This window comes from Pedococcus sp. P2_A3, from assembly GCF_056405035.1.
This window is the reverse complement of record NZ_JBFUCW010000014.1, coordinates 1-57,671: the sequence shown is the minus strand read 5'-3', so window position 1 is coordinate 57,671 and position 57,671 is coordinate 1. Positions and strand designations below refer to the sequence as shown.

General features: G+C 69.9%; 53 protein-coding genes, 1 tRNA gene and 2 pseudogenes (1 of these 56 running past the window's edge). 42 read left to right on the top strand and 14 right to left on the bottom strand.

Translation table 11 applies throughout. The annotated features are described in order from the left end of the window. Both hisG and AC1DX8_RS12430 read left to right on the top strand, forming a co-directional pair. Positions 1-644: the 3' portion of an ATP phosphoribosyltransferase gene (gene hisG / locus AC1DX8_RS12435; protein WP_477630240.1), read on the top strand. Its footprint begins 202 nt before the window's first position; only the last 644 of its 846 coding nucleotides appear in the window; the start codon falls outside the window, past its left edge; its stop codon occupies positions 642-644. Continuing rightward, a complete protein-coding gene (locus tag AC1DX8_RS12430) occupies positions 641-1,165 on the top strand; it encodes a PH domain-containing protein (protein ID WP_477630239.1) in 525 nt (174 codons plus the stop codon). Before hisG ends, AC1DX8_RS12430 begins: the two co-directional genes overlap by 4 nt. A gap of 116 nt (positions 1,166-1,281) precedes the next feature. Here the strand turns inward: AC1DX8_RS12430 and AC1DX8_RS12425 are convergent, their stop codons facing one another. From AC1DX8_RS12425 to AC1DX8_RS12410, 4 genes are all read right to left on the bottom strand, one after another. Then, complete coding sequence (locus tag AC1DX8_RS12425; protein ID WP_477630238.1) at positions 1,282-2,478, bottom strand: MFS transporter; 1,197 nt, start codon at positions 2,476-2,478, stop codon at positions 1,282-1,284. A 23-nt stretch (positions 2,479-2,501) separates the two neighbouring features. Beyond that, complete coding sequence (locus AC1DX8_RS12420) at positions 2,502-3,620, bottom strand: FUSC family protein (RefSeq protein ID WP_477630237.1); 1,119 nt, start codon at positions 3,618-3,620, stop codon at positions 2,502-2,504. 1 nt (position 3,621) lies between these two features. Then, positions 3,622-4,197 carry a DUF5655 domain-containing protein gene (locus AC1DX8_RS12415; RefSeq protein ID WP_477630236.1) on the bottom strand — a complete coding sequence of 192 codons (576 nt, stop codon included), beginning with the start codon at positions 4,195-4,197 and terminating at the stop codon, positions 3,622-3,624. An 86-nt stretch (positions 4,198-4,283) separates the two neighbouring features. After that, on the bottom strand, positions 4,284-4,871 hold the full coding sequence (locus tag AC1DX8_RS12410) for a nucleoside/nucleotide kinase family protein (protein ID WP_477630235.1): 588 nt from the start codon (positions 4,869-4,871) through the stop codon (positions 4,284-4,286). Positions 4,872-4,902: 31 nt separating this feature from the next. On the opposite strand from AC1DX8_RS12410, the gene hisF reads away from it, so the two are divergent. Next, positions 4,903-5,676 (top strand): imidazole glycerol phosphate synthase subunit HisF, encoded by a 774-nt coding sequence (gene hisF, locus AC1DX8_RS12405; protein WP_477630234.1) that lies wholly within the window; start codon positions 4,903-4,905, stop codon positions 5,674-5,676. 33 nt (positions 5,677-5,709) lie between these two features. Here hisF and AC1DX8_RS12400 read toward each other — a convergent pair whose 3' ends face one another. Both AC1DX8_RS12400 and AC1DX8_RS12395 read right to left on the bottom strand, forming a co-directional pair. Continuing rightward, positions 5,710-6,003, bottom strand: a complete 294-nt coding sequence (locus AC1DX8_RS12400) for a DUF1905 domain-containing protein (protein WP_477630233.1) — start codon at positions 6,001-6,003, stop codon at positions 5,710-5,712. A 41-nt stretch (positions 6,004-6,044) separates the two neighbouring features. Beyond that, entirely contained in the window at positions 6,045-6,689 is a 645-nt protein-coding gene (locus AC1DX8_RS12395) for a TIGR03085 family metal-binding protein (protein ID WP_477630232.1), read from the bottom strand. Positions 6,690-6,751: 62 nt separating this feature from the next. Between AC1DX8_RS12395 and AC1DX8_RS12390 the strand changes: the two genes are divergently transcribed. The 6 genes from AC1DX8_RS12390 to AC1DX8_RS12365 all read left to right on the top strand — a co-directional run bounded on the left by AC1DX8_RS12390 (position 6,752) and on the right by AC1DX8_RS12365 (position 12,976). Further along, positions 6,752-8,590 (top strand): ABC transporter ATP-binding protein, encoded by a 1,839-nt coding sequence (locus AC1DX8_RS12390; RefSeq protein ID WP_477630231.1) that lies wholly within the window; start codon positions 6,752-6,754, stop codon positions 8,588-8,590. Next, positions 8,587-10,368, top strand: a complete 1,782-nt coding sequence (locus AC1DX8_RS12385; RefSeq protein ID WP_477630230.1) for an ABC transporter ATP-binding protein — start codon at positions 8,587-8,589, stop codon at positions 10,366-10,368. The genes AC1DX8_RS12390 and AC1DX8_RS12385 overlap by 4 nt, the downstream gene beginning before the upstream one ends. A 118-nt stretch (positions 10,369-10,486) precedes the next feature. Continuing rightward, positions 10,487-11,011 (top strand): hypothetical protein, encoded by a 525-nt coding sequence (locus AC1DX8_RS12380; protein WP_477630229.1) that lies wholly within the window; start codon positions 10,487-10,489, stop codon positions 11,009-11,011. A 4-nt stretch (positions 11,012-11,015) separates the two neighbouring features. Continuing rightward, positions 11,016-11,612, top strand: a complete 597-nt coding sequence (locus AC1DX8_RS12375; RefSeq protein ID WP_477630228.1) for a DUF6529 family protein — start codon at positions 11,016-11,018, stop codon at positions 11,610-11,612. A gap of 102 nt (positions 11,613-11,714) precedes the next feature. Next, entirely contained in the window at positions 11,715-12,167 is a 453-nt protein-coding gene (locus AC1DX8_RS12370) for a phage baseplate assembly protein V (protein ID WP_477630227.1), read from the top strand. After that, positions 12,164-12,976 (top strand): LLM class flavin-dependent oxidoreductase, encoded by an 813-nt coding sequence (locus tag AC1DX8_RS12365; RefSeq protein WP_477630226.1) that lies wholly within the window; start codon positions 12,164-12,166, stop codon positions 12,974-12,976. The genes AC1DX8_RS12370 and AC1DX8_RS12365 overlap by 4 nt, the downstream gene beginning before the upstream one ends. 124 nt (positions 12,977-13,100) lie before the next feature. On the opposite strand, the gene AC1DX8_RS12360 is transcribed toward AC1DX8_RS12365, so the two are convergent. Beyond that, entirely contained in the window at positions 13,101-13,739 is a 639-nt protein-coding gene (locus tag AC1DX8_RS12360; RefSeq protein ID WP_477630225.1) for a response regulator, read from the bottom strand. Next, positions 13,736-14,881: a sensor histidine kinase gene (locus AC1DX8_RS12355; RefSeq protein ID WP_477630224.1), complete on the bottom strand. Its 1,146-nt coding sequence runs from the start codon at positions 14,879-14,881 to the stop codon at positions 13,736-13,738. Before AC1DX8_RS12355 ends, AC1DX8_RS12360 begins: the two co-directional genes overlap by 4 nt. A gap of 167 nt (positions 14,882-15,048) precedes the next feature. Here AC1DX8_RS12355 and AC1DX8_RS12350 point away from each other — a divergent pair, with 167 nt between their 5' ends. The 25 genes from AC1DX8_RS12350 (at position 15,049) to AC1DX8_RS12230 (ending at position 40,734) form a co-directional block, all read left to right on the top strand. Further along, on the top strand, positions 15,049-16,134 hold the full coding sequence (locus tag AC1DX8_RS12350; RefSeq protein WP_477630223.1) for a hypothetical protein: 1,086 nt from the start codon (positions 15,049-15,051) through the stop codon (positions 16,132-16,134). Beyond that, on the top strand, positions 16,121-16,762 hold the full coding sequence (locus tag AC1DX8_RS12345) for a CDP-alcohol phosphatidyltransferase family protein (RefSeq protein WP_477630222.1): 642 nt from the start codon (positions 16,121-16,123) through the stop codon (positions 16,760-16,762). The genes AC1DX8_RS12350 and AC1DX8_RS12345 overlap by 14 nt, the downstream gene beginning before the upstream one ends. Then, on the top strand, positions 16,746-17,306 hold the full coding sequence (locus AC1DX8_RS12340; RefSeq protein WP_477630221.1) for a hypothetical protein: 561 nt from the start codon (positions 16,746-16,748) through the stop codon (positions 17,304-17,306). The genes AC1DX8_RS12345 and AC1DX8_RS12340 overlap by 17 nt, the downstream gene beginning before the upstream one ends. 93 nt (positions 17,307-17,399) lie before the next feature. Continuing rightward, positions 17,400-17,798, top strand: coding sequence for a nuclear transport factor 2 family protein (locus tag AC1DX8_RS12335; protein WP_477630220.1), 399 nt, complete (start codon positions 17,400-17,402; stop codon positions 17,796-17,798). A gap of 4 nt (positions 17,799-17,802) precedes the next feature. Then, a complete protein-coding gene (locus AC1DX8_RS12330; protein WP_477630219.1) occupies positions 17,803-17,991 on the top strand; it encodes a hypothetical protein in 189 nt (62 codons plus the stop codon). Then, positions 17,988-18,353 (top strand): phosphoribosyl-AMP cyclohydrolase, encoded by a 366-nt coding sequence (gene hisI / locus AC1DX8_RS12325; protein WP_477630218.1) that lies wholly within the window; start codon positions 17,988-17,990, stop codon positions 18,351-18,353. Before AC1DX8_RS12330 ends, hisI begins: the two co-directional genes overlap by 4 nt. Beyond that, a complete protein-coding gene (locus AC1DX8_RS12320; RefSeq protein ID WP_477630217.1) occupies positions 18,350-19,903 on the top strand; it encodes an anthranilate synthase component I in 1,554 nt (517 codons plus the stop codon). The genes hisI and AC1DX8_RS12320 overlap by 4 nt, the downstream gene beginning before the upstream one ends. After that, positions 19,900-20,499, top strand: a complete 600-nt coding sequence (locus AC1DX8_RS12315) for a Trp biosynthesis-associated membrane protein (protein ID WP_477630216.1) — start codon at positions 19,900-19,902, stop codon at positions 20,497-20,499. The genes AC1DX8_RS12320 and AC1DX8_RS12315 overlap by 4 nt, the downstream gene beginning before the upstream one ends. A gap of 82 nt (positions 20,500-20,581) precedes the next feature. Then, complete coding sequence (locus AC1DX8_RS12310; RefSeq protein WP_477630215.1) at positions 20,582-20,839, top strand: HGxxPAAW family protein; 258 nt, start codon at positions 20,582-20,584, stop codon at positions 20,837-20,839. Between the two features lie 85 nt (positions 20,840-20,924). Next, entirely contained in the window at positions 20,925-21,716 is a 792-nt protein-coding gene (trpC, locus tag AC1DX8_RS12305) for an indole-3-glycerol phosphate synthase TrpC (RefSeq protein WP_477630214.1), read from the top strand. After that, on the top strand, positions 21,713-22,984 hold the full coding sequence (gene trpB / locus AC1DX8_RS12300) for a tryptophan synthase subunit beta (protein WP_477630213.1): 1,272 nt from the start codon (positions 21,713-21,715) through the stop codon (positions 22,982-22,984). The genes trpC and trpB overlap by 4 nt, the downstream gene beginning before the upstream one ends. Beyond that, positions 22,981-23,799 carry a tryptophan synthase subunit alpha gene (gene trpA, locus AC1DX8_RS12295; RefSeq protein WP_477630212.1) on the top strand — a complete coding sequence of 273 codons (819 nt, stop codon included), beginning with the start codon at positions 22,981-22,983 and terminating at the stop codon, positions 23,797-23,799. Before trpB ends, trpA begins: the two co-directional genes overlap by 4 nt. Before the next feature lies 1 nt (position 23,800). Next, on the top strand, positions 23,801-24,400 hold the full coding sequence (locus tag AC1DX8_RS12290) for a DoxX family protein (RefSeq protein ID WP_477630211.1): 600 nt from the start codon (positions 23,801-23,803) through the stop codon (positions 24,398-24,400). Continuing rightward, the gene (locus AC1DX8_RS12285; protein ID WP_477630210.1) at positions 24,397-25,188 is read left to right on the top strand and encodes a DsbA family protein; all 792 of its coding nucleotides are present in this window, start codon (positions 24,397-24,399) and stop codon (positions 25,186-25,188) included. The genes AC1DX8_RS12290 and AC1DX8_RS12285 overlap by 4 nt, the downstream gene beginning before the upstream one ends. Beyond that, positions 25,185-26,072 (top strand): prolipoprotein diacylglyceryl transferase, encoded by an 888-nt coding sequence (gene lgt, locus AC1DX8_RS12280; protein WP_477630209.1) that lies wholly within the window; start codon positions 25,185-25,187, stop codon positions 26,070-26,072. Before AC1DX8_RS12285 ends, lgt begins: the two co-directional genes overlap by 4 nt. 141 nt (positions 26,073-26,213) lie before the next feature. Further along, positions 26,214-30,758, top strand: a complete 4,545-nt coding sequence (gene gltB / locus AC1DX8_RS12275) for a glutamate synthase large subunit (RefSeq protein ID WP_477630208.1) — start codon at positions 26,214-26,216, stop codon at positions 30,756-30,758. Then, complete coding sequence (locus AC1DX8_RS12270; RefSeq protein ID WP_477630207.1) at positions 30,751-32,205, top strand: glutamate synthase subunit beta; 1,455 nt, start codon at positions 30,751-30,753, stop codon at positions 32,203-32,205. Before gltB ends, AC1DX8_RS12270 begins: the two co-directional genes overlap by 8 nt. Before the next feature lie 93 nt (positions 32,206-32,298). Then, on the top strand, positions 32,299-33,750 hold the full coding sequence (gene pyk / locus AC1DX8_RS12265) for a pyruvate kinase (RefSeq protein WP_477630206.1): 1,452 nt from the start codon (positions 32,299-32,301) through the stop codon (positions 33,748-33,750). Positions 33,751-33,980: 230 nt separating this feature from the next. Continuing rightward, positions 33,981-34,427, top strand: coding sequence for a hypothetical protein (locus tag AC1DX8_RS12260; RefSeq protein ID WP_477630205.1), 447 nt, complete (start codon positions 33,981-33,983; stop codon positions 34,425-34,427). Beyond that, positions 34,424-35,164, top strand: coding sequence for an ATP-binding cassette domain-containing protein (locus tag AC1DX8_RS12255; protein WP_477630204.1), 741 nt, complete (start codon positions 34,424-34,426; stop codon positions 35,162-35,164). Before AC1DX8_RS12260 ends, AC1DX8_RS12255 begins: the two co-directional genes overlap by 4 nt. Continuing rightward, the gene (locus tag AC1DX8_RS12250; RefSeq protein WP_477630203.1) at positions 35,161-36,387 is read left to right on the top strand and encodes a hypothetical protein; all 1,227 of its coding nucleotides are present in this window, start codon (positions 35,161-35,163) and stop codon (positions 36,385-36,387) included. Before AC1DX8_RS12255 ends, AC1DX8_RS12250 begins: the two co-directional genes overlap by 4 nt. Positions 36,388-36,394: 7 nt before the next feature. Continuing rightward, complete coding sequence (locus AC1DX8_RS12245) at positions 36,395-36,961, top strand: hypothetical protein (protein WP_477630202.1); 567 nt, start codon at positions 36,395-36,397, stop codon at positions 36,959-36,961. 185 nt (positions 36,962-37,146) lie between these two features. Next, positions 37,147-37,232, top strand: a tRNA-Leu gene (locus AC1DX8_RS12240). A gap of 137 nt (positions 37,233-37,369) precedes the next feature. Beyond that, entirely contained in the window at positions 37,370-38,506 is a 1,137-nt protein-coding gene (locus AC1DX8_RS12235; protein WP_477630201.1) for a tyrosine-type recombinase/integrase, read from the top strand. A 164-nt stretch (positions 38,507-38,670) separates the two neighbouring features. Further along, a complete protein-coding gene (locus AC1DX8_RS12230; RefSeq protein WP_477630200.1) occupies positions 38,671-40,734 on the top strand; it encodes a hypothetical protein in 2,064 nt (687 codons plus the stop codon). 474 nt (positions 40,735-41,208) lie between these two features. Here AC1DX8_RS12230 and AC1DX8_RS12225 read toward each other — a convergent pair whose 3' ends face one another. The 4 genes from AC1DX8_RS12225 to AC1DX8_RS12210 all read right to left on the bottom strand — a co-directional run bounded on the left by AC1DX8_RS12225 (position 41,209) and on the right by AC1DX8_RS12210 (position 45,607). Next, complete coding sequence (locus AC1DX8_RS12225) at positions 41,209-41,847, bottom strand: hypothetical protein (protein WP_477630199.1); 639 nt, start codon at positions 41,845-41,847, stop codon at positions 41,209-41,211. A 131-nt stretch (positions 41,848-41,978) separates the two neighbouring features. Next, a complete protein-coding gene (locus tag AC1DX8_RS12220) occupies positions 41,979-42,443 on the bottom strand; it encodes an SRPBCC family protein (RefSeq protein WP_477630198.1) in 465 nt (154 codons plus the stop codon). A 638-nt stretch (positions 42,444-43,081) separates the two neighbouring features. After that, complete coding sequence (locus AC1DX8_RS12215; RefSeq protein ID WP_477630197.1) at positions 43,082-44,056, bottom strand: acyl-ACP desaturase; 975 nt, start codon at positions 44,054-44,056, stop codon at positions 43,082-43,084. Between the two features lie 306 nt (positions 44,057-44,362). After that, positions 44,363-45,607, bottom strand: a complete 1,245-nt coding sequence (locus AC1DX8_RS12210) for a threonine/serine exporter family protein (protein ID WP_477630196.1) — start codon at positions 45,605-45,607, stop codon at positions 44,363-44,365. A 684-nt stretch (positions 45,608-46,291) separates the two neighbouring features. Here AC1DX8_RS12210 and AC1DX8_RS12205 point away from each other — a divergent pair. From AC1DX8_RS12205 to AC1DX8_RS12190, 4 genes and pseudogenes are all read left to right on the top strand, one after another. Continuing rightward, positions 46,292-46,744, top strand: coding sequence for a hypothetical protein (locus tag AC1DX8_RS12205; protein ID WP_477630195.1), 453 nt, complete (start codon positions 46,292-46,294; stop codon positions 46,742-46,744). Between the two features lie 119 nt (positions 46,745-46,863). Further along, positions 46,864-48,789: an APC family permease gene (locus tag AC1DX8_RS12200; protein ID WP_477630194.1), complete on the top strand. Its 1,926-nt coding sequence runs from the start codon at positions 46,864-46,866 to the stop codon at positions 48,787-48,789. 618 nt (positions 48,790-49,407) lie between these two features. After that, positions 49,408-50,211: pseudogene (locus AC1DX8_RS12195) on the top strand (IS110 family transposase); the annotation flags it as partial. Between the two features lie 196 nt (positions 50,212-50,407). Beyond that, positions 50,408-53,377: a helix-turn-helix transcriptional regulator gene (locus AC1DX8_RS12190; protein ID WP_477630193.1), complete on the top strand. Its 2,970-nt coding sequence runs from the start codon at positions 50,408-50,410 to the stop codon at positions 53,375-53,377. A 351-nt stretch (positions 53,378-53,728) separates the two neighbouring features. Here the strand turns inward: AC1DX8_RS12190 and AC1DX8_RS12185 are convergent, their stop codons facing one another. Continuing rightward, positions 53,729-54,154, bottom strand: a complete 426-nt coding sequence (locus AC1DX8_RS12185) for a hypothetical protein (RefSeq protein ID WP_477630192.1) — start codon at positions 54,152-54,154, stop codon at positions 53,729-53,731. A 543-nt stretch (positions 54,155-54,697) separates the two neighbouring features. Further along, a complete protein-coding gene (locus tag AC1DX8_RS12180; RefSeq protein ID WP_477630191.1) occupies positions 54,698-55,405 on the bottom strand; it encodes an alpha/beta fold hydrolase in 708 nt (235 codons plus the stop codon). A gap of 77 nt (positions 55,406-55,482) precedes the next feature. Between AC1DX8_RS12180 and AC1DX8_RS12175 the strand changes: the two genes are divergently transcribed. From AC1DX8_RS12175 to AC1DX8_RS12160, 4 genes and pseudogenes are all read left to right on the top strand, one after another. Next, positions 55,483-55,833, top strand: coding sequence for a VOC family protein (locus tag AC1DX8_RS12175; RefSeq protein WP_477630190.1), 351 nt, complete (start codon positions 55,483-55,485; stop codon positions 55,831-55,833). Between the two features lie 130 nt (positions 55,834-55,963). Beyond that, positions 55,964-56,302, top strand: a complete 339-nt coding sequence (locus AC1DX8_RS12170; protein ID WP_477630189.1) for a DNA polymerase ligase N-terminal domain-containing protein — start codon at positions 55,964-55,966, stop codon at positions 56,300-56,302. Positions 56,303-56,761: 459 nt separating this feature from the next. Next, positions 56,762-57,388, top strand: coding sequence for an ANTAR domain-containing response regulator (locus AC1DX8_RS12165; protein ID WP_477630188.1), 627 nt, complete (start codon positions 56,762-56,764; stop codon positions 57,386-57,388). Between the two features lie 11 nt (positions 57,389-57,399). Further along, a pseudogene (locus AC1DX8_RS12160) lies at positions 57,400-57,671 on the top strand (GNAT family N-acetyltransferase); the annotation flags it as partial.

Genomic DNA, 57,671 nt, shown 5'->3' with positions numbered 1-57,671 from the left:
GTCGCGACCTGCTGCTCGACGCCGGCAGCGCCGCCATCGAGGTGATGACGCTCGGCTTCGGGGGTTCCACCTTCCGGTATGCCGCCAAGCCCGGCACCTGCTCGAGCGTCGCCGAGATCTCGGGTCATCGTGTCGCGACCAGCTACCCGGGCCTGGTCGGCAAGCACCTCGCCGACCAGGGGGTCAGCGCCGAGGTGGTGCGGCTGGACGGTGCCGTCGAGACGGCGATCACGCTCGGGGTGGCCGACGTCATCGCCGACGTGGTCGAGACCGGGACGACGTTGCGGCAGCAGGGCCTGGAGATCTTCGGCGACGAGATCCTGCGCAGCGAGGCGGTGCTCATCCGGCGCGAGGGGTCGCACGAGACCGCTGCGGTCGAGGTGCTGCGTCGCCGGCTCACGGGCGTGGTCACCGCTCGGCACTACGTGATGCTGGACTACGACGTGCCGGTCGACCTCGTCGAGGCTGCCTGTGCCATCACACCCGGGCTCGAGTCGCCCACGGTCTCCGCGTTGCAGAACAAGGACTGGGCCGCGGTGCGCGCCATGGTGCCACGGGCTCGGACCAACGTGATCATGGACGAGCTGTACGAGCTCGGCGCGCGGGCGATCCTGGTGACCGACATCGCCGCCTGCCGGCTGTGAGTGCCGTGACCCCCTCGGGTCGGGCCCCGGGCCAACCATCGGGTGGAGCGGACGAGCAGGCGGCCTTTGCCGTGTTCCGGCCGCGGCGTGGCCGTCAGGTCGCGTACGGCTTCGCGGCCCTGACGGTGGTGTTGTTCGCCGTGATCGCCGTGTTGCTGCCCGGCCCGGCGGAAGGTGGCACGTGGCGCACCGGCGACAAGGTCTTCTTCGTCGGCGTTGGCGTCGCGATCGCGTTGATGTTGTGGAGGTTTGCCGCCATCAGGGCGGTGCCGACTCGTGACGGCCTCACCGTGCGCAACCTGTTCACCACTCGCACGCTCTCCTGGCGGGAGGTGCTCGACGTGCGCTTCTCCGGTGGCGACCCGTGGGTGAGCCTCGCCCTGTCTGACACCGACACCCTTGCCGTGATGGCGATCCAGAAGGCCGACGCCGACTACGGACGCGCCGAGGCCGGCCGTCTCGCCGCGCTCGTCCAGGCGCTCGGACCCTCAGCCAAGAGCCCCGACGTCACCCTCGACTGACCCGCGAACGGTGGCCAGCCGTCGCTATTCCATGCAAAAGGCGAGTTAGTGACATGGACTCCCCGGCGCTAACTCGCCTTTTGCATGGAATAGCGACGCGCGCGTGCGGGGCGCGGTCACTCGACCTTGCGGAGGCTCGGTCGAAGCAGGGCTGACAAGGCCACCTGGGCCAGCATGAGCACGGTGAGCGTGCCCCAGACAGCGGCGAACCCGCCGGTCAGGTCGCGCAGGGCTCCCATGCTCGCGGGTCCGAACGACGCGATCGTGTAGCTGAACAGGAACGCCATCCCGGCCAGTCGCGCGCTGGCCGCAGGGGAGGCGGCGTAGTCGACCATCAGCACGAGCCCGAGGGCGAAGGAGGCACCCTGGCCGAACCCGAGGACCGTCGTCCACACCCACGGCGCACCGTTGGGCAGCAGCCAGAGACCGGCCTGCCCGAGCAGCCCGAGCACCGAGGCCGAGAGCAGTAGCACCCGCCGGTCGTGGATGCGGTCGGTCAACGCGGGAGCCAACAGCCCCGAGACCAGCTGGGCGGCGGTGAAGACCGACAGCAGGTAGCCGGCATGGGTCGGGTCCCAGCCGCGGGCGGTGTAGGACGGTGCGAGCCAGGCCAGGGTGGAGTAGAACTCGACGGACTGCACCGCGAGGTAGCCGGCCACCAGCCAGGCCGTCACGTGACGCCACGGCAGCCGTGCCGGGGAGACGACGGACGGGTTGGCGGCCCGGTGTCGGACATGGCCCGTGAGCACGGGCACCCAGGCGACTACGCCGACCAGCGCGAGGAGTGACCACGAGGCGAGCGAGGCCTGCCACGACCCGAGCCAACCCTGCAGGGGCACCGACAGCGCCGACGACGCACCGGCTCCGCCCATCATCGCGAGCATGTAGAGACCGGTGACCAGCCCGGCGCGTTCGGGCGGGAAGAGCTCCTTGACCAGGCCGGGCAGGAGCGTGCCGCCGATGGCGATGCCGACCCCGGCGAGGAACGTGCCGGCATACAGGGGCCACGTGGCGCCCCCCGCGAGCCGCAGGCCGAGACCGAGGGCCACGCACACGATCGACAGCTCGACGGAGGCCGCGGCTCCGAGCCGGGCCGCGATCCGCTGCGCGCTGGGGGCGAAGAGCCCCATGCAGAGCACCGGCAGCGTGGTCAGCGCGCCGAGCGCGGTGTTGGACAGCCCGAGGTCGTCGGCGATGGTCTCGGTGAGCGGCGGGACGCTGGCCATCGCGGTGCGCAGGTTCGCGGCGACGGCGACGAGCGCCAGCGACATCAGCCAGACGGGCGGCAGGTGGGGGTGGCGGCGTGAGGACATCGCCGACAGTCTGGCAGCCGCGCTCAGTCGTCCTGCGGGCCGGTCGTCATCGACTCGGGGACCATGTCGCGGGCCTCGGCGTACGGCATCCCCGTCAACATCAACAGGTCGACCACCATCGACCGGATCTGTGCGCGCATCACCTCGCCCGACAGCCCCGCGGACGGGTCGATGACCGCGCTGGCCTCACCGATCCGCTGCAGGCCGACGCGGGCGTTGGTCGGCAGCCGCCGTTCACCGAGCTCGCGCGAGATGTCCTCGCACGTCTCGGCGAGCGAGTCCAGCAGCCGCAGGTATGCCGTGGGGACCGCCTCCTCGCGCCAGGTCGCGATCGCGGCGCGCCGGACCAGCACGCGCAGGTTGCGGATGGCGCGGTCGAGGGGTTCGAGCAGGTCGGCGATCGCCTGCACCCCGGGCAGGTGCCGACGTCGGAAGGGCGACAGCCGCACGACCGCAATGCCCTCGGCGGACAGCGCCCTCGCCTCGTCGAGCATGGACTCGGACTGGCGGGCCCGGCTGAGCGTGGCCGAGGCGAGGTCGGAGTCCTGCTCCCGGAGCGAGCGTGCGGTGTCGGCGAGGATCGCGCCGATCTCGTGCACGACGAGCGATGCCTGCTGGCGGGGTCGGCGCAGTGGTCCGGCCGGAGCCACCGTCGTGAACGCCAGCGCCACACAGCCGCCTACGACGGCGTCGAGCCACCGCGTGAACGCCTGCCCCGAGCCGGCGACGAGGGTCGTGACGATCACCGACTGCACGCCGGCCTGGGTGATGAGCAGCATTCCGGCGCCGAGGAGGGCAGCGACGCTCATCGAGAGCACGACCACGACGATGATCTGCCAGAACCCCGACCCGAAGAAGTGCACGAAGACGTCACCGACGAACACCCCGACGGCCACGCCGATCATCACCTCGGTGACCCGGCGCAGCCGCTGCCCGAACGACATGCCGAGCGAGATCATCGCCGTCACGGGGGCGAAGAAGGGCCGGGTGTGGTGCAGCACGTCGCTGGCCACCCACCACGCCGTGGCCGCGCCGAGACCGCACTGGACGATGAAGAAGAGCCGGCTGACCAGCCGGTCGGTGCGCACCCGGGCCTCGCGGCGCGAACGGCGCGCCGCACGGGCCAGGTCGACGGTCGACACCTCAGCCGTTCTGGGCGTAGGCGGCCTCGAGCAGTGGCTCGAGCGACCGCAGGTCGTCCTCGTCCGCGTCGGCGGACAGGTGGAGCCAGTGGGTCGCCTGCGCGAATCCCTTGGCGGGGGAGAGTCGCTCGTCGTCGGGCACCTCGCCGCGGAACCGGAAGCCGATCCGCACGGTGTCGCGAGGCCCCGGGGCGACTGCCACGAACTGGGTGCGACGGATCACCGGGATGTAGGTGCCGCGACCCTCGCGGTGGGCGTCGTCGCCGAGCCCCTCGGCCAGCGTGATGATCGCGTCGTGGATCGGCCGCAGGTGCGCCCTGGCCCCGCCGTAGAGGGCGTCGGTGTAGCCGTCGGGGTCGGGCGGCGTCCACCCGGCCGCCGTGGCTGCGGCGTCGGCGATGGCCCACTGGGAGTTCTGTGGCACCCCGTGCACGTCACGCAGCCAGGCCCGCACGGCCCGCTGGTCGAGCGCGTCGATGCCGGAACCGTCCACCAGCGCCACCCACTCGTCGAGGGTGCGACCGGTGCGTTCCCGCATCGACCCGGTGACCGCGGCGATCATGTCTGCGGGTTCCATGGCCCCGATTATGTATGCCGCGTGCCCACCCCGCGCTGCTCGCCACCTGACCCACCTCATGAGGCTGGGACGAGCGGCCGGGGCGGTCAGCGGCGGTCGCGGGTCGTGTCGAGGAACAGGTCGGCGCGCTCCCAGGTGCGGTCTGCCTCGTAGAGCCGCCTCTCCTGCGCCGACCAACGGTCCCAGAACGGCGCGTAGCCCGGGTCGCGGGCCAGGCCGCGGGCCCGCCGCACCGACTCCTCGGCCTCCACCCAGACCAGCACCGAGGCGGCCTTGCCCGCGGGCAGCGCGCCCGAGCCGCAGCCTTCGAGGACGACGACCTCCGACGACGGCAGCTGCACCCACTCGGCATACTCGCCGGCCGCCCAGTCCCACCGGCGGTACCGGGCGGGCAGACCCTCGGCGAGCGGTCCCACGACCCATTCCTGGGCCCGGTGCGTGCCGGCCCGCAGGCCGTCCCAGCCGGGGTAGAGGTCGTCCATGTGCACGGTGGGAGCGGCGAGATCGGCGGCCACGTCGTGGGCCAGGGTCGTCTTGCCGGCGCCGCTCGGGCCGTCGATGCAGACGAGGTGCGTCGTGCCACAGAGAGGCAGGCTCGCGTCGACGAGGGCGACGATCGTCGCCACCGCGGCTCTCTGGTCGACAGGCATGATCGCTCTCTGGTCGACGGGCATGCGCCTCAGACTAGATCGCTAGGCTCGGCGCGTGCCTGTTGCGACCCGCGTGATCCCCTGTCTCGACGTCGATGCCGGACGCGTCGTCAAGGGAGTCAACTTCGTCAACCTCCGCGACGCGGGTGACCCGGTCGAGCTCGCCAAGGCCTACGGCGAGCAGGGCGCCGACGAGCTCACCTTCCTCGACGTGACCGCGAGCAGCGGCAACCGCGAGACGACCTACGACATCGTGAGCCGCACCGCGGAGCAGGTCTTCATCCCGCTGACCGTCGGCGGGGGAGTGCGCACGGTGGACGACGTCGACCGGCTGCTGCGGGCCGGCGCGGACAAGGTGGGCGTCAACACCGCCGCCATCGCGCGCCCCGAGCTGATCGCCGAGGTCGCCGACCGGTTCGGCTCCCAGGTGCTGGTGCTGTCGGCCGACGTGCGCCGCCGCCGCGACCCCCACGGCAAGGCCAGCGGCGGGTTCGAGGTCACCACCCACGGAGGTCGACAGGGCGCGGGCCTCGACGCCGTCGAGTGGTGCGCTCGAGCGGCCGAGCTGGGGGCGGGGGAGATCCTGCTGAACTCGATGGACGCCGACGGCACCAAGGACGGCTTCGACGTCGAGCTGATCGAGCTGGTGCGCCGCGAGGTGCGGATCCCGCTGATCGCCAGCGGGGGAGCCGGTCGGGTCGAGCACTTCGCCCCAGCTGTCCGGGCCGGTGCCGACGCCGTGCTCGCGGCGAGCGTCTTCCACTTCGGCGAGCTCACCATCAGTCAGGTCAAGGACGCACTGCGGCAGGACGGCATACCGGTCCGCTGACGACCCGTCGCGGCCCCTGGTGAGCTGGTCGGGCTAGTCGAGCACCTCGAGGAGCACCGTCACGAGGTCCTCCTCCTCGATCGACTCGGTCACGCGCACGGCCTTCTTGACGGGGAGGACGTAGCGGCCCTCGTCGCCGGGGAAGACCGACGTCGTCCACGTGGTCGCGCCCACGGTGACCCGCACCCGCACCGACCCGAACCCCCGACCTGGACGCGGTCGCTCGCTGACCACCTCGCTTGCCGCTTCGTCGAGCGTCACGAAGTACCACGAGTCGCGGGCGCCCCACTCCCACAATGGGGCGGTGAACTCGACCTGCTCTGCCAAGGCTTCTCCTCCGGTCGGTCAGGATGGCACCGGCTCGTCGCTCAGGACAGCCCGAGTGGCGCGTCCCAGAGGGCTTGGACGGCCTCGTCGCTGCCGGTCACCTGGAGGTCCGCCACGCGGCGGCGGCCGTAGGCGGCGAGCATGAGCTCCGTCGCGTCACCGCGCAGCGTCACCGTGCCGAGCTCGGTCTCGCCGCGGACGGTGAGCGACTTGCCGTCAGGGCGCTCCAGCACGACGCCGACCGGGCTCCGGCGGAAGAAGATCTTGCCGATCCGCTTGAGCGTCTTCCACAAGGCCTTCTGTGCACGGACCGGCACCTCGCGCCGAGGGCCGACCTGTTCGTCGCCGCGCAGGACGTCCTCGTGGTGGATGAAGAACTCCACGAAGTTGACCGCGTCATCCACCGAGGAGAGCTGGGTCGGCGCCCACGAGGGCGGTCCGGAGCGGACCAGGTCCACGAGCTCGGGCCACGGCTTCGCGGCGTAGTCGGCCTGGCCGTCCTCCAGCCGGCCGGCCAGCGCGGGCAACCAGATCCCCGGAGCGAGGTCTGGCCGACGCTCGCGCACGACGAGGTGCGCTGCGAGGTCTGCGGTCGTCCACGGGGAGCACAGGGTGGGGGCATCGGGGCCGACCTCGACGAAGGTGTCGCAGAGGGATTCGCGCTCGAGCCGGGCGAGGTGGGTCATGACGTCATCATGCCTGCCCCGTGAGAGGGTTGGGTTTCCCCACCCAGCTCCGGAGGTCAGCAGTGTCGCTCGACGCGTCAGCCGATGCTGCGCCGTCGCTGAAGCGCAGCCTGCAGATCGTGTGGGTGGGGGTGCGGCGCGAGCCGCGCTGGTTCGCGTTCGCCGTCGCGGGCAGCGCCCTCTACGGCGTGATGACGGTGCTCACGGCCTGGGCCATCGGCAAGGTCACCCGCGAGCAGGTCCAGCCCGCCGTCGCGGCCGGTCACGCGAGCGCCGCCCAGCTCTGGACCATCTTCGGCTGGATCGCGGGCGTCGTCGTCATCAACGTCGTGGGGGTCGTGATCCGGCGCATCGCCGCGGGCTTCACGATGTACAACGTCGCCGCCGGGTTCCGCCGCGAGGTGACGAGGCAGTACCTGCGACTTCCCCTCGCCTGGCACCACCGCCACCCCTCGGGCCAGCTGCTGTCCAACGCGAATGCCGACGTCGAGGCGACCTGGAACGTGTTCGCGCCGCTGCCCATGGCGATCGGCGTGATCATCATGCTCGTCGCCGGCATCGTGCAGATGGTGTTGGTCGACCCGGTGATGGCGATCATCGGCCTCACGGTCTTCCCGGCGCTGTTCCTCGCGAACCTGGTCTTCCAACGGGCGATGTCGCCGAGGGTGTCGCGTGCGCAGCAGCTACGGGCGGAGGTCAGCGAGGTGGCCCACGAGAGCTTCGAGGCCGCGCTCATCGTGAAGTCGATGGGTCGCGAGCAGCAGGAGTCCGACCGCTTCGAGGAGGTCACCCGACGGCTGCAGGCGGCCAACGTCGAGGTCGGACGCACGCGTGGCACCTTCGACCCCGCGATCGAGGCGATCCCGACGCTCGGCACCCTGGCGGTCCTGGCGGTCGGCGCGCACCAGGTGGCCAACGGCACCCTCACCCCGGCCGCCGTCGTGCAGGTCGCCTACCTCATCTCCGTGCTGGGCTTCCCGGTGAGGGCGCTCGGGTGGGTGCTCGGCGAGCTCCCGCGCACCGTCGTCGGCTGGGACCGCGTCGACGCCGTGCTCAAGGCGCGCGGAGAGCTGGCCTTCGGGGCGGCTGAGCTCGCGCGCCGCGGGGCGTCGCACGCGCAGCTCGACCGGGTCGACTACTCCTACGACATCGTCGACGAGCACGGTCAGGAGTCGACCTTCGAGGCCATCCACGGGGTGTCGCTGGAGGTCGCAGCCGGGTCAACGGTGGCGCTGGTCGGGCCGACGGGCTCCGGCAAGACCACCCTGACCAACCTGACGTTGCGCCTCGTCGACCCCCACCACGGGACGGTGACGCTCGACGGCCTCGACCTGCGCGAGGTCGCGCGCGGCGGGGTGTCCGCGGTGGCGGCGCTGGTGCCGCAGCAGACCTTCATGTTCGACGACACGGTCAGCGGCAACGTCACGCTCGGCGGTGACTACACCGACGACCAGGTGTGGGCGGCGCTCGACGTGGCCCAGGCCACCGGCTTCGTGAAGGAGCTGCCGCTCGGCATCGAGACCCGCGTGGGGGAGCGGGGCACGTCCTTGTCAGGCGGCCAGCGACAGCGAATCGCGTTGGCGCGCGCTGTCATCCGCGGCCCCCAGCTGTTGGTGCTCGATGACGCGACGAGCGCCGTCGACCCTGCCGTGGAGCAGGCGATCCTCGCCGGCCTGCGCGAGACCAGTGCGGGCACCTCGGTGCTGGTCGTCGCCTACCGCATGTCGACGATCACCCTCGCCGACCAGATCGTCTACGTCGAAGGGGGCAGGGTCGTCGACCACGGCACCCACACCGAGCTCGAGCAGCGGTGCGTGGGCTACCAGAGGCTCGTCACGGCCTACGCCCGCGAAGCCGCCGAGCGGGCAGCCGTGGCAGCCGACGAGGAGGTGGACGCGTGAGCACCTCGATCGACGCGACGTCGTCGCTCGGCACCGTCGCCACCCTGAAGCGGGGCCTCGACCTGTCACCCGAGCTGCGCCGCGGCCTGGGGGTCACCCTCGGGCTCGCCGCCGTCACCACGGTCGGTCGGATCGTCGTGCCCTTCGTCGTCCAGCAGACGACCGACAACGGCCTCGTCGGCAAGAACGGCCCGGACCCGGGCCTCGTGACCCGCTACGTGCTCTTCGCGCTGATCGCCGTGGTGATCACCGCGGCGAGTGCGTATGCCGTGAACGTGCGCCTCTTCCGCTCCTCCGAGGCGGGTCTGGCGTCGTTGCGCCTCAAGGCATTCCGGCACATCCACGACCTCTCGATGCTCACCCAGAACACCGAGCGCCGCGGCTCGATGGTCAGCCGCGTCACCTCTGACGTCGACACGATCAGCCAGTTCGTCCAGTTCGGCGGCATCATCCTGGTGCTGAGCCTCGGCCAGATCGCCGTGGCCACGGGTCTGATGCTCTTCTACAGCCCGTTGCTGACCGGGGTGGTGTGGCTCTGCTTCGTGCCACTGCTCTTCGTGATCCGCCGCTTCCAGGCCATCGTCGGCCGCGCGTACACGATCGTCCGCGAGCGCGTGGGTGACCTGCTGGCTGCCGTGTCGGAGTCCGTCGTGGGGGCCGCGACGATCCGCGCGTACGGCGTCGAGGAGCGCACGGCCACCCGCATCGACGCGGCCATCGAGGCGCACCGGGCTGCCTCGATCCGGGCGCAGGTGCGGTCGGTCGTGGCGTTCTCCTCGGGTCAGCTCGTCGCGGGTCTCACCCTCGCCGTCGTCCTGGTCGTGGGGACCGTCCAGGCGTCCGCCGGGCACCTCAGCCTGGGCAAGCTGTTGGCCTTCCTCTTCCTCGTCAACCTCTTCACCCAGCCCGTGCAGCAGGCCACCGAGATCCTCAACGAGCTGCAGAACGCTGTGGCAGGGTGGCGTCGGGTGATCGGTGTCATCGACACCCCGGCCGACGTGGCAGACCCGGGCGACGCCGGGCAGACGTTGCCCCGTGGGCCGATCACCGTCGACTTCGACGCGGTGTCGTTCGCCTACCCCGGGGGTGACACCGTCCTGCACGACGTCAACCTCTCGATCGCGCCGCGGTCGAGGGTGGCGATCGTGGGGGAGACCGGGTCGGGCAAGTCCACCCTGGCCAAGCTGCTCACCCGACTGATGGACCCCACCGAGGGCACTGTGCGCATCGACGGCGTCGACCTGCGCGACGTGCGGTTCTCGTCCTTGCGCGAGCGCGTCGTGCTCGTGCCCCAGGAGGGCTTCCTCTTCGACGCGACCCTGCGCGAGAACGTGCGGTTCGGCCGGCCCGAGGCCACCGATGAGGACGTGCGCCTCGCCATCACCGAGCTCGGCCTCGACGCGTGGCTGGCGGGGCTGCCCCAAGGCCTCGCCACCGAGGTCGGCCAGCGCGGTGAGTCCCTGTCCGCGGGAGAGCGGCAGCTGGTGGCCCTGGCCCGCGCCTACCTCGCCGACCCCGACCTGCTCGTGCTCGACGAGGCGACGTCGGCGGTGGACCCCTCCACCGAGGTGCGCCTGCAGAGGGCGCTCGAGGGCCTCACCCGCGGCCGCACCTCCATCGCCATCGCCCACCGGCTCTCCACGGCCGAGGCAGCCGACGAGGTCGTCGTCATCGACCGTGGGCGCGTGGTCGAGCGGGGACCCCACCGCGACCTCGTGCGCCAGGACGGCGTGTATGCGGCCCTGCACGCCTCGTGGGCGGCGCAGCAACGCGGCTGAGGACGCGGTCGTGTCGTGGTGGGCCGGTCGTCGTGGTGGCGCTGGTCGTCGTGGTGGCGCTGGGCCTCGTGGTGCGGCGGTGGGTGTCGTGGTGACCGCGCTCGATGGATACTGCACCATGGCCGACCCACCTCGCCGCGTGAACTTCTTCGACGGGATGCTGCTCACGGCGGCGGACCTCGCTGTCGAACAGCAGTACCACCGGGAGATGCGCTACCTCCACAACCGAATCCACGGCTTCGGCACGGTCTGGGGTCTGGAGGTCAGCGCGGGTCCGGTCAGCGTGAGCGTCACCCCGGGGCTCGCCCTCGACCCGTGTGGGCGCGAGATCATCGTGACGCAGCCACTCACCGTGAGCCTGGAGCCGCCTCGGCAGGGCAGACGCTGGGTCAGGGACCTCGTCATCACGTGGCACGAGACACCGGACGGCCCGGTGCCCGGACCGGAGGGCGCGGTCGACCACACGCGGTGGGTCGAGCAACCCGAGTTGGCGCTGGTCGGGGCTGGCAGGGGATCGCCCGAGTCGCTGGGGCTGGCGCGCCTGTCACGGACGCCCGAGGGGGTCGTCCACGTCGACCTGTCACGGCGTCGATCCCTGGCGCCCGCGGACACTGGCGGGGTGGGCAGCGCAGGAGCATCCTGACCTCATGGGCGAGACCGCGCCGACAGGGAACGCGCCCCCGAGGGGCCTGGCTGTCCCGCTGACGGGCTTCGCCGTCGGCGCGGTCGTGGCGGTGCTCGTCGGGGCCTTCGGCAGACTGCACGACCCGACCCTCGCCGGCACGACGACCCTCGGCTTCCGGACGGTCCTGGCCATGAAGGTCGTGGTCACCGTGGTCATCGGCGTGATCGCCGTCTTCCAACTCCTCGGGGCGCTCTGGCTCTACGGCAGGCTGGGGGTGGAGGCGCCCTCGTGGCTCGGGACCGCACACCGGGTCTCCGGCTCGATCGCCCTCGTGCTCATGGTCTTCGTCGCCTACCACTGCCTGTGGGCACTGGGCCTCGAGTCGGGGACCCTGGCCGACGGACAGCCCGTGTCCACGCGGACCCTCGTGCACGGCATACTCGGCTGCGCGGTGATCGGCGCGGTCGTGACGAAGCTCGTCGCCGTGCGGTCGAGAAGGGCACCCGGGTGGTTCCTGCCCGTGGCCGGGGGTGTCCTCTTCACGCTCCTCGTGGCCGTGGTGATGACGTCGGCGGTGTGGTACCTGAGCGCGAAGGGCTGGCCGAGCTCCGGCTACTGAGCCCGGTGTCGTATGTCCCGCGAGCGCGCCCTCCCGGCGCCGGGGGACTTTCGCGGACGGCAGCGCTGAGCATAATGACGCCATGAGGGGACACCCGAGTCCATGAGCCGGCCCGGTGGCTCCTACGACCCGCGACAGCTCGACGACCTGGTCAGCCGGGCTCGCCGTGACCTGAAGGACTGGACCGACGCCGGCCAGAGCGACCCCGGCGTGGCGTTGCTCGAGCTGTTCGCCTACCTCGGGGAGCTGCTCGCCGGGTACTCCGAGAGGCTTGCGGCTGAGGGCTACCTGGAAGGCCGGGCCGAACCAGCCCGTGCCGTCTGCGGCGTGCACAGGGGGGTGGTCGTCGACAACGTCGATCCGCTGGTGCAGCAACGACTCTTCGTCCGGGTGCCTGACGTCACCGGAGACGCGGCTTCGTGGGCTGCCGCGTGTGTGCCGGTGCCCGGCTCCTCGCAGGTCCCGGGCCTGGGAGACCAGGTCTGGGTCGCCTTCGAAGCCGGCGACCCCTTGCGACCCGTCTGGCTGGGACGGCGTGGCGGAGCAGCGCCGTGACCAGGCCGTTCCGGTTCGGGGTCGTCGCCCCGGTGCTGACCGACATGGCGGCGTGGCGGGACCGGGTGCGCCGCATTGCCGACCACGGCTACTCGACCCTCCTCATGCCCGACGTCCCGCTCTGGCAGCCCGCACCCGCGCCGACCCTCGCGCTCGCTGCAGCTCTCGCCACCGACCTCCGGGTCGGGACGTGGGTGTATGCCGCGCCCATGAGGCCGGCGTGGAGCCTGGCCTGGGAGGCGCACTCACTCTCGGTGCTCACCGAGGGTCGGTTCGAGCTGGGCGTCGGCACCGGCCGACCCGGGATCGAGGACGAGCTGCACGAGCGCGGCCTGCCCGTCACCTCGCCGGGGCAGCGGCTGGACCAGGTTCGTGCGGCCGTGTCGCAGCTGCGCGACCTGGATGGCCCAGGACTGCACACGCCTGTGGTGATGGCGGTTCGCGGGCCGAAGGCGCAGGCGCTGGCGAGCGAGGTCGCCGACACGGTCACCTTCTCCACCGTGTCGACGGACACCCGCGCAGAGGTCGCCGACCTCACCCTGGGGTTCCGGTCGACGCGGGACGTCGAGCTCGCCCTCCACGTGCCGGTCATCGGCGACGGGATCGCGGCGTTCATGGCCTCGGCGCGCGAGACCGACCCGGCCGCGCTGCGGGAGGCCGACTCGCTGCTGGTGCTCCCGGACGACCCCGCGGCCGCCATCGAGGAGGTGCAGCGACGACGCGAGGAGATGGGCTTCTCCTACGTCGTGATCGGTGCGGACTTCGCCGAGGTGATGGCCCCCGTGGTGGCTGCCTTGGCGGGCCGGTAGCGGAGCTGGTGCCCACTGGTGCACTGGTGGCGCCATGGTCAGCGTGCAGACCCTTCGGTCCGAGCGTTCCCGGGCTTCGCCCTCGCTGGCGCGACCCCTCCGACGGATGTGGTCGGCGGATCGGTCAGGCGACGCCCGCCCGGTGCGCGATGACGACCAGATGCACCCGGTCGCGGGCGTCGAGCTTGGCCTGGATGCGCGACACATGGGTCTTCACCGTGGTCTCCCCGATGAACAGGCTCGTCGCGATCTCGGGGTTGGTGGCGCCCTGGGCGACGAGCTCGAGGACCTGCGACTCGCGAGGAGACAGTCGACCCACGGCGGCCACCGCCTCAGGGTGCCGCCGTGCGGGTTGGCCACGAACGAGCTGCGCCAGCACCTGCTTCTCCACAGCGACGTCGCCGGCAGCGACGGCACGGATGGCGGCGACGAGCGACTCGCGCGGAGCATCCTTCAGGAGGTAGCCGCTGGCTCCGGCCCGCAACGCTGCGAGGACGTAGTCGTCGGCGCCGAACGTCGTGAGGATCAGGATCTTCGTGGCCGACCCCGACTCGATGACCTGACGGGTCGCCTCGATCCCGTCGACCTCGGGCATGCGGATGTCCATCAGGGCCACGTCGGGAGCGAGGGTCGTGATGAGGCCGACCGCCTCGGCCCCGTCCGCGGCGGTGCCGAGGACCGTGAAGTCCTCCTCGGCGTCGAGGATCGCCGCGACCCCGTCACGGATGAGGAACTGGTCGTCGACGACGACGATGGTGGTCATGGGTTGCCCCGCAAGGGAAGAACCGCGCGCACGCGGTAGCCGCCACCGGGTCGGGGACCCGTCGTCAGCAGGCCCCCGCAGGCGGCCACGCGCTCCTGCATGCCGGAGAGGCCGTAGCCCGGCGTCCCTGCCGACCCGTGGGGCTGCGTCGCCGGCTCGCTCTCGTTCTGCACGTCGATGACGAGCAGGTCCGCCTGCTGCGTCACCTCCACGGAGGTCGGCGAGGTGTGCGCGTGCCGCAGCGCGTTGGTCAGCGCCTCCTGCACCACCCGGTATGCCGTGGCCGACGCCTCCGGGGTCAGCGTGGGCGCATCGCCGGGCGCGTCGAGGGTGACGTGCAGGCCGGACTCGCGCATCCGCCGGACGAGCTCAGGCACGTCGGGCCAGGTGGGTGCCTGAGCCGTCTGCCCGCTCTGTCCAGGGTCCCTCAGCGACTCCAGCAGCCGCCGCGTCTCTCCGAGTGCCTCACGCCCGGTGTCCTGCACCCGTCGCATCGCCTCGTCGGCCCGCGCCGGGTCCGAGGTCATGAACAGCCGGGCGAGCTCCGACTGCACCACCACCACGCTGAGGCCGTGGGACACCACGTCATGGACCTCCCTGGCAAGGCTCAGTCGTTGTTCCGCAGCCTCGGCCTGGGACTGGGCCGCGACCGCCTGCGCGACGTGCTCGCGCAGCAGGCGCTCGTGCTGGAATGCCGCGCCGAGCGCGAAGACCCACCACGCATTGAGCCCCCACGCCCAGGCGTTGCCCACCTCGATCTCCGGGATGACCGACGTCCACAACAGGACGGGTAGCTCGGGGAGCACCAGCGCGGCATACCTGGTGGGTCCGTGGCCGTAGCGCCCACAGGCGAAGACGGCGACGACCAACAGGTAGAGACCCGACAACAGGAAGGCGTGCAGGTCCGCCGTCGTCGTGACGGACAGCGAGCCGACCACCACGAGCAGGGCCGGGACGGGGTGGGTGCGGCGGACGCACTGGGCCAACGCGCAGATCGTCAGGACGAGGGCGAAGGGCCAGCGAGGGCCGTGCACGGCGACGGTCTGGGGCCCCACGACCCACAGCTCCACCTGCCCCGCGGCCCAGAGCGCCGCGGGAACTGCCCAGTCCCGCCAGGTGAGGCGGCGCACCAGCCCCGACATGACCCAAGGCTACGCGGGTAGGTGGCCCCCGGACGTCGTCCTGTGGTCCACACCTGAACCACCCCGGGGGACGACGAGGTCGGGCTCCTCCGCCGACGCGGTCACCCCGGCTGGAGCGCCACGCTGCAGCGATCCACCCAGCGCAGGGGCAACGAGAGGACCGTTCGATGAGACCGACGACCCTGTTTCCTGCGACCGCGGCTGCCATCGCAGTGGCACTGGCCGTGACTGCCTGTGGCGCGGGAGGCTTCACGACCGGAGAACCGTTGGGAGACAGCGAGTTCCGGGCGGCGGTGGCCCAGATTCGCGCGTCGGCCAAGCCGGCCTACTACCTGGGCTCCTCCTACGGTGGCCTGCCCCTGACCGTGCTGGACGTCGTCGAGGAGAATGCCCCGCGCTTCCAGGTCCAGGCGGACTACGGCACGTGCGAGTCCTCAGGTGACGGTGGGTGCTCCGACCCCGTCGTCGTCTCCACGAACGACTGGCACCCAGATGTCGACGGCCTGAACTGCCAACGCCTCGAACCACAGCTCGGCGTGCCCGCGGGCGTGCTCATGGGCGAGCTGACCCTGGTCACCGGCCGGATGGTCGTCAGCGTCTCCGACTTCCGCGAGCGGCCCTCCGGCGACGGCATCGAGCCGGCGGTCCGGGCACTGTCTTCCCTGCGGCGCGTGGGGGAGTCGGCGCCGGTGGGCTCCTTGCCGCAGCCGACCCCCGACGTCGCCGCCTGGATGGACGAGGTCTGCGGCACCAAGCCCGGGCAGGAGGTGACGCACGAGATGGACGGGGGACCGGATGCCCTCGACAACTCCACGGTCCCGGACTTCACGGTCGAGCGACTGGGCGGCGGGGAGCTCGCCTGGAAGGACTACCGGGGCAAACCTCTCGTGATCGTCGTCGGTACCGCACCGCAGGTGTCGGCGGCAGTCAAGCGGCTCAAGCCGTTGATCGCGAGGAACGCCAAGCACCCCCCGTTGCTCGGCCTGGTCAGCGACCCGTCCGCCGACAAGTTCAAGCCGCGTCCGGTGTCGGTGATCGAGGCGGAGGTGGGCGACCTCGGGGTGCCGGTCGGGTATGCCGCCGTGCCCCTGTCCGCGGTCTGGTTCCTCGACGCGGCCGGGAACCGAGGGAACGACAAGGCATGGGACGAGGGGGTGGTCGCCTTCGTCGACGGAGCGGGCACCGTCAGCCAGTTCGCCAGCCCGTCGACGCCGGACGCCCAGCTGGGGGAGTGGGCTCGTGCGCTGGGCTGAGGTGTGGTCACCCCTTGCGGTGGCCCCCAGTCCCCGAGGGATCGACCACGACCCCGTGCTCACGGCGCCGAACGCCATCACCGTGCTCCGGACGGTTGGCTCGCTGGTCCTGGCCATGGCCGCCCTGGCCCAGGCGAGCCCTGCGCTCCTGGCTGCGTCCTACCTCGTCTACTGGGTCGGTGACATGGCCGACGGGGAGGTGGCTCGCCGGATGGGCCTGGAGACCCGCGTCGGCGCTGTCTTCGACATCGTTGCCGACCGGGCGAACAGCCTCACCTGCGCAGCCTGTTTCGTCGCACTGGACCCCAGGCTGGCCGTCCCGATGGCCGTCTACGTCCTGGAGTTCGCGGTCGTCGACACGATGCTGTCGCTCGGGTTCCTGGCGTTCGACGTCCTGGGGCCCAACGACTTCCACGGCGTCGACCTCGTCCTCTGGCGGTGGAACTGGTCACGCCCGGCCAAGGCTCTCAACACCTCGTGCATCGTGCTGGCGTGCCTGGCCGGTCAGGTCGGGGTGGCCACTGCCTGCGCTGTCGCCGTGCTGGTGGCCAAGGTCTGGTCCTGCCGCCGGTTGCACCTGCTGGTCACCACCCCGGCCAGGGATGCGTGCGATGAGCGCCACAGGTGAGCTCGCCGGTGCCGGCCTGCTCCTCGGTGTCATGGGCGCTGGCACGGCCTCCGGACTGGTGCCGGTCGTCAACGCCGAGGCCTTGCTCACAGCCGCCACCGCAGGGAGTCCGCACCTGTGGCTCGGTCTCGCCGCCAGCCTCACGGTGGGGCAGTGCTTCGCCAAGGTGCTCATCTACCTCACCGCACGGGAAGGGCCGCAACGGCTCCGCTCGCACGGCAGGGTCGGACGGCTCGCAGACCGCCTGTACGCCAGGGCGCGCGCCCGGAGCAGTACGAGGAGTCGACCGCGGCGTGCCGGCCCCGCAGCCAAGGCCCTGGTGTGGCTGCGCGCCGAACGGCTGGTGGCGCTGCTCGCCCAGCCGCGCGCCGGGACAGGCGTCGTCCTGCTCAGCGCGTCGGTGGGGCTGCCTCCCTTGGCCGCGGTCAGCGTGGTGGCTGGCGCGGCCCGGCTCCGGCTGCCGCTGTTCATCGCGGGGTGCCTGGTCGGACGGCTCGCTCGGTTCGCGCTGATCGCCTGGCCGGTCGCCCACTTCCTCACCTGAGGTGGAGTCGCGTCGGGCCGGTCCTCGAAACGCGGGCAGGCGGGAAGGTCCTGACCCCTCCACGGGTCTTGCTGGCAGTGCCATCATCGGATCATGGACGAACGCGCGGAGTTCGTTGCCTGGGTCCAGGGCGTGCTCAGGGACGCCGAGATCGCCATCCACAACGGTGACGCCGGGCCCCGGCGGGCCATCTGGTCCCGTGCCGACCCGGTCTCCGTGCTGGGGGCTTGGCGGAACGCTCGGGGTCAGGTTGAGCTCGACGAGCTCTTCAGCCATCTGGCCCAGAGCTTCTCGGACTGCACCGCCTACGAGCTCGACCTCCTCGAGGCGGAGGTGCGAGGCGACGTTGCGTACACCCTGGGTTTCGAGCACACCTCGGCATCAGTCGATGGCGTCCCTCGCACGTACATCGTGCGGGCCACCCAGATCTACCGGCGTGAGGACGGCGAATGGCGGGTGGCGCACCGCCACGGAAGTGCGCCGCCGGACTAGCACGATGGCATCCGGTGTCACTGAGGTCGGCCCGACCTCCATGGCCTTCGACGACGGCGGCCACAAGCTCGTCCAGACCACGGGACTGCTCCCTGCGGCGAGCGTTGCCGCACCCCGAGCCCACGACGAGGTATGCCGCGCGGTGGACTCACGCGAACCGTCCGGCCACGTGCACGGCAGAATGGCCGGGTGACCTCGCCTGCAGTCCTCGACCCGACCATCGCGGCGCGCCTCAAGCGTGACGCGCAGGGCCTCGTGGCGGCCATCGTCCAGCAGCACGACACCGGCGAGGTGCTGATGCTCGGGTGGATGGACGACGAGGCGCTGCGCCGTACCCTCGGCGAGGGGCGAGTCACCTTCTGGTCCCGCAGCCGGGGAGAGTACTGGCGCAAGGGCGACACCAGTGGTCACGTCCAGCACGTCCGCTCGGTGGCGCTCGACTGCGACGGTGACGCGCTGCTCGTCAAGGTCGACCAGGTCGGTGCGGCGTGCCACACCGGCGATCGCACCTGCTTCGATGCCGGGGACCTCGCGGCGCGGGTGGAGACGCCGTGACGGACGTCAGCCCCGACCTGTCGTTCGGCACCACCTGGCCGAACCTCGAGACGTTCCAGATCCTGGCCAAGGACCGGCGGGTCATCCCCGTGGTCCGGCGGCTGATGGCCGACGCGGAGACCCCGGTCGGCCTCTACCGCAAGCTGGCGAAGGACGCACCGGGCACCTTCCTGCTCGAGTCCGCCGAGCACGGTGGCGTGTGGTCGCGCTACTCCATCGTGGGTGCCGCCAGCCGGGCCACCCTGACCGAGCGCGACGGCCGGGCCCACTGGGTGGGGGAGCCCCCCGTCGGCGTGCCGACGGACGGCAACCCGCTCGACGCGCTCCGTGACACCGTCGCCGCCCTGGCCACCGAACCCATCGAGGGCCTGCCCCCGCTCACGGGTGGCATGGTCGGGGCCATCACCTACGACGCCGTGCGCCGTTGGGAGAAGGTGCCGGCGACCCTGCCCGACGAGCTGGGTCTGCCCGAGATCTCGATGATGCTCGCGACCGACCTCGCGGTGCTCGACCACTCCGACGGGTCGGTGCTGCTCGTGGCCAACGCGGTCAACTACGACGCGACCGACGAGCGCGTCGAGGACGCCTGGGCCGACGCCGTGTCGCGGCTCGACGCCATGACGAGCGACCTCGCGGCCGACGCCCCGTCGACGGTCGCCACCGTCGACCGAGCCGCGTTCGCGGCTGCCGGGGCGGAGGTTCGCAGCAACCTCACCCAAGCCCACTTCGAGGAGATGGTCGAGCAGGCCAAGGAGGACATCCGCGCTGGTGAGGTCTTCCAAGTCGTTCTCTCGCAACGGTTCTCGACGCCGTGCCGCGCGGACGCGCTCGACGTCTACCGCGCGCTGCGCTCGTCCAACCCCAGCCCCTACATGTACCTCCTGCGCCTCCCGGCGGGCGATGACACCACCTACGACGTCGTGGGGTCGTCGCCCGAGGCGCTCGTCAAGGTGACCGGCCGTCGGGCCATCACGCACCCGATCGCCGGGTCCCGCCCACGGGGCAAGACCCCCGAGGACGACCAGCGGTTGGCCGAGGACCTCCTCGCCGACCCCAAGGAGCGGGCCGAGCACGTGATGCTCGTCGACCTCGGCCGCAACGACCTGCAGCGCGTCTGCGCCGCAGGCACCGTCGACGTCGTCGAGTTCATGAACGTCCGCCGCTACTCCCACGTGACGCACCTCGAGTCGACCGTGGTGGGCGACATCCGTCCTGACCAGACTGCGTATGACGTGCTGGTCGCCACGTTCCCGGCGGGCACCCTGTCGGGCGCACCGAAGCCGCGGGCGCTCAGCCTCATCGAGCACTACGAGCCCAGCCGTCGGGGCGTCTACGGCGGCGTCGTGGGTTACCTCGACTTCCACGGTGACCTCGACATGGCGATCGCGATCCGCACTGCCGTCATCAAGGACGGTACGGCGCACGTGCAGGCCGGCGCGGGGATCGTCGCCGACTCGGTGCCGACGTCGGAGTTCGAGGAGACCGTGAACAAGGCTGCCGCCGCCCTGCGTGCGGTGGCCACCGCTACTGCCCTGAGGACCGTCGAGTGAGCTTCTCCCGTCTGACGTCCAAGCTCGCTGTCGTGGTCCTGGCCCTCGTCGGGTCGGGCCTCCTGCTGGCCAGTGGCGGCCGGGTGTGGGTCAACGGCACGGTGGACGACGCCGTGCTCGGTGCGAGCCGGATCTCCGGCACCGGCACGCAGGTCGCCTCGGGCGTCGTCGCGCTGGCGCTGGTCGGAGCCGCCGCAGCGCTGGCCAGCGCGACGGGCGGCACGGTGGTGCGGCGCCTCACCCTGGGCGTCCTGGCCCTCGCCGGTGTGGCCGAGGCTGTCGTGGCCGCGCGTGTCGCCCTGGCCCCGCAGGACCCGCTGGGCGCGATCGCCGCGAAGGCCGCGGGACGCACGGGCTCGATCGAGACGCACGCCACGATCACCGCGTGGCCCGTGGCCTGCGTGGTCGCAGGGGTGCTGTTGGTGCTGGCGTCCGTCGCAGGCTGGCTGGGCGCCGCCCGGTGGCGCGGGTTGGGCGCCCGGTACGAGGCGCCCACGACGTCCGCCGGCGCCCGTGGCCAGCGCGTCGCCACGGACTGGGACCGACTCGACGCCGGTGACGACCCCACGCTGCGCGACGGCAGCGCAGGCACCTGACAGAATGGGCGAGAGCCCGGCCGTCGCCCCCAGTCGACGGCCCACCGCGGAAGACCACCGACGAACAGCAGGAGCCAAGCCGATGGCAGAGCACGAGATCCACGAAGACCACGGACACAGCGTCGCCGCATGGACGGGCGTCGGCATCATCCTGGTCGGGTCGGCCGTGGCAGCGTGGGGCGTGGCGGTCGCCAACACCGCGATCTTCGTCATCGGCCTCGTGCTCTGCGTCATCGGCGCGGTGGCCGGCAAGGTGCTGTCGCTGGCCGGCTACGGCGCGACCACCCTCGACGGCCCCGACACCCCTGACAGCAACAAGCCCGAGGTCGGCATCAAGTAGGTCGGCCCGGCGCCGGACCGGGGTCCGCGGGTCCACCGGTTGACCCGAGCACGGCCCTCCCAGTTCTGCTGGATAGCCTGTCGACATGCCCACCGTGCTCGACGACATCGTTGCCGGCGTCCGCGAAGACCTCGCCGGCGCACAGGCCGTCGTCAGCCGTGACCGGGTCGAGGAGCTCGCGGCTCAGGCCGCCCCAGCCCTCGACGCCGAGGCGGCTCTGCGTCGGCCCGGCCTGGCGCTGATCGCCGAGGTGAAGCGGGCGAGCCCGAGCAAGGGCGCGCTCGCGACGATCGCCGACCCCGCAGCCCTCGCCGCGGAGTACGAGGCGGGCGGCGCCACGGCGGTGAGCGTCCTGACGGAGCGGCGTCGGTTCAGCGGCTCGCTCGACGACCTCGACGCGGTGCGGAAGGCGGTCCGGATCCCCGTACTGCGCAAGGACTTCATGGTCGACGACTACCAGCTCTTCGAGGCCCGAGCCCACGGCGCCGACCTCATCCTGCTCATCGTCGCGGCTCTCGGGCAGGACGACCTCGTCCGCATGCACGGCCTGGCCCACGAGCTGGGCATGACCGCCCTCGTCGAGGTGCATGACGAGGACGAGACGCGTCGAGCCGTCGACGCCGGGGCTTCGGTCATCGGGGTCAACGCCCGCAACCTCAAGACCCTCGCCGTCGACCCCGACACCTTCGGGCGACTCACCCCCCTGATCCCCGACACCTGCGTGAAGGTGGCGGAGTCCGGGGTCGGCGGACCGGACGACGCCGCCCGTTTCGCGGCTGAAGGCGCCGACGCCGTGCTCGTGGGCGAGGCGCTCGTGCGCGGCAGCGACCCGCGCCGCGCGGCATACGACCTCATCGCGGCGGGAGCCACACCATGACCGGCCTGACCCCCGAACCACTGGCCCGCCCCGGACGCTTCGGCGACTTCGGCGGCCGCTACGTGCCCGAGGCGCTCATCCCCGCCCTGGAGGAGCTCGACGAGGCTCGTCGCAAGGCCATGGTCGACCCCGAGTTCATGGGCGAGCTGGAGCGGTTGCACCGCACCTACACGGGTCGCCCGAGCATCATCACGGAGGTGCCGCGGTTCGCCGAGCACGCCGGCAACGCGCGGATCATCCTCAAGCGCGAGGACCTCAACCACACCGGTTCCCACAAGATCAACAACGTGCTCGCCCAGGCGCTGCTCACCAAGCGGATGGGCAAGACCAGGGTGATCGCCGAGACCGGGGCCGGCCAGCACGGCGTCGCGACCGCCACCGCCGCAGCCCTCATGGGGCTCGAGTGCGTCATCTACATGGGCAAGGTCGACACCGAGCGGCAGGCCCTCAACGTCGCCCGCATGCGCATGCTTGGGGCCGAGGTGGTCGCCGTCCCGACCGGCAGCGCGACCCTCAAGGACGCCATCAACGACGCGCTGCGCGACTGGGTCACCAACGTCGGCAACACCCACTACATCCTCGGCACGGTCACGGGGCCCCACCCGTTCCCCGAGATGGTGCGCGACTTCCACCGGGTGATCGGTGTCGAGGCGCGCGGCCAGGTGCTCGACCTCACCGGGCGCCTTCCCGACGCCGTGATCGCCTGTGTCGGTGGGGGATCCAACGCGATGGGCATCTTCCACCGGTTCATCGACGACGCCGAGGTGCGGCTGATCGGCGTCGAGGCCGGGGGAGAGGGCATCCAGACCGGACGGCACGCCGCGCGGTTCGCGGCCAGCTCGCCAGGGGTTCTGCACGGCACGTTCAGCTACCTCATGCAGGACGACGACGGCCAGACCCTCGAGTCGCACTCCATCTCGGCGGGGCTGGACTACCCGAGCGTCGGCCCGGAGCACGCGCACCTGCGTGACACCGGTCGGGCCGAGTACCGCTACGCCACCGACGAGCAGGCCATGAAGGCCTTCGAGCTGCTCTGCCGCACCGAGGGCATCATTCCCGCGATCGAGTCAGCGCACGCCCTCGCCGGGGCCATCGAGGTCGGTCGCGAGCTCGGTCCCGACGCCCTGCTCCTGGTCAACCTGTCCGGGCGTGGCGACAAGGACATGCACACGGCGGCCGAGTGGTTCGGCCTCATCGACGGCGACGCGACCCCGAGCGGCACCGCCGCCGAGCCGCGCGCCGAGGGCGACGGAAGGACCCAGCTGTGAGCTCCACGACCACGGGCATCGGGGTCGGCGCCGTCCTCGAGCAGTGCCGAGCCGAGAACCGTGCCGCGCTGGTCGGCTACCTCCCCGTCGGGTTCCCGTCGGTGGAGGGGTCGGTCGAGGCAATGGTGGCGATGGTCGAGGCGGGCGTCGACATCGTCGAGGTCGGCATCCCCTACAGCGACCCGCTCATGGACGGTCCGGTCATCGCCTACGCCGCCGACCAGGCCCTCAAGCGCGGCGTCCACGTGTCCGACGTGTTCGCCGCGACGCGAGCCGTCCGCGACGCGGGAGCCCCGCCGCTGGTGATGTCGTACTGGAACCTCATCCTCCGCCACGGCCCGGCCGCCTTCGCCCACGAGCTCGCTGCAGCCGGTGGCGCGGGCATCATCACGCCCGACCTCATCCCCGACGAGGGCGGCGAGTGGATCGCGGCGAGTGACGAGACCGGGCTCGACCGGGTCTTCCTCGTCGCCCCGAGCTCGACGGAGCAGCGCATCGCCGCCGTGACCGCCCAGTGCCGTGGCTTCGTGTATGCCGTGTCGCACATGGGCGTGACCGGGGCCCGCACGTCGATGGGCGACGCCGCGGCGGTGATCGTCAACCGGACCAAGGCGGTCACCGACAAGCCCGTCTGCGTGGGGCTCGGCGTGTCCGTCGGCGCGCAGGCGGCCGAGGTCGCGGCGTACGCCGACGGGGTGATCGTCGGCTCGGCGCTGGTGCGCTGTCTCACCGAGGCGGACGACCCCGCCTCGGGCATCTCCGCGCTCCGCGACCTGGTCGGTGAGCTGGCCGAGGGCGTCCGGAGCGGGCGCTGACGTGAGCCTGCTGTCCGCCCCGCGGTCCCGCGACGTCATCGGGCTGCTCGCGCGGCTCGTCCTGGGCGGGGTGGTGCTGGTCGCCGGACTGCTCAAGGTGGGTCACCTCGAGACCTCGGCGAGGTCGGTGCGCGCCTACCAGCTGCTTCCCTACGACATCGCCGGCTACCTCGGCTACGGCCTCCCGATCCTCGAGGTCGCCATCGGGGTGCTGCTCGTGCTGGGCCTCTTCACCCGCTTCAGCGCCGCGGTGGCCGGCTTCCTGATGGTGGTCTTCATCGTCGGGATCGCCTCGGCGTGGGCACGGGGCCTGTCCATCGACTGCGGCTGCTTCGGCAACGGGGGAACCATTGCGGCCTCCCAGACGCAGTATCCGCAGGAGATCGCCCGCGACGTCGGGCTGTTCGCCTGCGCCCTGTGGCTGACGGTGCGACCCCGGTCGGCCCTCAGCCTGGAGCGGCTCCTGTTCGGCGACCAGCACGGCTCGGACGACCCCGACAGCGACAGCGACACCGACAGCAACACCGACACGGACAGCAACACCGACACGGACAGCGCCAACCACCCGGACCCCCGGGACCACGAGAGGCACCACGCATGACCAGCAGCAGCGCCAGCCGCAAGGCGAAGATCCAGGCAGCAGCCCCGAAGGGCGGGATCCGCAACGGCAAGAGCGGCGGCAAGGGCGGGGGCAACGGGGGAGCCAACCGCATCGTCGTGGCCACCGTGGTGGTGGTCGTGGTGCTCGCGGCAGTCATCACCGCCGTCATCCTGGGCAGCCAGGACAAGAAGGTGGCCACCACGTCAGGCGGGTCGACCCTCCCCAAGAACGTCGCCGCCATGGGGGCCGGCATCGTCGTGAACCCGGGCGCCCCCGCGAACGTGCCCACCCTCGACCTGTACGAGGACTTCCAGTGCCCGGTGTGCGCACGGTTCGAGGAGATCTTCGGGCTCCAGATCGTCGACCTGGTCAAGGCCAACGAGGTGAAGCTGGTCGCCCACCCGCTGTCCTTCCTCGACGACAACCTCCGCAACGACTCCTCCAACCGCTCGGCGAACGCCGCCGCCTGCGCTGCCGACGCCGACAAGTTCCTCCAGTACCACGCGGCCAACTTCCAGGGTCAGCCCAAGGACGAGGGCACCGGCTACACCGACGCCCAGCTCAAGACGTTCGCGGTCCAGGCGGGGCTGGCCGGCGCGACCCTGACGACCTGGGAGCAGTGCTACAACACCAAGGCGCACAACCAGTGGGTCGAGTCGGTGCAGACCCAGTCCGAGAAGGACGGGGTCAACGGCACGCCGACCGTCAAGCTCAACGGCAAGGTCCTCGACCTCGGCGGCCTCACCCGCGACAAGCTCGCCGCCGCCATCAAGGCCGCGACCAAGTGACCTCGCTGGCGGCCCTCCCGGGTGCTCTCCCGGGGGCGATCCCCAGCCCGACTTCCGGTGTCTGGTACCTGGGGCCGTTCCCGCTGCGCGGCTACGCGCTGTGCATCCTCGCCGGCATCGTGGTGGCCGTCTGGATCACCGGCCGCCGGCTCGTCGACCGGGGCCACGTCAAGGAGAAGGCGGTCGACATCTCCGCCTGGGCGGTGCCGTTCGGCATCGTCGGCGGTCGGATCTACCACGTCATCACCACCCCTGAGCCGTACTTCGGTGCGGGCGGGCACCCGCTCAAGGCGTTCTACATCTGGCAGGGCGGTCTGGGCATCTGGGGTGCCATCTCGCTGGGCGCCGTCGGGGCCTGGATCGGCGCGCGCCGGCACGGTGTGCCCTTCCTCGACTACATCGACGCCGCTGCGCCCGGAGTGGCCGTGGCCCAGGCCCTCGGTCGCTGGGGCAACTGGTTCAACAACGAGCTCTACGGCCGCAAGACCGACGTGCCGTGGGGCCTGACCATCCACCAGTGGGACCAGTCGGCCGGCCACGCCGTGCGTGACGCGAACGGCAAGGCCATCGTGCTCGGCACGTTCCAGCCGACCTTCCTCTACGAGTCCCTCTGGTGCCTCCTGCTGGCCCTCTTCCTCGTGCTGGCCGACCGGCGGTGGGCCCTGCGCAAGGGGCAGCTCTTCGGCCTCTACGTGGTCGGCTACCCGATGGGCCGGATCGTCTTCGAGCTGATGCGCAGTGACACGGCCAACCGGATCTTCAACGTGCGCGTCAACGTGTGGACGAGCATTCTGGTCTTCCTGCTCGGCATCGCCATCGTCTGGTTCGGGAGGCGCCGTGAGGTGGCTGTCCCCCGAGAGGCCACGTCTCAACATACGGAATAGCGCGGCTCACATGGCGGGACAATCGGCCCACCGGCTATCCTTCCTGCAGCCGTGGCCAAGGCCGTCCACGCGCGTGAAATGGTGTGCCCAACTTGGGTTCCACAACGCACTTGACTCCCCCCCAAGGACGGTGACCCGAACGTGACTCCTGCGCGCTTCTCCGCCCAGCCCGCCGACACGGGCCTCTACCGCCGCGAGCACGAGCACGACGCCTGCGGCGTGGCCCTCGTGGCGACGATGCGGGGAAGCGCAGGTCACGACATCGTCGACCACGCGCTGACCGCCCTGCGCAACCTCGACCACCGTGGTGCCACCGGCGCCGACCCGCTCGTGGGCGACGGCGCGGGCATCCTCACCCAGATCCCGGACGCCTTCTTCCGCCAGGTCGTCGACTTCGACCTGCCCGTCAACGGCGCGTATGCCGTGGGCACCGCCTTCCTGCCGATGGACGAGACCGAGCGTGCCGAGGTCGTGGCCCGGATCGAGGAGCTCGCCGCCGAGGAGGGTCTCACCGTCCTGGGCTGGCGTGACGTGCCCGTCGCAGCCGAGCTCGTGGGGCAGGCGGCCCGCGACTGCATGCCGTTCTTCCGCCAGCTCTTCGTGTCGGCCGCGGTCGGCCGGATGGTCGGGCTGGGGCTGGACCGGCTGGCCTTCTGCCTGCGCAAGCGCGCCGAGCGCGAGACCGAGGTCTACTTCCCGTCGCTCTCGTGTCGCACGCTCGTCTACAAGGGCATGCTCACCACCGGGCAGCTGGAGCCGTTCTTCCCCGACCTGTCCGACCGGCGGTTCGAGACCCAGCTGGCGCTCGTGCACTCCCGCTTCTCCACCAACACCTTCCCGAGCTGGCCGCTCGCGCACCCCTACCGGCTGATCGCCCACAACGGCGAGATCAACACCGTCAAGGGCAACCGCAACTGGATGAGTGCCCGAGAGAGCCAGCTGGTCTCCGACGTCATCCCCGGTGACCTCAACCGGCTGTTCCCGATCTGCACCCCCGGGGCGTCCGACTCGGCCTCCTTCGACGAGGCGCTCGAGCTGCTCCACCTCGGTGGCCGACCGCTGCCGCACGCCGTCCTCATGATGATCCCCGAGGCCTGGGAGAACAACGAGGAGATGGACCCCGCCCGGCGGGCCTTCTACGAGTTCCACTCGACCTTCATGGAGCCCTGGGACGGTCCGGCCTGCGTGACGTTCACCGACGGTTCCCTGATCGGGGCGGTCCTGGACCGCAACGGCCTGCGCCCCGGTCGCTACTCCGTCACCGACGACGGCTTGGTCGTGCTCGCCTCCGAGTCGGGGGTCCTCGACCTCGACCCCACGCGGGTCGTGCGCAAGGGCCGGCTCCAGCCGGGTCGGATGTTCCTCGTCGACACCGAGCACGGTCGCATCGTGTCCGACGACGAGGTGAAGTCGTCGCTGGCCGCGCAGCACCCCTACGACGAGTGGCTGCACGCCGGACTCATCCACCTCGACGACCTGCCCGAGCGAGAGCACATCGTGCACACGGCGGCCTCGGTCGCACGCCGGCAGCAGACCTTCGGCTACACCCAGGAGGAGCTCAGGATCCTCCTCACCCCGATGGCCAAGACCGGGGGAGAGGCGCTGGGCTCGATGGGCACCGACACGCCCATCGCCGTGCTGTCGGACCGCCCACGGCTCGTCTTCGACTACTTCACCCAGCTGTTCGCGCAGGTGACCAACCCGCCGCTCGACGCGATCCGCGAGGAGCTCGTGACGTCGCTGGGCACCGTCATCGGTCCGGAGGGCAACGCCCTCACGGCCACCCCGGCCCACGCCCGCCAGGTGGTGCTGCCGTTCCCGGTCATCGACAACGACCAGCTCGCCAAGATCGTGCACGTCAACGCCGACGGCGACCTGCCCGGCTACGCGACGCACGTGGTGCGCGGCCTCTACGACGTGACGGGCGGGGCAGCCGCCATGACGGCTCGCCTCGAGGAGATCTTCACCGAGGTCTCCGCGGCGATCGCCGAGGGTGCGCGCTTCGTCGTGCTCTCCGACCGTGACTCCGGACGCGACTACGCCCCGATCCCGTCGCTGCTGCTGACCTCCGCGGTCCACCACCACCTCATCCGCGAGAAGACCCGCACCCTCGTGGGACTGGTCGTCGAGGCCGGCGACGTCCGCGAGGTCCACCACGTTGCCCTGCTCATCGGGTATGGCGCGGCGGCCGTGAACCCCTATCTCGCGATGGAGTCGGTCGAGGACCTGGTCCGCTCGGGTGCCATCGAGGGCGTCACCGCCGAGAAGGCGGTCGCGAACCTCATCAAGGCGCTCGGCAAGGGTGTCCTCAAGGTGATGTCCAAGATGGGCATCTCGACCGTGGCGTCCTACCGCGGCGCCCAGGTCTTCGAGGCACTCGGCCTCTCGCAGGAGCTCGTCGACCGCTACTTCACCGGCACCGTGAGCCAGCTCGGCGGGGTGGGGCTCGACGTCCTCGCCGCGGAGACCGCGGCCCGGCACGCCGCGGCATACCCGCCGGACGGGGTGCGGCTCCCGCACCGCAAGCTCGGTGTGGGCGGGGAGTACCAGTGGCGCCGCGAAGGCGAGCCGCACCTGTTCGACCCCGACACCGTCTTCCGCCTGCAGCACTCGACGCGGCAGCGGCGCTACGACATCTTCAAGCAGTACACCTCCCGCATCGACGAGCAGTCCGAGCGCCTGATGACCTTGCGCGGCCTGTTCACCCTCGGTGGCTCGTCGCCGCGGCAGCCGATCCCGATCGACGAGGTCGAGCCGATCAGCGAGATCGTCAAGCGGTTCAACACCGGGGCGATGTCCTACGGCTCGATCAGCAAGGAAGCCCACGAGACCCTGGCCATCGCCATGAACCGCCTCGGCGGTCGCTCGAACACCGGCGAGGGCGGCGAGGACGTCGACCGCTTGATGGACCCCGAGCGGCGCTCGACGATCAAGCAGGTCGCGTCCGGACGGTTCGGCGTCACCTCGCTCTACCTCACGAAGTCCGGCGACATCCAGATCAAGATGGCCCAGGGCGCCAAGCCCGGTGAGGGCGGCCAGCTGCCGGGTCACAAGGTCTACCCGTGGATCGCCACCACCCGGCACTCCACGCCGGGGGTCGGCCTGATCAGCCCGCCGCCGCACCACGACATCTACTCGATCGAGGACCTCGCCCAGCTGATCCACGACCTCAAGAACGCGAACCCCGAGGCCCGGATCCACGTCAAGCTGGTCTCCGAGATCGGGGTGGGCACGGTCGCCGCAGGCGTCTCCAAGGCGCACTCCGACGTCGTCCTCATCTCCGGCCACGACGGTGGGACCGGCGCGTCACCGCTGACCTCGCTCAAGCACGCGGGTGGGCCATGGGAGATCGGCCTCGCCGAGACGCAGCAGACCTTGGTGCTCAACGGGTTGCGCGACCGCATCGTCGTGCAGTGCGACGGGCAGCTGAAGACCGGTCGTGACGTCGTCATCGCCGCGCTGCTCGGCGCCGAGGAGTTCGGGTTCGCCACGGCTCCGCTCGTCGTCAGCGGCTGCATCATGATGCGCGTCTGCCACCTCGACACGTGTCCGGTGGGTATCGCCACCCAGAACCCCGAGCTGCGCGCACGGTTCTCGGGCAAGCCGGAGTTCGTCGAGACCTTCTTCGAGTACATCGCCGAGGAGGTCCGCGAGCACCTGGCCGCCCTGGGGTTCCGCAGCATCGAGGAGGCCATCGGCCAGGTGTCGGCGATCGACGCCACCCGGGCCGTCAACCACTGGAAGGCTGCCGGGCTCGACCTGACGCCGATCTTCACCGACGTCGAGAGCCCTGACGGCTCGGCCCGCCGGAACACGACCTCCCAGGACCACGGGCTCGAGAAGGCCCTCGACCACCACCTCATCACCATCGCGCGGGAGGCCATCAACGACGGCACCCCCGTGGTCGGCGAGGTGGCAGTGCGCAACGTCAACCGCACCATCGGCACGCTGCTCGGCCACGAGGTCACCAAGGCCCACCCGGACGGCCTGCCCGACAACACGATCGACCTGACCCTCACCGGGTCGGCCGGCCAGTCGCTCGGGGCGTTCCTCCCACGCGGCATCACGCTGAGGCTGGTGGGCGACGCCAACGACTACGTGGGCAAGGGCCTCTCGGGCGGCCGCGTCGTCGTGCGCCCCGACCGCGCCGCCCCGCTCCAGGCGGAGGCGAACGTCATCGCGGGCAACGTGATCGGCTACGGCGCCACCACGGGCCAGCTGTTCCTGCGCGGGCTGGTGGGCGAGCGGTTCTGCGTCCGCAACTCGGGCGCGACCGCCGTCGTCGAGGGCGTCGGCGACCACGGGTGTGAGTACATGACCGGCGGCACCGTCCTGGTGCTCGGCCCGACCGGGCGCAACTTCGCGGCCGGCATGTCCGGGGGAGTGGCCTACGTCCTCGACCTCGACCACAACCGTGTCAACACCGAGCTCGTCGACGTCTCCGGGCTGCGCCCCGACGACGAGACGGTCGTGCGCCAGCTGCTCGCCCAGCACGTCGAGGAGACGGAGTCGCCCATCGCGGCCCGGCTGCTCGAGGAGTGGGAGTCGGCCAAGGCGCGGTTCACCCTGGTCCTCCCGCGGGACTACCAGCGCGTCCTCGACGTGCGCGCCGCCGCTGAGGCGGAAGGACTCGACGTCAACGGCTCCGAGGTGTGGGAGCGGATCATGGAGGCCTCCCGTGGCTGACCCCCAAGGTTTTCTGAAGACGCGGGAGCGCGAGCTGCCCGCCCGACGCCCCGTGCCGGTGCGCATCAAGGACTGGAAAGAGGTCTACGAGGAGCAGGAGCTGGGTCAGCTGCAGCGCCAGGCCGGGCGCTGCATGGACTGCGGCATCCCGTTCTGCCACAGCGGTTGTCCGCTCGGCAACCTCATCCCCGAGTGGAACGACCTGGCGTGGAAGGGCGACTGGCGCGAGGCCATCGAGCGTCTCCACGCCACGAACAACTTCCCGGAGTTCACCGGTCGGCTCTGCCCCGCACCGTGCGAGACCGCGTGTGTCCTCGGCATCAACCAGCCCGCGGTGACGATCAAGCAGATCGAGGTCACGACGATCGACCGCGCCTTCGACGCCGGTTACGTGCAGCCGCAGGCGCCGGAGCGGCTCTCCGGCAAGACGGTCGCCGTCGTCGGCTCTGGTCCGGCCGGCCTGGCCGCGGCCCAGCAGCTCACCCGAGCGGGACACACGGTGGCGGTCTACGAGCGCGCCGACAAGCCCGGCGGCCTGCTGCGCTACGGCATCCCCGAGTTCAAGATGGAGAAGTCGGTCCTCGACCGTCGCATCGCCCAGATGGAGGCCGAGGGCACCCGCTTCCGCAGTGGGGTCGACGTCGGTGGCGACGTCACCGGCAAGCAGCTGCGCGACCGCTACGACGCCGTGGTCCTCGCCATCGGTGCGACCGTGCCGCGCGACCTGCCCGTTCCGGGCCGCGAGCTCGACGGCGTCATGCAGGCGATGGACTTCCTCCCGCCGGCCAACCGCGTCGCGCTCGGCGAGAGGGTGGAGGGGCAGGTCACCGCGGAGGGCAAGGACGTCATCGTCATCGGCGGTGGCGACACCGGCGCCGACTGCATCGGCACCTCGCACCGCCAGGGCGCCCGCTCGGTCACCAGCCTCGAGATCATGCCGCAGCCGGGCGAGGAGCGGGCCGCGGGTCAGCCGTGGCCCACCTACCCGATGCTCTTCCGCGTCGCGTCGGCCCACGAGGAGGGTGGTGAGCGCGTGTATGCCGCCTCCACCAAGGAGATCCTCGGCGAGGACGGCAAGGTCTCGGGCATCCGCGTCGTCGACGTGCGCCTGGGCGACAAGGGGGTCGAGGAGGTCGAGGGCACCGAGCGCGTGCTACCGGCCCAGCTGATCCTGCTCGCCATGGGCTTCCTGGGTCCGCAGGGGCCCGGGGTCGTGGAGCAGCTCGAGGTGGAGCTCGACGAGCGGTCCAACGTCAAGCGCGACAAGGACTACATGTCGTCGGTGCCGGGCGTCTTCGTGGCCGGCGACGCAGGTCGTGGACAGTCCCTCATCGTGTGGGCCATTGCCGAAGGCCGTTCCGCGGCAGCCGGCGTGGACCGTTTCCTCACCGGTGCCACGGCGCTGCCGCGACCCATCAACCCGACCGACCGCCCGCTCGTCGTCTGACCGAGACCTGAGCACCCGGCATACCGGGATCTCGGGTGTCCGCAGGGTGACCGGGGTCACGTTCTGCGCAGGTCGACCGATAAGGTCGATCCCATGCGTCGCGCCAAGATCGTCTGCACCCTGGGCCCGGCAGTGTCCACCCCCGAGGGCATCCGCCAGCTCGTCGATGCGGGGATGGATGTGGCTCGCCTCAACCTCTCCCACGGTGAGTACTCCGACCACGAGAAGATCTATCAGGAGATCCGTCGAGCCAGCGACGAGACCGGCCATGCCGTCGGCGTGCTGGTCGACCTGCAGGGCCCCAAGATCCGCACCGCGCGGTTCAAGGACGGTCCGGTCACGCTCGCGAACGGCGCGGAGTTCACCATCACCACCCGCGACGTCGACGGATCGGTGACCGAGGTCGGCACCACCTACAAGGGCCTGCCCGGCGACGTCCGCCCGGGTGACCTCCTCCTCATCGACGACGGCAAGGTCTGCCTGCAGGCGACCGAGGTCACCGAGACCGACGTGCGGTGCGTGGTCACCGTCGGTGGCACGGTCTCCAACAACAAGGGCATCAACCTCCCCGGCGTCGCGGTGTCGGTGCCAGCGCTGTCCGAGAAGGACAAGGAGGACCTGCGCTGGGCCCTCGGGCTGCGCGCCGACATGATCGCGCTCTCGTTCGTGCGCTCGGCCGCCGACCTCGACGACGTGCACGCGGTGATGGACGAGGTCGGGGTGCGGCTGCCCGTCATCGCCAAGATCGAGAAGCCGCAGGCCGTCGACAACCTCGTCGAGATCATCGAGGCCTTCGACGGCGTCATGGTCGCGCGGGGTGACCTCGGGGTCGAGCTGCCGCTCGAGGAGGTGCCGATCGTCCAGAAGGAAGCCATCGAGATCGCGCGCCGCAACGCCAAGCCCGTCATCGTCGCCACCCAGGTGCTCGAGTCGATGATCGAGAACCCTCGCCCCACCCGCGCCGAGGCGTCCGACGCCGCGAACGCCGTCCTCGACGGTGCCGACGCCTTGATGCTCTCGGGTGAGACCAGCGTGGGCGCCCACCCGATCCTCGCCGTGCAGACCATGGCCCGCATCATCGAGAGCACCGAGGAGCACGGCCTCGAACGGATCCGCCCGCTCGGCACCAAGCCCCACACCATGGGCGGTGCCGTGTCGGCGGCGGCCGTCGAGATCGGGGAGCTGCTCGGCGCGAAGTTCCTCATCACCTTCACGCAGTCCGGTGACACCGCCAAGCGGATGTCGCGCATCCGCCCCCGCATCCCCATGCTCGCCTTCACGCCGGAGCCGCACACCCGCTCGCGCCTCGCGCTGGCCTGGGGCATCGAGACCTACCTCGTGCCCATGGCCCGGCACACCGACCAGATGGCCCAGCAGGTCGACAAGTCGCTGCTGGCCACCGGCCGTGCGGTGGAGGGCGACCTCGTGGTCATCGTGGCCGGCTCGCCCCCCGGCATCCCGGGATCCACGAACGCGCTGCGCGTGCACAAGATGGGTGACGCCATCAACAAGGTGGCACCCGCGTACGAGGACCTCGACGACTGATCTCGTCGCTCCCGGTAACGCCTTCTCGTCGAAGGCTGTGGAAGAAACCTAGCCAGTTCTAGCCGGTTGTGGTTGTATGGCCGCGTTCGAACGGGGCGGGCCTCAAGGGTGAGCGGAGCCGTCCGCGGGTGCTGGACATCGGCTCCCGCGGGGTGGTTTCTGCTGGGCACCGCCTGGCCGGTGGGGCGTTTCCGCCTCCCCGGTGGGCACTTCCAGTAGAGGGGAAACTCATGACATCCATCAAGCGCTGGGCGACCGTCCCAGTGGTGTGCGGTCTCGGCCTGACGGTGCTGGCGGCACCGGCCTTCGCCAACTACTACAACTGGGGCGTCGTCAACGCCTACGAGGGCTCGACCCTGGTGGCGAAGGGCAAGGGGACCGTCGGGGTCGACTACGGGCTCGACGTGATCGGCGGCCACGCCACGTCCTATGACCCGCGCCCCGGCGGCAGTCCCGCCTACGCCAAGATCCACTACAACTACACGGTGCCGCAGTTCGACGGCCCCCATGACGCACGCGCGGGCAACAACTACACGGCCACGTGGATCGACAAGTTCGTCAACGGCAACCTCAACACCGTGTACTCCGCCGCGGAGCTGCGTGGCGAGGCCTGTCAGGACGACAACCTCGGCCCAGATGCGTGCAAGGGCAGTGCGTGGACCAACCAGAAGTGGTGACTGACGACCACCAGCTCGCAGCCGAGGGCGCCGAGGGTGACCTCCGCCCTCGGCTGCGGGAGGTCACCGTTCGTCGCGGCTCCTTCGTCCTTGCCTGCCCTGAGTGGCGCACCCGGCCGGGACTGACCGCGGTCGTGGGCCTCAACGGTGCGGGCAAGTCAACGCTCCTGCAGGTGCTGTCCGGGCGGCTCAGCCCCACCCGGGGCGAGGTGGAGCTCGCCGACCGGGCCACCGTGCTGCCCCAGGTCGCGCGCCTGGCCAACGCGTCGACCGTGGTCGACCTCTACCGCTACCTCGCCGCCCTTCGTGGCGTCCGGCGCGACGAGCGCGAGCCCGAGGTGCAGTCGGCCCTGGAGCGGGCCGGGCTCCTCGAGCGCGCCGTCATCCCGATGCGGCAGCTCAGTGGCGGCTGGCAGCAGCGGGCCCTGGTCGGTCAGTGCCTACTCGGCTCGCCGACGGTGCTGCTGCTCGACGAGCCGACTGCCTCCCTCGACGTCGGTGCGGCGCGCAGCATCTGGGAACTGATGCGCGAGCTCGCGGGGCGGCTGCCGGTCGTCGTCGCCACCCACGAGGCGTCGGCCTCGGTCGAGTTCTGCGACCAGATGGTCACCGTCCAGGCTGGGATGGTCGGTCCGGCTCTCGAGGGTGACCTGCTGCGCGCCGAACTGAGCCGAGTCTCCGGGTCGGCCGAGAGCTTCCTCCTCGGCCTGATCGAGCCCGAGGAGCGCAGCGCGTGAAGCCGCAGCTGGGTCGACCGATGCCGTGGCTGGTGGCAGGCCTGATGCTGCTGGCGATCGCGACGGCGCTGTCGCTGCGCGACGCCGGCTGGGTGGGTGACCCGCTCTGGGGTCAGGAGACGATCGGGGTCGGCCAGGTGCTGGCCCTGCCCCTGCTGGCCGGGGCGGGGGCGATCGTCGGCTGGCGCGACGTCGAGGGGATCCTCACGTTGATCCCGGATGGCCGGCTCCGCTGGCGGCACCTCTGCGCGACTCTCGCCGCGTGGGCCATCCCCGTGGTGGCGGGGTATGTCGTGGCCAACCTCGTCGTGGTGGTGGCGTCCCGGCTCAGCGAGCCGTCGATCCCCGACGCGACGCCGTGGCCGGTGTTCACCCAGACCGGCGGTGCCCTGCTGACGTTCCTGGTCGGTTACGCCTTGGGCATCGTGTTGAGGTCGTGGTTGGGGTCGGTGGTCGCTGCCCTGCTCGTGGCCGGCGTGCTCATCCTCGACCGGATGGGCGTGATCGCGACCGGTCTGGCCGAGTACACCGCCAGCGGAACTATGTTGGGGACCACGGCCAGACCCTCCTACTTCGTGCTGCGGCTTCTCTGGATGGCGCTCGTCGGCGCCGTTGTCGTCGCGCTCGTGGTGACTGGCCCGCGGCTTCGGGTCCGGCTCTTCGCCGCACTCGGGGTGGCCCTGGTGGCCGGCCAGCTCACCTTTGCGACCAACGACAGCTACCGTGTCCGACCGGAGCGCGCAGACACCTGCACCTCCACGCCCGTCGTCGTCTGCTCGCCTCCGGAGTTTCGCGCCCGCGCCGAACGCGCCGCGCAGATGGCCGGTGCGGCCGGCGCGGTGCTGGGGGAGCTCGGGGTGACCTCACCGAGCCGCTTCGTCATGTGGCAACCCGGCCGCGACCACCTGGACAACCTGATGCTGGTCGACCCCGGCAAGCTCCGCGCGCCACTGGCGCAGCATGCCGTGGTGTCCGGAGTGGTGGCCCCACTCTCGTGTCGGCTCTGGTCCGGCCCGGAGCCGCCGCCCAACTCGTGGTTCTACAGCGAGGCCTTGGTCGAGTCCTACGTCATGACCGAGCTCACCGGCAGGCGTGAGGAGCCCTACGGTCGCCTCTTGGCGAATCAAGGCGCCGAGGAGTCGCGGGCGCTGGTCACGCAGGCGGCCACGGCCCTTCAGGAGTGCGACCTGGCCAAGGTGCCACCATCCTTCAGCAACCAGTAGGGGCACCGTGATCCGCGGCTGGCTCGCCGACCACGACTGGCGCCTGGCGGTGGTGTCCAYGGGCCTCGCAGGGGCCGCCCTCGTGACCGGTCAGCCGATCCTCGCCAGTCCGCTGGGGGAGTCGTACCAGGGGATCACGGTGGGCCTGCTCGCGATGGTGTGCAGCAGTGTCGGCTTCGCACTGGGTCTGCGGTCCCGCGCCGCAGCGGCGTTGGGGGTCCGGTCGGGCGCGCGGTATCGCCTGCTCTGGATCGCGCTCCAGCTGCTGCTCGTGGTCGCCGTCGCAGAGTCGGTGTCGGGGTTCGACCTCGCGCCCCGTCGACTCGTCTTCGTGATCGGCTGGGGCGCAGGGGTTTCCGGTCTCCTCGCGCTCGCCTCGGAGGGCGCGTCGGTCCTCTACGGCTTCCTGTTGTTCGCCACCTGTCTCCTGACCCCGCGCGGCGAGCCTGCTCGGTGGTGGGCTCCGCTGGCGCACGCCCCGCAGGGTGACGCGGGCGTCGTGGCGGCGGCGGTCCTGGTGCTGACGTGCGTCGTCGTCTACGTCACCAACCCCGGCCGCGGCGCAGGCTTCTGACCGGCTGCCGCCCGACGACCTTCCACCGCCAGCCTCGGTATGCCGCGTGCTCACCACAGCGCCGCGCGCCTCCACCTGGTCGTCCGGCGGTCGACGGCTGTGCCGTTGTGCGGTCCGGGCGCACCGCACCGCTATCCTTGCCGAGGCCGCTGACGCGACCCAGCCGCTGAGCTCAGGTTCAGCAAGCCGAAGTGGTGGAATGGCAGACACGGAGCACTCAAAATGCTCTGCTCGAAAGGGCGTGCGGGTTCAAGTCCCGCCTTCGGCACCAGCTTGATCTGCGGAAACGCGCCCCGCTGAGGGGTCGTGTCCACACCGTGTCCACACCAGGGATGGGGCCGGCTCCCACCGTTGCTTGGATCCGCAGCACAGCTGCCGACCGTGGGGGGACGGAAGGCACGGTGCCCCATGGCAAGCATTCGAGTACGAAACGGCCGTTTTCAGGTCCGGTGGCGGCAGGATGGATGCGCGCTGGCGGAGACGTTCGCCGACCGAGCGCAGGCCCGCCGGTTCCAAGGACTGGTCATCGCGGCGGGGGAGCGCTACCCCTTGGGCTGGGTCCCCGGCCGTGGCTTCGTCGCGGCAAGCAAGGCCGCGGCATCTCCGGGTAGCGCTGCCGGGGCCGCGGGCACTGCTGGGGACGGTCCGACCCTTGCTGAGTGGTTCGAGCGTGCCGTGGTCGCCAGGACCACCGCCAACGACCGGAGCAAGCAGGACATGCGCCGCGACTTCGCCCGGCACGTCCCGGACTGGCTCGCCGACACGTCAGTGGATCGGATCACGCGCGAGCAGGCCGGGTTGTGGGTCAATCAGCTGCGCACCCAGCCGCGAGGTAGGACCGGTCGGTACGCGGACCAGCCGGTGTCGACCAAGACCATCCACAACGTCCACGGCCACCTCTCGGGGGCGATGAACGACGCCGTCCGGGACGGGCTTGCCGCTCGGAACCCGTTCGCTGGGCTCCTTTGCGGCATGCCACGCACGCCGGCGCAGGAGATGGTCTGCCTCACCCCGGACGAGTTCGTCGTCCTCCGTGAGGCGTTCATCGGGCACTACCAGCCGTTCCTGACGTTCCTGTACGCCACCGGGCTGCGGTTCGGCGAGATCACCGCCCTGGGGCCGGAGTCCTTCGACCTGGTCCACCGCACCGTTCGGGTCGAGCCGGCGTGGAAGTACGACTCCGTCCGGCACACCTACCTCGGCCCGCCCAAGACAGCTCGAGCAGGCACCGCGTCCGGCCGGGTTCAAGGCGAAATCCGTTCGGACTTACGTCGACAGATCGCGGTTGTCCCTACCTCGCAACACCCGGTGCTCCGTCGGCCACCACCCGGATTGCAACGACACAGGCTGAAGCAGCACTCACGTCGGAGCTGGCATGGCATGGCGTCGCCTATCCGTGACACACCAATCGACCGGCCCGAGTCCGAGAAGCTCGTCCAGGCGCGGCTGGAGGTCGGTCGCATCGACGCGCTCGGGCGCTCCGCGGACAAGGCCATGGACGAAGGCGATGCTCCAGGCGCCGCGAAGTTTCGGATCATCTCCTAGGGCCTAAGCGCATGGAAATCCCCTTGAGTCACTCTTCTGGCGGAGGCACGCGCCGCACTACGGCAATAGCCTCCATCGGGAGCAAAGCACGGCTCCCGGGAAGACACCGGCGGGCTACTTGGCTCGTCGATGCCGGGCCCCCATCGATCAGAAGGGGTTTTGGCATGCTCTCCAGTTCACGGGTTCGACTCGCACGCCTCTGCGCGGTGACCCTCCCCCTCGCCGCTGCAGCCGCAGTGGCTATCCCCATCACAGGCGCCAGCGCCGCCGCCCAGTCCATCAGGCTGGTCGGCACCGCCAACCCGATCACCGGCGCCTTCAGCCCCAGTGGTGACGGCTCACCGGAGTTCCCCGAACAGGAGGAGGAAGGCTCTCCCGACGCCTTCACCGGGATCATCACCGACCGCAGCCTGTCGACCGGACACGGGCACGGTGCCACGGTGGGCAGCAGCAGCAAGGCCAAGTCCAACCCGACCATGGGAGCCAGCTTCGACGGCCTGAACCTGTACCAGCAGCGATATGCACGCGGCGGCAACCAGTTCACCCTGGAACCGCCGGACCAGGGTCTGTGCGTCGGCAACGGCAAGGTCGTCGAAGCCGTCAATGACGTCTTCAACGTCTACGACACCTCGGGCCACTCGCTGCTGCCGGACAACACCGCGACCAACATCGTGGGTGGGTTCCCGCGTGACGTCGGCCACGCCGTGGACCTCAACTCGTTCTACGGGTACGCCCCGGCGGTCAACCGCAGCACCGGTGTGCGCGCCCAGACCATCACCGACCCGACGTGCATCTTCGACGCTGCCACCCAGCGGTTCTTCCTGGTCGTGCTCACCCTAGAGTCCACCCCCAACGGGACCCTGACCCTGGTCAACCACCTCGACCTCGCCGTGAGCCAGTCGCCCGACCCCACCGGGGCCTGGAACGTCTACAAGATCGATGTGACCAACGACGGCACGAACACCGGTGGAGCCAACGCAGGGCCGTACCTCGGCGACTACCCGCACATCGGCGCCGACGCCAACGGAATCTACCTGACGACCAACGCCTACCCGTGGCTGCACAACGGCTTCGCCGGCGCCCAGATCTACGCCCTCTCCAAGGCACAGCTGGCCGCCGGTGCGGCGAACGTCAACCTCGTCCACATCGACACCTCGGGCATGGTGGCCGCCCCCAGCGACGCCGGCCCGACGCAGCCCGGCTTCACCGTGTGGCCGGCGCAGTCACCGGGGACGACGTCCTTCCAGACCCTGGGCAACGGCACGGAGTACTTCATGTCCTCCAATGCGGCTGACGAGGCGACCCACCCGGTCGCCGGAACCGGCGGCAGCTACGTCTCCAACCAAGTCGTCGTCTGGGCCCTGTCCAACACGGCATCACTCGATAGCGCCTCGCCGAACCTGGCCCTCACCAACCAGATCCTGCCCGCAAACACGTACGCCATCCCCCCGAAGCAGCACCAGCCGGGCTCCGGTTCGGCACCGACGACGGGTACGCCACAGGGCTACTGCCTCAACGACACCACCACGAGCACGATCGCCGGAGTGGGCTGCTACCGTCTGTTGGTCGGCACTCCCAGCCACGAGGTCGTGTCCACGCCGGACGCCAATGACACCCGCATGCAGCAGGTCACCTACGCCAACGGCAAGCTGTGGGGTGCACTGGACACCGCCCTGAACCCCGGTGGCGGCGGGCAGCGGGCCGGAATCGCCTGGTACATGGTCAAGCCCGGCGGTTCGTCGGGAGCCTTCGCGCCCAAGATGGGCCTGCAGGGCTACCTCGGCGCGACCGGCATGGACATGAGCTACCCGGCGATCGGGGTCACCCAGAACGGGCGCGGCGTGATGGCGTTCACCCTGACCGGTGACAGCACCTACCCCAGCGCCGCCTACGCACCGATCGACGCCGTTGCCGGCGTCGGCTCGTATGCCGTGGCGGCCGCCGGCCAGGCCACCGACGACGGGTTCACCAGCTACGCCGCTCAGGTGGGTGCCCCGCCGCGGACCCGTTGGGGCGACTACGGCGCCGCCTCCGCCGACGGCAACTCGGTCTGGATCGCCAGCGAGTACGTCGCACACGCGTGCGACTACGCGACCTGGCTCGGGCCCTTCGCGACTGGCGGATCAGGCGACAACCTGCTCGGCACCTGCGCTGGGGCCGGCCACGGCCCGGGCCTGCGGACCGCGCTGGGCAACTGGGCGACCCGGGTCAGCCAAGTCACCCCGTAGCCGAAGGTCAGCGGGGCGGCATACGAACTAGCCCTTCGTATGCCGCCCTGCTCACCGGTACGACCAGGCCGACGGCGTCCCTCGACGACATCGTCTTGGCTCGTCGCCGATTCAGATGTCCGCGTCAGGTCATCGCTGCGTTGTACTTTGAATAGCGTCCGCGTCCAAAATGAGCCACAGCACGGCGTCCAAGGCGGCCGTCTTGGGGTCGAACCCGTCCGCCCACACCGCTTGCTGGCCTCTTCGAGTCCCATGGTCGCGCCCCATTGCGCCAGCTGTACGAGCAGTGCGGCATCTTCGCGACTCGCCATGTCACTTTTTCCTATGCCTGTCCCGGTCCGGTCAGCGTTCCACGGGAGGCGTTGCTGCATATCCGCTTGCTCCTGCGAGGTAAGCGCCTTCAGGGCCCCAGTCCGATTTTGGATTTCGCGACGCGATGACCCTTGGTGGACGCGGGCGGTCTTTGCCGGCTCGTCAGTGGTGGGGCTGCGCGGGGGTCCCGGGGCGGCGCCCGAGCGTGTGCAACCTCAAAGCGGTGAGGACGAACCAGGTCGGCAAGAGCAGCCCGTAGAGCAAGTAGCCGTATTCGATCACGGGGCGCAGTGTCTCAGCGACGATGCCCACTGCCCCGGTGAGGACGCCGAATGCCGCCGTCGGCGCGGGCACGGGGCCGCGCCACGCGACCAAGGAGAGAGCAAGGATGCCGGCCGCGGTCAGGACCCCGGCCCAAGGCATCGCGTTCGTCGTGGCGATGATCGCCTCTGCGGCACTGGACAGACTGGCTCGTTGGTCGGCCGAGGATGCTGACTCGTAGGCAGTGCTCAACGCGACCAAGCCGCCGTTAAGCGACTGTGGGCTGCTGCCGACGGCCAGGGCGGTGACCTCGGAGGCCACGCCGAACAGCCCCCCGATCAGCACCACTGACTTGTCCACGTGCCTGAGCGCCATGGCCCAGGCCGTGAACACGACCATGGCTGGGACGCTGAGCCCGACGAAGCAGACCAGTTCGATGAGGTAGACCACGCGGTGGGAGTCGATGTACTCCAGCACCGCGGCACCCGATGACGGAGGGACGGGTGCGGTGGCGAGCAGCACCAGCGGAATGAGCACCATGACCACATACGCTGCGGCTGCCCAAGCACCGGCCCGGTACAGACCTTGCCAGGACGGGTCGGGCGGTGTGCGGTGCCCGCGCGGCTGCGGCGCGACGGGAGTGCGCGGTGTTCGCCCTGCTCCTGTTGTCGTCATGCCAGCCCCTCCCTCGGAGGTCGTGCCGCACGGTGTTCGAGGAAGTGCTTGAGGCCCCCCCAGATGGCGCGCTCCTGACGACGGCCAATCACGGAGACCAACGGGCCAAGGACACGGGCACCAGTACCGACCTGGACATCCCAGTCCCAGCTGAATCTCGTACCGGATCCAACGGGGTCGAACCGGACTCGTCCCGACACCGTGCTCCGCCCCAACATGCTCCGGGAGGAGATCCACGTGGGGCGCTCGAAACCCGTGACCTCGATCTCGACCTCTTGTGGCTTGCCGCGAGTTAGAACGGTAGCCAGGAAGCGCGTCCCCACTCCGATCGGCCCGTCGTCGAGACGGCGCGCAGACGTAATCGCGGGGTTGTAGAGGGGTTCGTTGGTCTGGTCGGCCACGACATCGAACACCTCATCGACCGGGCGCTCGATATCGATACTGCCTCGGACGCGTGCCATCAGCTGTTCAACCCCATCGGGCCCGGGGCGCCTCGGCGTCCCTGAAGTCGCGCCCAGCTGCGGGTGAGGCCTGACGGATGTCGTTAGGCATGGTGACCTCCTCCGGACCCGGGAGTGTCCCGGCACATTCACCGTCCTCGCTGGTGACTGCCCCCGACCAGAGCCCATGGTCCTGAAGGCGCTGCGAGCCGTCGAGAAGCTTCGGTCGGGGCCTTGGCGGCGGAAAGCCGCGCGGCGGGTGGACATGTCCACGCCTTCGCCGTTGCTGGCCCACATTGAGCCATACTGAGTGTCGCTGGTCAGACCTCTGGGCAGTATTCGAACTGGTTCAAGTCCCGCCTTCGGCACCGATGCACCTCAGGGTGAAATCCGTCCGGCTGCTCTGCCAGCCAGTTGTTGAGGGGCCGGATTGCCCATGACAGCCCTTCGTCGGGAATCTCGATGGGGAGTTGTACGCGTTCCTTCACTCATCGCTTCCCCTTCTCGCCCTTCACGGCGTCGTGAAGACCTGGAGCTGAGACTCAGACCCGCTTGGGCTGCTTGAGGAGGGYCCAAGCGGAGGGGCGACGCACGCAACCCCAGCGGTAGCCACGCGCCGCTGCCTACCTACCTAGAGGCGAGCCCGCCCAGCAATGACACTAGGCCTCCTGGCGGCCAGCCAGCTTCGCCGCGCGTTCCTCGCGGCGAGCGACGAACCGAGCGGCCTCCTCATCGAGGGACCCGACGGCGGCCGCGAGCTCCTCCCGGGCCTTCTCGCCCTCGGCGTCCAAACCTTCGAGATCCCAGACGCCCCACTTGTGCAGCAATGGTGTGACGATGTCGTCGTGGTGGATGCGCAGGTCGTAGATGCCAGCCATAGCCATCTGCACGGCCTTGCGTCCGAACCCCGGGATGATCGCACCGGGCATCTGGAACGACACCACCTCGTCGGTGATCGCCCGCATCGTCTGGCTCGGAGTCAGCTCCAGCGCAGACTGGACGAGGTTCCGGTAGAAGATCATGTGGAGGTTCTCGTCCTTCGCGACCCGCGTGAGCAGCTTCTCGGCAATCGGTTCCTCGGTGTAGCGGCCCGTGTTCCGGTGCGACACGCGGGTGGCCAGCTCCTGGAAGGAGACATAGGCGCAGACGTTGAGCAGCGGCTTGTCACCCGGGTCGTAACCGGTCTCCATCGTGTCCATGCGCGCCCGCTCCAGCTCGTCAGGGTCAACGCCGCGAGTGACGAGCAGGTAGTCACGGATGCAGAACGCATGTCGCCCTTCCTCGGCGGTCCAGCGGTTGACCCACGTTCCCCAGGCGCTGTCCCGTCCGAATGCCTGATCGATCACGCGGTGGTAGCTCGGCAGGTTGTCCTCGGTGAGGAGGTTGACCTCCAGCGCCGTCCGGGCGATCGGTGAGAGCTGCGACTGATCTGGCGACCACGCCTCGCCCCCCAGCTCGGCAAAGTCGCGGCCCAGCGACCAGGGGACGTACTCGTGCGGCATCCACTCCTGGGCRGYCGCCAAATGACGATTGAGGTTCTCCTCGACCGTCGGCTCGAGGRCGGCGAGCAACTGGGCGTTGTCGAGTGTGGCCATGGGATCCTCCTGGCTGACGAACGCGCAGGTCGCGCCCACCCCCTGCCTACACCCTCAGAGCTCGCCGACCTACGGTTGTGAGCCGGGGCGCTGGTCGAACGCATGAATTCGTCAGTCGGTGGAGGGCGGGCCGAGCGCCGGAGCAGTGTTCGATGAATGCCGCCGAAGTCGACGTCCGTGGCGTTGGCGGAGGCCCTACGGGCATGCCGCCCGTCAACGCCAACGTCGCCTCCCCACGGACGGCCGCACGCGGCCAAGTCACGCGCTTCTCGAGCAGCGGGTACGCCTTTGGAAGGAACGCTGCGAGCTCGTGGTCGTTTGTTGCGCAGAGCTGTTCGTGATGGCTCAGGTGGGGGGCGCGGTCAGCCGCCCGCGCAGGGAGCTGCCGAGGGAGGATCCCACCAGCAGGCCGAGAGAGATGGCGATGACGACCCCGAGCACGCCCAGGGCGACGTCGGTGGCCGACTCGCGACCCGCCGCGAGCTCGGTCACACCCACGAGGCCCAGGCTTCCGGGCACGAGCAGCCAGAACGCCGGCAGGAAGAGCACGAGCCGTGCCAGCTGCGGTCGTCGGAGCTCTACCACGCTCGCCCCGAGGCTGGCCGCGATCGCACCGAGGAAGCCACCAAGGCCGTTCGAGCCGAGCTGTTGCCCGGCGACCTGGGCGCCGAAGGCCAGGCTCAGCACCAGCAGGACCCAGCCCTGCATCCGCAGCGGCACGCCCTCCATCAGGCAGATGCTCAACCCGATGAGCAGCAGGCCGACAGGCGCACCGATCCACCCGATCTCGTCGACCCGGAGATTGGTCAGGGTCGCGGACGGCACCCGCAGCAGGGCCGTAGCCATGAGCAGTCCCAGCGCGAACAACCCAAGCTGCACCAGGCCGTAGGTGAGCCTGGCCGACCCAGCCTGCATGTGTCCGGCCGCGAGCTCTGACATGCCGTTGACGACCAGCGCTCCGGGGAGCAGAACCGCCAGTGGCGGCAGGACGGTGCGCAAGGGACCCTCCAGCAGTCCCGCGTTGGCGGCGCCGAAGACGGCCAAGGAGACCACGAACGCGGCAAGCGTCGGCAACAGCGCCTTCACCAATTGGTACCGCTCCGCCAGCTGGACGAGCACGAACACGATGACTGCCCCCACCGCGGCCGCGGCGACGTTGGCCCAGCCCGGTTGCAGGATCAGCGCAATACCGACAGCGAGCACGGGCCAGGCCAGGGCGACCAACCACAGCGGGTGCCCGACAGGGCGACGGGCAACCGCAGCGAGCTGCTCGAGGGCGGCGCCGGGCGCGAGCACCCCCCGGACCAGTTGGTAGCGGATTCGGCGCACGCTCGCGGACTGGTGGAGGCGCATACCGGGGGGAGCCGACCGATACGTTGAGGGACCCCCGTCAGTGAGGGTGACGACCAGGCCCGTGGGACCGACTGCTGTCTGGACGTCGGGGTAGCCCAGTTGGACGCCGACCTCGGCGAGCTCCTCCTCGATCTCCTGCACCGGTTGTCCCGTCGCGATCATGGCGGTGCCGAGGTGGGCCAGCAGGGCGCGGGTCTCGGTCGCGTGGGCGTCGTCAGCGGCACTGGACGAGGGCATCACGGCTCAGCGCGCGCCGACGAGCGTGACTCGGACGGGCCTTGCCGGTCCTGGTAATACCCGCGCTGCTCGGCACCCGGATTCGGCCGTCTCTACAGGTGCTTGCGTCCGCGCCTTTCCGCCCGAGTCCTCACTGCTATCCGCTGCCAGGTGTCCCGTCATGCTCGTCATCATGTCAAGGCACACGACCACCCAGCATCAACGCGGCGCAAACGGCGGAAAGACGCACCCGGATCCGCACTCTCGTGCGGATGGGCGGGTGAATCGTTCCGCAACCAAGACACGGGAACTAGATCCCGTCGAATCGCTGCACTCGTGTTCGCCGGTTCGAAGGTTCGGCGCAACCGGTCCTTTGGTCGGTGGTGGTGAGGAGGCAGGCGTTGCTCATGGCCACTACCTGAGGCTTATGCCGAGTCGGTCAAATTGGGGGGTGTGTCCGGGTGCGTGCTGACAGGTGACCCTCCGACGGCGTCGCCGCGCCCGCGGCTCACCTAGGGAGATCTTCTCGCGGTCCATAGGCTCGCGCGGTCCCGCAGCCTGCCGGTGCGGTTGCGGTGCCGCCGTTGCGCGCCTGGCTTACCCGGGCGGTCATCCCAGACCAAGAGGCCAAGGCGAGAATCTGCCGGCGTTAAGGTTGCGTTAGGAGCCAACCGATTATTCGCCAGGCCGGGCAGGCTGAGTGCCATGAGCGATGAGTTTCTGCTGGTCGGCGCTCCGATGGCAGCGGCCGGTGGGGCCAGCCGTGCTGTCGCGCTCACGTCGTCGAGGCTTCTGGTCCAGGCCGTGGACGACCACGGCACGGTGTTCTTGGAGGCGCATGATCGTTCGGATTCGACGCGGTCCTTCTTACTCGCTCTAGCCCATCGCCCGGTTATCGAGGCGATCTCCTCCTTCACTCCGCTGGGTAGGATGCACGCGATTTGCTGGGGCCTCGCGTTTGGTGTGGGGAGCCCCTCGCCCGGTGCTCAGGTGCGGTTTGAGTCGGGCACGCTCAGGCACGCGACGATGTCGGTCTGCGTGGTGCGCCCCTTGGCCGACGATTGTTGGGTGGCCGACGCGGAGGGGGTGTTCGGCAGTGCCGTGCTGCTTGAGGACGGACAGGAGCGAGCTCGCACCTGGCTCGCACCCAGGCCGTGACGGCGATGCGGCTGCGGCCCGGATCCATGAGTCCAGATCAGCAACTGGGGCCCATCGACCTGCCAACTCCAGCGCGTCTCCTACAGATCTGAGGGACTTTGTCAGGAACCGCCGAGTCTTTGAAGAGGCTGCTGATCGGCCGAGCGATGGCCAGTCATCGGCTCGGCGAGACGCTGCTGCCCAAGAAGCTCGCTCTGMCAGTCTTCTGCTCTGACCCGATCTCCTCGGTTGCCTACGCGACCGAGCAAATCGTGCTTGTCCTGGGTACGGCGGGCACCGCTGCATTCTTGGGCCTGGCGGCTCCTATCTCGGTTGCCGTGGCCTTGCTGTTGGCGATCGTCGTGGCCTCCTACCGGCAGACGTGCTACGCCTATCCCAGCGGAGGAGGCGCCTATGTGGTGAGCAAGGAGAACCTGGGGCAGACCGCCTCGCTGACTGCCGCGGCCGCCCTATTGGTCGACTACGTGATGACCGTCGCCGTTTCAGTCGTGTCCGGCGTGGTGGCCATCATCTCCGCCCTGCCGTCCCTGGCGCCGTACGCCGTGGAGCTCTCCGTCGGGTTCGTGGCTCTCCTAGCGCTGGTCAACCTGCGCGGTGTGAAGGAGTCGGGCGCAGCGTTCGCTTTCCCCACCTACGCCTTCGTCGGCCTGACGATGCTGCTGCTGGCCAGTGGTGCATACCGCGCCCTCCGAGGCGGAGTCCCGGAGGCATCCAGTGCACACCTACAGCTGCAGCACACCGCTCACGTGGGAGGCATCTTCACCCTTCTGCTATGTCTACGCGCGTTCGCGTCAGGCTGTACCGCGCTGACCGGCGTCGAAGCCATCAGCAACGGCGTCCCAGCGTTCGAAAAGCCCAAAGCCAAGAACGCGGCCACCACCTTGCTCATCATGGGCGCCTTGGCGATCACGATGTTTTCCGGGATCACAGCACTCGCGCTCGCCACCCACGCCCGCGCCTACCACGACGGCAACCCCTCAGTGATCAGTCAGATCGCCGAGGCGATCTGGGGCCGTCACGTCCTGTTCTACGCGTTCCAAACGGCCACCRCGTCGATCCTCGTGCTTGCGGCGAACACTGCGTTCAACGGCTTCCCCACGCTGGCCTCGATCCTCGCGAAGGACCGCTACCTTCCGCACCAGCTGCACAACCGCGGAGACCGCCTCGCGTTCAGCAACGGCATCATCCTGCTGGCCGGGGTCTCGGTGGTCCTGATCATCGGCTTCGACGCCAACATCGACAAGCTCATCCAGCTCTACATCGTCGGCGTCTTCACCTCCTTCACGCTCTCCCAGTTCGGCATGGTCCTGCACTGGCGCAGCGAACTTCGGCGCACCGGTGACCCGACCAGGCGCCGAACCATCCACCGCTCCCAGCTCATCAACGCCACCGGCGCCGTCGTGACGGCCCTGGTCCTGGTGATCGTGGTGCGCTACAAATTTCTCGCAGGGGCCTACCTTGCCATCGCGGCGATGGTGGCGATCTTCCTACTCATGCGGGCGATCCGCCGGCACTACGACGCAGTCGAGCTCGACCTCCTACCCGAACCAGGCGGCGTCACCCTCCCCAGCCGTAACCACGCCATCGTCCTGGTCTCCAAACTGCACGCACCTACTCTGCGAGCCCTCGCCTACGCCAAGGCAACTCGGGCCTCCCACCTGGTCGCACTGACGGTGGCCGTCGATCAAGACGAGGAACGAAAGCTACGAGCTGAATGGGACGCACGCGGGCTGGACATCCCGCTGACGATCATTGCGTCCCCCTTTCGGGAGGTCACCCGTCCGGTCCTTGAGTACATCAGCCACATCCGGACAGAGAGTCCCCGAGACGTAGTCACCGTGTTCATCCCCGAATACGTCGTCGGGCACTGGTGGGAACACCTTCTGCACAACCAAAGCGCGCTCCGCCTCAAAGGGCGGCTGCTGTACCAGCCAGGGGTCATGGTCACCTCCGTTCCCTACCAACTGAGGTCCTCCCGCGAGGTGCGCGCTGGCGCCGACGACATCAGCGACGACCTCCCCGTCGTCGTCGGAGACACGCGATAGCTGAACCCCTCCGGATAGCCGCCGCGGGATCCGTTCCCACCCACGTCGAAATGCTCGGTGCCTTGGAACTGGGCGGAGTCCCCCTGGGCCCTTCTAAGCCGCAAGACGTGACTTCCCACCCTATTAGTGCGCAAGAAAGAGCGACCTACCGCAACCGTCACCTCGCAAAGGGCAGCGACCCTTTCTTCATAACGACCCTCCTCATCGAGGACGTGATCAGCACAGATGGCGCAACCCGAAAGCCACCCAGGCGCGCCCGCACCCTGGGGGGCGACAGTCAACCGTCCTGTGGGCAAGCGCCCGACCTGAGCCGGACGTACACCCTGCGCCGGTTCGGGCAGGGCTAAAGCTCGTCCTAGGTCAAGTTGAACCTCAGCCCCTCATCGCTGCGGATCGTCCCCGAGTCGTGGGGCGGTTCGAGCATGAGTTCGCTCCCAGGACAGGGCGCCGGCCGTACCCCAGGTCGCACACCGTCCACTGGCAAGCCAACGACGGCCTGGCTGACGCACACTGACTGGCTGCCGGATGGCTAGACACCTGCCACGTAGGCGCCGTCCACAACGGTAGAGCTGGGCGGGAGCAGCACATGGATCACGTCATCATCGGGTCGATCCCCACAAGCCGTCGGCGACGGTCGAGGTCGTCGACCAACGCGAACAGCGGCTCGCCTCGGGACGGTTCACCACCGACCGGACCGGCTTCACGACGATGCGCCCGTACGCCAAGGCGTGCCCGGATCGGACCTGGGCGGTCGAGGGCGCGAACGGTGTCGGACGACCGCTGGCACAGCGGCTACTGGCCGCCGGCGAGCACGTCGTTGATGTCCCGGCCAAGCTTGCCGCCCGGGTCCGGCTGTTCGACACCGGTCACAACCGCAAGAACGACGCCCACGATGCGCACGCGATCGCTGTGGTCGCGGTCCGCACGAAGGGCTTGCGGGTGCTGGCGGTCGATGGTGAGCTCGAGGCGCGGCGGATGCTGGTCGAGCGCCGGGAGGCACTGAAACGGCGCCGGGTCCAAACGGTCGATCGGTTACAAGCCCTGCTGGCGGAACTCCTTCCAGGACAAGCCAAACGCGACCCCACCACCAGTCAGGCCAAGGCCATGCTGGCTTCTGTGGGCCCGCGGGACATCGCCGGGAAGACCCGTCGGCGGATCGCGGTCGAGGAGCTGGCCGAGCTGGTCGCGGTCGAGGCGAAGATGAAGATGAAGATGAAGATGAAGAAGGCTACCGACGCCGCGGCCCAACTAGAAGACCTCGAGGCGGGCCCGGGAGGGCACCGCGGGGCGACTCAAGAATCCAGCGCGGCCGGCTCACACCCGCACACCGACACTTCGGATCAGCCACTTCCCGGACCCGCACCAACGACGCTACGCCGCCCCCTCACGGCGCGGAAGAGACAGCTCGACCCGATTAGTTGACAACATAAGGGAGCTGGCATGACGCACCTGACGTGCCGTCGCAGGCCAGCACGACATACGCGACAGGTGCGACTTGGCAGGCTGACGCCAGTTAAGACGAGCTCGGCAATGAGTCTGGGGCGGCGAGTGATTACCGAGCCACCCGTCATTCCCGAGCCAGAGTGACATTGCTGTCGGGGCGGCGGACACTGCGGTCATGGGTGCAGGCTCGAAGGCTCAGCTTGGTCAGGTCGCTGGCCGGGAAGCAGAGAAGCACGTTCTGGCGGGATTGCTGGAGGCTGCGACATCCGGCGAGCCCGGCGCGCTCTTCATCCATGGTGAGGCTGGGATTGGCAAGACCGCCTTAGTCCGGGAGGTCTGCGGACGATTCGCCGGTGAGGTGTTGTGGGGCACGTGTGTGCATTTCGGTGCCGCCTCGGTGCCGTTCGCAGGGCTCGCATCCGCACTGGGCGCATGGCTCGATGGCGCCGACGACACGGCCCGGAATGAGGTGCTTTCCGGATTGGATGGGCTCAGCGTGGTGCTGCCCGGCGTTCGCTCCGGTAGGGCCGGCGACGGAGCGCTGATGCTGCCGCAACTCAATACCGCGATAGTGAGAATCGCCCGCCGCCGCCCGGCGGTCGTGGTCATCGACGACCTTCAGTGGGCGGACACCTCGTCCTTGGATCTGCTTGCGTTTCTCATCAGTGGGTTTCGCAAACTGCAGCTGGCAGTGGTGGCGACGGTGCGGGACGAGGACCGACCCGAGGGGCACCCTCTGAACTCTTGGTTGGCCGAAGTTCGACGAATGCCGGGGGTCGATGACCTGCACTTGGAGCGGCTGGGACCGCAGGGGACAACCGAGCAGGTGGCAGCATTGACCGGCGCGCTGGCACCCAGTGCCGCCCTGGTGGCACGTGTGCACGCACGCTCCGGCGGAAACCCTTACCTGACCGAACTCCTCCTTCGAGCAGACCCCTTCGACACCTCAGAACCAGGGACCTCGGTGTCCGAGGCTCTGCGTGAGGCGCTTTTGTCGCGCTGGCATCGCTTAAGTGGGATGGCGCGCCAGAGCACACGCTTACTCGCCATCGGAGGACGCCCCGTGGACATAGACGTTCTCGAGAGGGTGGCCGCCCTCGTGAAGGCGGACTCTGCCTATGGCTTGAACGTGCGCGAGTCGGTGGCCGAGGCGGTGGCTGCGGGTGTGCTCGAGCGTCCCGTGGGTGGGCGGGTGTGGTTCCGCCATCCGCTCATCGCGGAGGTCCTTAGCGTGGAGATGGCTGCCCCCCACTCCGACCCCGCCGCGGTCCACTCCGCATACGCCAAGGCCCTCGCAGTCCGGCCCTCCACGGAGCCGGGGGATCTGGCGAGCCATTACGAGTTGGCCGGAGAGCTGGCGGAGGCGTTTCGGTGGTCTCTGGCTGCCGCCGACTCGGCGGCCTCGGCCCAGGGGGAGACGGAGCGGCTTGAGCATCTGCAGCGGGCGTGCCGGTTGTGGCCGAAGGTCGTGACCAGCACCGAGCCAGTCGCCAGCCACGTGCGGCTGTTGCTGCGCACGAGCATCAACTGCCTGAACGTCAACCGCCCCCGCGACGGACTCGTCCTGCTCGAGCAGGCACTCTCGCTGACCGACCGCGACGAGAGCCCCGACGTTGCGTGCCGCCTGCTCACCCTTAAGCACAGGATGCTCATGGAAGCAGAGCATCTGTCCTTCAGTGCGGTCACCCCGTCGCTGCATGAGGCCTTCGCCATAGCGAAGTCCCTGCCAGGTACGACCGAACAGGTCATCGTTGACGTCACGTACGCCTGGACCGAGGTATGGTCCGGTAACCCCTACGTCGAGGAACGCGCCGCAGCCGCCTTAAAGACCGCGCGGCAGATCGGATCACCCGAGGCCCTCATCCCGGCTCTGACCCTTACGGCTGCGATCTCACCCAATTCGGTGCACGCCTTGGACTGGGTCACCGAGGCATACCAGCTCGCCGCGGCCGCCGGCGACGCCGTGCAGATGGCGGACTCCGCGGCGGAAATCCACAATCAACTTGAGGTGCGCGGCCAGAATTCCGTCGGCGTCGAGGCCGACGCCACCCACGGACGCGAGATCATCCTCGCGGGCGCCCCGCCACGGGGACGATTCCTGTTCACCTGTGCGGGCATCTTCGCGCTTTCACTCGGCCAGTGGCAGCGCGCTGAGGACTACCTGCGCCCGGCACTGGCGTCCGCAGAGGGCGGAAACCATGAGGCGGTTGCCCACGCCGCCATGGCCATCCTGTGCACCCGCAGGGGTGACCAGACGCTGGCCAAACAACACCTCACCTGGGCGGCCGAACTGTCCTCCACGGACTATCGCGGCAGCTGTTCCTATCCCTACGCGCAGATCGAACTGCTCTTGGCACAGCGACAACCCGCATCGGCGCTGGATGTCGTAGAGGCCCAGATTGCCGCCTCGACCTTAGGGGACCCCCGCGACGCCGACGAATTTCTGGTGCTGGCCGCACGCGCCGCCGCGGACCTGGCCGAGCAGGGCAGGGACAAGCACCGCCAGGGCGCCACCGAGACGGCGGAGGCTGCCCTGCGCCGCGTGATGGACGCGTGGCCTTCCGCCGCGACCGACAGCTTCATCCCGTGGGGCCCCGCAGACGCGATTCAGCCCGCCCGTCAAGCGCTGCACGCGGCCGAACTCGCACGACTTCGGGGACTACCAGACCAGTCACGCCTGTGGGCTCAGGCCAGAGGCGCCTGCCAGCAGGCGGGCATGCTCTGGGAGGAAGCCGTGGCCGCCTCGCGGCAGGGCCAGGCGGCGCTAGCGGAGGGGCTGCCTCGGGCCGTCGCCGCTGAACCATTGCGCGACGCGATGGCGATCGCCGAAAAGCTCGGCGCCCGACCGCTCATACAGAACATCGACATCGCGGCTCGGACCGGCCACATTGCCCTCGATCCCGTCGACGCCAAACCTTCAGACTCGGCGCTCACCAGCAGCAGGCTGACCGAACTGACCCCGCGCGAACGAGAGATCCTTGACCAGGTGATCGCGGGCAGGTCGAACGGAGAGATCGCGAAGGCGCTGTTCATCAGCGACAAGACCGTCAGTTCCCATGTCTCCAACATCCTGCGCAAGTCGGGGACGTCCACACGGGGCGAAGCCGCCGCATGGGCTAGCCGGGTGACGCGCGGAGGGGAGTGACACGTGCGCGCGCCGCAGAGCTTCATCGACGATCGAACGATCCAGACATATGCGGCTCTGGTGTGTAAGGCAGGGCACGGCTCATGCTGGGCGATGCACGAGCAGCGGCCGTTTTCCGCCGCTCCATCTGACGCATTAGCGCACGTCGCCAGCCCGGCCCGCCGGACGGTCCGCCGCCACTGGAAGCGGCTGTCGCGACAGGACGCTGGGCTCATGGCCTTGACCTCACCTCACAGCGGAAACGCGCGTCACATCAGCCGGCTGTACCGCTCGCGGCACTACCCGCCTGTTGTGGTCTCCGAAGGGGCCTGGCATTCGGCCCGGGGTCGAACTACAAGCGCAATCGGTAAGTCACGGGTTGCGATGCGCTCGTCTTCGGGCGCGTTCCAGATGGCGGTGGCTTACTCGGGCGCCGAGTTCCCCTGCCGCCCAAAAGGCCAGCCCGCTGGCGATGATTGCCAGCAGGAGCGACAGCACGTTGTCGGCGATCTCGCCCCCTCCGTCGATCTGGTCGAGGTGAATCCAGTTGTTGAGCAATGTCCCGGCCCAGGCCACTCCAGCAAAGACCGCCACACAACCCACGCCGACGATGACTGCTCCGAGCGGCCCCGCCCGCTCAGCCTCTGGCCGGAGCGATCCGGCGAGTCCGTTCTCATCGTAGGTCAGCAAGCGCTGCAACTCTTCGGGCGTCATCCATCCGTTTGCCTCCGCCGGTGGGTCGGCGCTGTAGGCCGCCGCAAGTGCCTGCTCGGGCGCCGCGAAGTGCCGGTCCTGCACGTCTCGCGGGGTGGAAGGGTCGCCCCCGCTAATGAGCGTTTCGGGGCTGGCAGCAAAGAGGAAGGGGAGACCGCTCTCAATGTCGTCCCCCGTGCATTGCATTCGACGGTGTATGAATTTCCCGTCGTCAGCTGGCAATACGACGGCGACATCTACCAGGGCTGACTCCAACCGGCGGCGGACCAGCCTCACCACCTGCGCCCTTGCGCTCCCCGCCGTTTCGTCGGCGTCAGAGGCGTCATTCCCGCCCGGCATCCTTCAAGGATCGCATGCTGGCATAACGGTGAGGGGGTCGGTCCAACCCCGGTGAAGGGACACCCATGGGCGGAGAACACGTCATGGCTGGTTCATAAGCACGTTCGCTCCGGCCTATGTGGGATGGCTTCGCTCCGCGTCCGTCCTTGGTCCTCGGGTCCTCACCGCGAAAGCCGTGGGCGGCGGATGGGTCATGCGCCCGACCACTCGTTCGCGCATTCGGCAGCCGACTGACCTGGAGAGACAACCGCTGGTGAGGGGCAGTGCCCACATCCTGCGTCCTGCTCCTCAGCCCTCCGCGGTGGCTCGCCCCGCTGCCCATTCGTGCCACGGCGGGCCCGGGACCCGGTCGCCGGTGCGGTGCACGAAGGCGCGGATCAGCAGGTTGACCTTGACCGGGTCGCGCGCCAGCGGGAGGTGGCCGGCACCGTCGATCACCACGCACTCGCCGCCGGTCAGCTCGGCGAGCCGGAGCCCTCGGGACACAGGACTGATCATGTCGTTGCTGCCGTGGATCGCGAGCACCGGACAGGTGACCGCTCGGCACCACGCCTCGCTGGTCTCCCGGCTCGGTCGCGCCCCTCTTGCCTCTACTGCGAGCACGTCCGGCGTGGTCTCGAGACCCCACGCGACGCAGTCCTCGACCTGCTTGGTCGAGTGAGGCTCGGGGAAGCACATGCCGAAGAAGAACCACAGGAAGTCCTCGTGGTGGTCCTGCCAGTAGGTCGGGTCGTACTTCGCCCAGTGCTCCAACGGATCTCGCTCGATCAACGGCACCCGCGAGGGGGCCAGGTCCGCCGGGTCGCGCTGCGGGGCGCGCGCGGTGTGGCCCGGCGTGATGGCGAGGGAGGGGCCGATGAAGACCGCCCCGAGCACTCGGTGGGGGTGCTCGGCCGCGAGCTGTAGCGCCCAGGCGGCACCCTGGGAGAGGCTGACGACGACCGCCCGCACCGCGCCCCCACCCCGGGGCCCGGCGCTGGGTAGCTGGTCGTCCACCACTGTCGATTGGGGACCTGCCCGAACGTCATCTGGTTGGAGGCCACGTCCGGTGGCCCGCAGAACCGGAGGTCATCATGAGCCATCCCATCGTGCACGCCGAGATCCGTTCGAGCGACCCCGACGCAACGAGGGCCTTCTTCGGGGAGCTGTTCGGCTGGACCTACCCCACCGAAGGCGCCCTCCCCGGCTACACCTTTGTCGAGACAGGGGTACCGGATGCGCTGTACACCGCGATCAGCCCGCTCCAGGGCGACGGCGACCTGGTCACGTTCTTCGTCGGTGTCGACGACATGGCAGGCGCCATCGCCGCGACGACTCGCCTCGGTGGACGCGTCGTGCAAGACCCGGTCAGCGTTCCGGGAGTGTCGTTCGCGCTGATCGCCGACCCTCAGGGTCACGTTGTCGGCTTGGCCCAGCAGCTCTGACCGGCACCCGGTCGAGTGGTCTGTCCAGCCCGTGCGCCCTCGACAAGCGGTATGGGAGTCATGGTGATGCGACTCTGGCGGGATGACCGGAGATCCGCCGCACCCAGTCGGGAGCGTCCAGGCTCGGCCGGTGTTCGTCCTGCACGAGCACCTCAAGCCGCAGCACCACTTCGACCTGCGCCTCGAGGAGGACGGAGTCCTGCGCTCGTGGGCGGTGCCGCGCGGGCTGCCGACGACCGCGTCAGGGAACCGCCTGGCAGTGCCCGTCGACGACCACGAGCTCGAGCACGCGTCCTACGAGGACGAGACGAAGTCGATCGCCGACACCGGCTGGTGGGAGCTCGAGGACCGCACCGACCGCCGCACCGTCTTCGTCCTGCACGGGCGTCGGGGAGCGCATCGCTACGCCCTCGTCACCACCGACCGGGGGGCGCTGCTCCACCTCCTGAAGGACCAGCCTCGGCCGTGACTCGTGGTGCGGGCTCACCGCGGTCGAGAGCGGCTCTTCGCGGCGCGCTCCGAGGGTAAGGAGCTGGTCAGGATTTCTTCAGGTTTTTCCAGTCATACCTAGTCACTACGGCGACGTGTCGCGCGCGGCTACCTTTCCCCGGGCCGGTCCACCAGGGACCGGCGGAGATGGGGGAGCGATGCTGAAGAAGTTGATCGGGGGAGCCGCGGCGCTGGCCGCGGCCATGCTGTCACCTGCGGGGATCGACTGGGCGGACGAACCGGCGTGCGACGCCTGACTGACCCGGTCGCGGCGAGGAACGAGGACTCTCGACGCCGACGGCGCGGCAAGCCTTCGCGGGTGGTGAGCTCGCGGCATACCTCGTGAGGGGCGCGGCAGCGCCCTTGGCCGGGTGGCGGCGCTGTCCACGCCGGGACCGCCGCAACCTGCCGTTAACGCACGTCCCCTAGGCTCTTTTCCGTGAGTGACACCCGCGACACCAAGACGCCCACCGCGAGCCCTGCGCCGACCACGCCCACGCGGATCCTGGTGGCCGAGGACGAAGCGCTGATCCGCCTCGACCTCGCCGAGATGCTCGTCGAGGCCGGCTACGACGTGGTGGGCCAGGCCAGCAACGGCGAGCAGGCCGTCGAGATGGCGACCGAGCTCGCCCCTGACCTGGTGATCATGGACGTCAAGATGCCGGTCATGGACGGCATCACCGCCGCCGAGCAGATCGGCGCGGCCCGGATCTGCCCCGTCGTGATGCTCACGGCGTTCAGCCAGACCGAGCTGGTCGAGCGCGCCCGTGACGCGGGTGTGATGGCCTACATCGTCAAGCCGTTCACGGCCTCAGACCTCACCCCGGCCATCGACATCGCGCGGCACCGCTGGACCGAGGTCAAGGCGCTGGAGCAGGAGATCAGCGACCTGGGCGAGCGGCTCGAGACCCGCAAGTCGGTCGACCGCGCCAAGGGCGTGTTGATGAAGAAGCTCAAGATCTCCGAGGCGGAGGCCTTCCGCTGGATCCAGAAAACCGCGATGGACCGTCGCCTCGGCATGCGTGAGGTGGCCGACGCGGTCGTTGCCGGGATGGACAAGGCCTGACGGTGGAGGTCGTGGTGCGCGCCGCGGGTGCGGCCGACGCCAGCGTGCTCGCGGAGGTGGCGGCGGCGACGTTCGCCCTCGCGTGCCCTCCCCACACCACGCGGGAGGCGATCGACACGTTCATCGCCGAGGTGCTGTCGAAGGAGCGCTTCGACCAGTACCTCGCCGACCCCGACCGCGAGCTGTTCGTCGCGGTGGCGCAGGACGTCGTCACCGGTTACGCCATGGTCGTGCACGGGGAGCCTGCCGACCCTGATGTGCAGGCCGCCCTCACCCTCCGGCC

Coding starts and splice junctions, on each gene's coding strand:
- AC1DX8_RS12335 (WP_477630220.1), top strand. CDS start 17,400: ATGGACGAACGCGCGGAGTTCGTTGCCTGGGTCCAGGGCGTGCTCAGG.
- AC1DX8_RS12425 (WP_477630238.1), bottom strand. CDS start 2,478: ATGTCCTCACGCCGCCACCCCCACCTGCCGCCCGTCTGGCTGATGTCG.
- AC1DX8_RS12175 (WP_477630190.1), top strand. CDS start 55,483: ATGAGCCATCCCATCGTGCACGCCGAGATCCGTTCGAGCGACCCCGAC.
- AC1DX8_RS12205 (WP_477630195.1), top strand. CDS start 46,292: ATGAGCGATGAGTTTCTGCTGGTCGGCGCTCCGATGGCAGCGGCCGGT.
- AC1DX8_RS12190 (WP_477630193.1), top strand. CDS start 50,408: ATGGGTGCAGGCTCGAAGGCTCAGCTTGGTCAGGTCGCTGGCCGGGAA.
- pyk (WP_477630206.1), top strand. CDS start 32,299: ATGCGTCGCGCCAAGATCGTCTGCACCCTGGGCCCGGCAGTGTCCACC.
- AC1DX8_RS12360 (WP_477630225.1), bottom strand. CDS start 13,739: ATGACCACCATCGTCGTCGTCGACGACCAGTTCCTCATCCGTGACGGG.
- AC1DX8_RS12220 (WP_477630198.1), bottom strand. CDS start 42,443: ATGGCACGCGTCCGAGGCAGTATCGATATCGAGCGCCCGGTCGATGAG.
- trpC (WP_477630214.1), top strand. CDS start 20,925: ATGCCCACCGTGCTCGACGACATCGTTGCCGGCGTCCGCGAAGACCTC.
- AC1DX8_RS12210 (WP_477630196.1), bottom strand. CDS start 45,607: ATGCCCTCGTCCAGTGCCGCTGACGACGCCCACGCGACCGAGACCCGC.
- AC1DX8_RS12355 (WP_477630224.1), bottom strand. CDS start 14,881: ATGTCGGGGCTGGTGCGCCGCCTCACCTGGCGGGACTGGGCAGTTCCC.
- AC1DX8_RS12310 (WP_477630215.1), top strand. CDS start 20,582: ATGGCAGAGCACGAGATCCACGAAGACCACGGACACAGCGTCGCCGCA.
- AC1DX8_RS12225 (WP_477630199.1), bottom strand. CDS start 41,847: ATGGTGCTCATTCCGCTGGTGCTGCTCGCCACCGCACCCGTCCCTCCG.
- AC1DX8_RS12235 (WP_477630201.1), top strand. CDS start 37,370: ATGGCAAGCATTCGAGTACGAAACGGCCGTTTTCAGGTCCGGTGGCGG.
- AC1DX8_RS12415 (WP_477630236.1), bottom strand. CDS start 4,197: ATGGAACCCGCAGACATGATCGCCGCGGTCACCGGGTCGATGCGGGAA.
- AC1DX8_RS12380 (WP_477630229.1), top strand. CDS start 10,487: ATGGCCGACCCACCTCGCCGCGTGAACTTCTTCGACGGGATGCTGCTC.
- AC1DX8_RS12330 (WP_477630219.1), top strand. CDS start 17,803: ATGGCATCCGGTGTCACTGAGGTCGGCCCGACCTCCATGGCCTTCGAC.
- AC1DX8_RS12395 (WP_477630232.1), bottom strand. CDS start 6,689: ATGACCCACCTCGCCCGGCTCGAGCGCGAATCCCTCTGCGACACCTTC.
- AC1DX8_RS12260 (WP_477630205.1), top strand. CDS start 33,981: ATGACATCCATCAAGCGCTGGGCGACCGTCCCAGTGGTGTGCGGTCTC.
- trpB (WP_477630213.1), top strand. CDS start 21,713: ATGACCGGCCTGACCCCCGAACCACTGGCCCGCCCCGGACGCTTCGGC.
- AC1DX8_RS12375 (WP_477630228.1), top strand. CDS start 11,016: ATGGGCGAGACCGCGCCGACAGGGAACGCGCCCCCGAGGGGCCTGGCT.
- AC1DX8_RS12370 (WP_477630227.1), top strand. CDS start 11,715: ATGAGCCGGCCCGGTGGCTCCTACGACCCGCGACAGCTCGACGACCTG.
- AC1DX8_RS12350 (WP_477630223.1), top strand. CDS start 15,049: ATGAGACCGACGACCCTGTTTCCTGCGACCGCGGCTGCCATCGCAGTG.
- AC1DX8_RS12410 (WP_477630235.1), bottom strand. CDS start 4,871: ATGCCCGTCGACCAGAGAGCGATCATGCCTGTCGACCAGAGAGCCGCG.
- AC1DX8_RS12340 (WP_477630221.1), top strand. CDS start 16,746: ATGAGCGCCACAGGTGAGCTCGCCGGTGCCGGCCTGCTCCTCGGTGTC.
- AC1DX8_RS12285 (WP_477630210.1), top strand. CDS start 24,397: ATGACCAGCAGCAGCGCCAGCCGCAAGGCGAAGATCCAGGCAGCAGCC.
- AC1DX8_RS12230 (WP_477630200.1), top strand. CDS start 38,671: ATGCTCTCCAGTTCACGGGTTCGACTCGCACGCCTCTGCGCGGTGACC.